Here is a 57,671-nt window from a genome sequence, read left to right on the forward strand (position 1 = left end):
GTGCGGCTGCGGATGAAGGCGCGCGGCCGCAGCTCGTCGATGACCAGATCCTTCAAGTCACGCAGCTGCTTGCGGCCCGGCGCGAAGCCCTGCTGCTGTTCGAGCGCGGCGGCCTTTTCCTTGAGCACCTGATTGACCACCGAGCCTGGCAGCATGCGCTGCTCGATGCCAAGGGCGATCAGCAACTGCTTGCCCTGCGAGTAGACCAGGCCAGCGCCCGGCGCCGGCGGCACCCAGCCCTGGCTCTGCATGCTGGCGCTGTTGACCGGGATCAGCGGGTGCTTGGCCAGCGCTTCTTCCACCTGCGCCGCCGTCATTCGCCAGCCCGGCGCCAGCGAGTACACCGTCAAATTCTTGAACCAGATCGACATCGGATGGAGGCAGGTCAGCGTGGGGCGCAAGAGGGTAGCGGAGGCGGGCGCCGGTCGCTAGCAGTGGGTCTGTTCACGATCGCTTTGATCGCTGCGTTGCAGGTCAAAAGCGCGCCGGGCGAGGCGCGAACCGCAGGCCATAGCCACCTATGGTCAAGGTTCGCAACGAAGTCCCGGCGCGCTTTTGGCCGCAACCCTTCGGGGCGGGGCCATTTCTGCGCATTGCTGCCTCTCTCGTCGCGCCAATGGTCGGCCATTGGCCGCTCCTCGTTCGTTGCACTGCGCAGAAATGACCTCCGCCGCAGCGAGCAAAGTGATCGTGAACAGACCCAGCGCTCAGCGCAGCTTCTTCAGCTTGTAGAGCAGCTCCAGCGCCTCACGCGGGCTCAATGCGTCGGGATCGGTCTTGTCGAGCAGGCTCAGCGCTTTCGATTCGGCCGGCGCGAACAGCGCGAGCTGAGGCGGTTCCGGTTTGCGCGCGGCGGGCAGGGCTTTCGCGGGTGCGGCTTCGGCCTGCTTTTCCAGCGCGTTGAGGATGGTCCTTGCGCGTGCGATCACCGGTCCCGGCACGCCGGCCAGTGCCGCCACCTGCAGGCCGTAGGAACGGTTCGCCGGCCCCGGCTGCACCTTGTGCAGGAACACCAGTTGTTCGCCGGCCGCCGATGAATATTCGGCGGCGTCGAGGTGGACGTTGACCACCGCCGGCAGCTCGTCGGCGAGCGCGGTCAGTTCGAAATAATGGGTTGCGAACAGGGTCCAGGCTTTCGAGGTCGTCGCCAGGTATTCGGCGCAGGCGCGGGCGAGGGCGAGGCCGTCATAGGTCGACGTGCCGCGGCCGACTTCGTCCATCAGCACCAGGCTTTGCGCGGTGGCGTTGTGCAGGATATTCGCGGTTTCCGACATCTCGACCATGAACGTCGACTGCGCGCGCGCCAGATCGTCGGCAGCGCCGATGCGGGTGAAGATGCGATCGACCGGGCCGATCACCGCGCTCTCCGCCGGCACGAAACTGCCGGCGTGGGCAAGCAGCACGATCAGCGCCGTCTGGCGCATGTAGGTGCTCTTGCCGCCCATGTTCGGGCCGGTGATCAGCAGCAGGCGGCGGCTGTCGTCGAGCAGGCTGTCGTTCGGCACGAATGGCGTGTCCAGCGTGGTTTCAACCACCGGATGCCGGCCGCCGCTGATCCGGATGCCGGCGCTTTCGACGAGTGCGGGCCGTGTCCAGCGCATCGCTTCGGCGCGCTCGGCGTAACTACCCAGCACGTCGAGTTCGGCGATCGCGGCGGCCGTGGCCTGCAGCGGCACGAGATCGGCGGCAACCCGATCGAGGAGCGCCTCGTAAAGCTGCTTCTCGCGGGCCAGCGATTTGTCGCGGGCGCCGAGCACCTGATCCTCGAAGCGCTTCAGCTCCTCGGTGATGTAGCGCTCGGCATTGGTCAGGGTCTGGCGGCGCAGGTAGTCGGCTGGCACCTTCGCCGAGTGCAGCTTCGATACCTCGATGAAATAGCCCTGCACCCGGTTGTAGCCGACCTTCAGGCCATCGATGCCGGAACGCGCCCGCTCGCGGCTTTCGAGATCGAGCAGGAAGCCGTCGGCATTGGTCGACAGATTGCGCAGCTCGTCGAGCGAGGCGTCGAAGCCCGGGCGGAACACGCCGCCGTCACGGGCCAGCAGCGGCGGCTCGTCGACGATCGCGCGCGCCAGTTCGGCGGCGAGGGAAGGGTGATCGCCGAGCCGTTCGGCCAGCGATCTCGGCAGCGGCGCATCGACGGTCGCGAAGGTTTGCGCCAAGGCCGGCAGCCCGGCCAGCGACGCGCCCAGCCCGGCCAGATCGCGCGGCCTTGCCGAGCGCAAGGACACGCGCGCCAGGATGCGTTCGATATCGGCAATCGGTCGCAGCGCTTCGCGCAAGGTTCGATAGCTGCCATCGTCGATCAGCATCGCCACTGCGTCATGGCGGGCACCCACCGTTTCGCGATCGCGCAGCGGCCGCGACAGCCAGCGCCGCATCTGCCGGCTGCCCATGCTGGTCACGCAGGCGTCGAGCACCGCGACCAGGGTGTGCGGCGCGGAGCCGGACAGTGAGTGCTCGATCTCCAGATTGCGCCGCGTCGACGGATCGAGGATCAGCGCTTCGTCGATCGTTTCGACCCGCAAGCCAGTCAGATGCGCGACCTTGGCCTTCTGGGTTTCCTGCACGTACTGCAGCAGCGCGCCGGCAGCACCCAAGGCCGGGCCGAGTTCATCGGCGCCAAAGCCACGCAGATCGCGAGTGCCGAACTGCTCGGTCAGCAGACGGCGGGCAGACGAGGTATCGAAATGCCAGACCGGCCGAGCCCGGCCGTGCAAGCCGCCAAGTTCGTAGGCCGAGTCTTCCGGCGTCAGCAGTTCGGAAGCACGCAGGCGATGCAGCTCGGCGCGCCAGTCGCCGGCGCTTTCGGTTTCCAGCACCGAGAAGCGTCCGGACGACAGCTCCAGCCAGGCCAGTCCGAACTTGCCGCCGCTGATGCAGGCCGCCGCGAGCAGATTCTGGGCACGCGAATCGAGCAGCGAATCCTCAGTCGCGGTGCCCGGCGTGACCACGCGGACCACTTCGCGGCGCACCGGCCCTTTCTCGAGTCCGACTTCGCCTACCTGCTCGACAATCGCTGCCGATTCGCCCTGACGGATCAGCCGGCCGAGATAGTTCTCGAGCTGGTGATAAGGCACGCCCGCCATCGCGATCGGCGCGCCATTCGATTCGCCACGCTTGGTCAGCGTGATGTTCAGCAGCTTCGAGGCCTTGCGCGCATCCTCGTAGAACAGCTCGTAGAAATCGCCCATCCGATACAGCACCAGCGTGTCCGGATACTGCGACTTGATCGCCAGGTACTGCTGCATCATCGGCGTGTGTTCGCCGGGTTTCGCGCTACTCATGAGCCGGGCAGGGTCTTGTGGGCGATCTTGAGACTGCGGGCTGCTTTCAGCAGCGTTTTGTCGAGTGTCACCAGGGTCGCTTCACGATTGCGAGCGATGGCCAGATGCAGGGCATCGCTGCTGCGCAGGCCGCTTTTCCAGTCGCGAAGCAAGCCACTAGCCAGCTCGAAATCGGCGGCAGTGGGTAGCACGACGAGAAAGGTTTCGGCACGGGCGGTGGCAAAGCGTTCAAGGATGGCGTCCTGCATGGCAGCAGCCAGTTGACCGGAACGGATCTTGAAGCTGATCGCGCTGTGAAACTCGGTAGCGGTCCATTGACTGATCGTGAAGCTTTCGAAATCGTGACGGGAGAAAAACGCCTCCACAGCTGTCGAGGAGGCTTCGGTCGTGAAGTAGGAAAGCAGGAAACTGGTATCGAAATACAGCATCGGCCCGCTCAGTAACGCTCTTCGTCACGCATCTGGCGGATCACTTCACCGGCCGGGGTCCGGGCCATCGGCATCTGGGCGCGAAACTCGGCCAGCGACGGCAGGGGCTTGCGTTTCTTCGTACCTTCGGCAGTCAGGCGGGCCACCGCCTTGCCGCGCCGGGTGATCACCACTTCCTCGCCGGCCTCGACGCGATCGAGTATTTCGCTCAAGTGGCTCTTGGCTTCTGCGACGCTGATGTTGATGCTGTTGTCCACGAGCGATTTACCAGTTGGTCATCTCGATGGTCATCCTATCACGCCGCCTATAATTCGCCCCTCCAAAGAACACCCCCCGAAACAGATGATCTGGACCCCCTCAAGCTGGCAGTCCATGCCCGCCGTGCAGCAGCCGAACTACCCCGATGCGGGGGCACTGGAAGCCGCACTCGGCGAGCTGCGCCGCCTGCCGCCGCTGGTCACGTCCTGGGAAGTCGATGCGCTGAAATCGCGGCTGGCCGAGGCGCAAGCCGGCAAGCGTTTCGTGCTGCAGGGTGGCGACTGCGCAGAAAGCTTTGCCGACTGCGAATCCGGCCTGATCGCCAACCGGCTGAAGGTGCTGCTGCAGATGAGTCTGGTCATGGTCCACGGGCTGAAGATGCCGGTGGTGCGGGTCGGGCGCATCGCGGGCCAGTACGCCAAGCCGCGTTCGGCCGATGTCGAAACCAAGGATGGTCTGACCCTGCCGTGCTATCGCGGCGACACGGTCAATCGGCCGGAATTCACCTCCGACTCGCGCATCCCGAACCCGGCCTTGCTGCTCGAAGGCCACAAGCGTTCGGCGATGACCATCAACTTCGTCCGTGGCCTGATCGACGGCGGCTTTGCCGACCTGCATCACCCTGAATACTGGGATCTCGATTGGGTGCATCACGCCCCGCTTGCCGAGCAATACTCCAGGCGGGTCGAAGCGATCACCGAATCGGTGAAGTTCATGGAAACGCTGGCCGGCCAGCCGATCCACGATTTCAATCGCGTCGAGTTCTACACCTCGCATGAAGCGCTGCTGCTGGCTGCGGAAGCCGCACAGACCCGTCAGGTGCCACGCAAACCGGGCTGGTACAACCTGTCGACCCATCTGCCGTGGATCGGCCTGCGCACGGCGGCGGTCGATGGCGCGCACGTCGAGTACATGCGTGGCATCCGCAACCCGATTGCCGTGAAGCTCGGCGTGTCGATGAGCGCGGAGTGGGTGCAGGAGCTTTGCCGCCTGCTGAATCCGGACAAGGAACCGGGCCGCCTGAGCTTCATTCATCGTCTGGGCGCGGGCAAGGTGGAATCCGGGCTGCCGAAGATGATCGACGCGGTGCGCGCCGCGGGTCATGAAGTGCTGTGGCTCTGCGATCCGATGCACGGCAATACCCAGACCGCTGGCAACGGCCTCAAGACGCGCCGCTTCGACGACATCCTCAGCGAAGTCGAACAGTCGTTCGCGGTGCATGCGGCTTGCGGATCGCGGCTCGGCGGTGTGCATCTGGAGCTGACCGGCGAGGACGTCACCGAATGTCTCGGCGGTGCCCGCGATCTCACCGAAACCGACCTCGAACGCGCCTACCGATCGGCTGTCGATCCGCGCCTGAACTACGAACAGGCGCTGGAGTTGTCGCTGAAGATCGCGGCCCACGGTGGTCACAAGCCATAGCTTGGAAAAGCCGGGGCGCATCCCGCCGCGTTGCATGACCGAAGCCAGGAGCAGGGAAAGGATGCGCAAGAACTACGGCAAGCTCGCGGCACTCGCAGTCCTGATCATCCTGGCTGCGGCTGCCTTCTGGCTGACCCGCGAACGCCACGGCGATGAGGACTACGACTACGCTGCTGCGTTCGAATCGCTGGACCCGGCCAGCGGCGCGCCGTTGTTCCGCATTGCCGATGTCGCCGGCCACACGGAAGCCGAACTCGCCGTCGTCCTCGGCCCGCCCTGGGATTGCGAAAGCTCGCTGTACTCGCGCCGCTGCCGCTATGCGCCGGGCAGCACCGAAGTGGTGTTCATCGATGGCAAGGCCGACTGGCTGACGGTTCGCTCGCCGGGCGAAGTCGAATTCAATGCCAGCGCGCTGACCCGGATTGGTCTCACCGAGAAGAAGCCCGATCAGACCACCGCCGAGGAATTGATCTGGACGGGCCTCTCCGGCCTGCGTGAAGTGCGTGCCGTCAGCAATGGCGACGGCGTGCAGATGCTGCGCATCAAGGTGAAGTCATGAGCTTGCGGCGCGGTACGAGTGCGCTGATCGGCGCGCTGCTGTTGATCGCAAACGCTGCCACGGCCGATGAGCTGAAGCTGCTGCGGATCACGCCGGCTGGTGAGGATGTCGAAGCGGGCCAGCAGCAGATCGTGCTGGCCTTCGATCGCGCCGTGGTGCCGCTCGGTCGCATGGAGCGCAAGCCGGAAGAAGTGCCGGTGACGATCACGCCGGCGCTGCCCTGCGACTGGCGCTGGCTCGATACCACGACCCTGGCTTGCCAGTTGCCGGAAGAAGCGGCGCTGACGCCGGCCACGGCCTACACCGTCGAAGTGCGTCCGGAGCTGGTCGCCGACAGCGGCGCCAAGCTGCTGAAAGGCATGAGCCATCGCTTCATCACGGCGCGCCCAGCATTGCGTTACGGCAGCGTGGCCTCATGGCGCTCGCCGAGCTTGCCGGTGATCCGCGCGGTGTTCGATCAGCCGGTTACGGCGGCGTCGCTGCAAGCAGCGGCGAGTCTCGGTGGCGCGCCGGTGATCGTCGAAGCCGATCCGCAGGACGATGAAACGCCGTACTACGTGCCGGCGCTGCACGGCCTGCCGGCAGGCGAGGCGCGCCGGCAATGGCGTTTGCTGCCAGCGAAGCCACTACCGGCCGATCGCGATGGTGACCTGCAGGTCGGCCCGGGGCTGATATCGGCGTTCGGTACCGAGCGCGGCGTGGCCAGCGACAACGCCGCACCGTTCCATACCTTTGCCGACCTGCGCCTGCTCGGCCTGCAATGCGTGACGGCCGGCGGCCAGACCTTGCTGACCCGGCCCGGCGACAAGGCGCCGCTGTGCGATCCGCTGTCGAACGCAGCACTGGTGTTCACCGCACCGGTCGAAGCCGAAGGCAATGGCCGCAAACTGACGATCACGCCGGACCCGTCCGGCGGCCGCAAGGACTACGACCCTTGGGCAAACGCTTCGACCAGCTGGTACGCCGGCTCGAGCAACCGTGACAACAGCCGCTATCTGCTGCGCTTCCCGTTCACCTTGAAAGCCGATGCCGAGTACCGGATCAGCGGCGGCGAAGACATTCGCGATCTGTTCGATCGCAAGCTTCCGGGGCCGATCAGCCTCACGTTCCGCACGGCGCATCGCAGCCCGAATCTCAGCTTCTCGCATCCGCAGGCCGTGCTCGAAGCCGGCATCGATGCCGAAGTGCCGGCCGTGGTCACCAATCTCGACAGTGTCGAGATCGCCTACACGCGGACTACGGCGAGCGGTGTCGAACGCAATCTCAAGGCCAGCCGTCCGGTGGCTCAGGCGCGCGACATCGCCTTCGCGATGCCGCTCGATATCCGCAAGTTGCTCGATGGCCATTCCGGCGTCGTCGAAGGCTGGCTGACGACGAAACCTGCAACCGGCAAATACCCGCCCCAGCGTCCGGGCGAGCCGCTGTTCGCGCAGGTCACGCCCTGGCAGGTGCACGCCAAGTTCGGCCACTACAACACCCTGGTCTGGGTCACCGAATTCGCGACCGGCAAGCCGGTGGCCGGTGCCGCCGTCGATCTGTTCGTTGCCAAGCCGCCGGTGTGGCAACCGGAAGCAGCCAGTGATTCGACGACGGTGAAGACCGACACGGATGGCCTCGCAGAATTGCCCGGCGCCGCCAGTGTCGACCCGATGCTCAAGTACAGCGGCTGGAATGCGAAAGCGCCGCTGGCCGTGAGAGTGGTGCGCGATGGCGAAGTCGCCGTGCTGCCGCTCAACGATGGCTTCAGCGTCGATACCTATCGCGCCTCCGGCTACGAGGTCTATGCCTCGCGCCAGCAGCGCCATGGCCATCTGAAGAGCTGGGGCACGACAGCGCAGGGCGTCTATCGCGCCGGCGATACCGTGCAGTTCAAGCTGTACGTTCGCAACGAAGCCAACAAGGCGCTGGCGGCCGCCGAGCGCGGGCCGTACAAGCTGCGTGTGCTCGATCCGGCGGATCAGGTGGTGCACGAGCGCGATGGCCTGACCTTGTCCGATTTCGGAGCCGTCGACGGCGAGTTCGCGGTGCCCAAGCAGGGCAAGGTCGGCTGGTATCGCTTCGAACTCGAAGCGAGCTATACCGCTGCCGATCGCGAGCCGGACAGCGACGGCAAGCGGCATCCGGACACGCTGTATCCGATGCAGGTGCTGGTCTCCGATTTCACCCCGGCGCCGTTCAAGCTCGCTGCCGAGATCCACGCCAAGCGCGTGGCACCGGGCCAGCCATTCACCGCGTTGTTGCGCGCCAGCCTGCACAGCGGCGGCGGCTTCGGCGGCGCGCCGGCGACGATCAGCGCCAGAGTCGAAGCGGCGCCGTTCACCAGCAACGATCCAGCCGCCGAAGACTTCAGCTATTCGGCCGATGCCGGCGACGATCCCCGCGGCAGCCGCGGCATCTCGACCAAGCGGGCGACGACCAATGGCCAGGGCGAATTCAGCACCGAGCTGACTGCGCCCGAGAGTGACATCGCCTGGGGCACGGTGATGGTCGAAGCCAGCGTGCAGGATGATCGTGGCCGCACGATTGCCGCGGCCGCGTCGGCGCCTTATGCCGGCCGCGATCGCTTCATCGGCCTGCGCAGCAAGGACTGGCTGCTGAGCCAAGGCAAGGCGACCAGCATCGAAACCCTGGTCAGCGATGCCGATGGCAAGCCGGTGGCCGGCACGCCTCGCTATGTGCGCATCGAGCGTCGCGATTTATCGGTCGCCCGGGTCAAGGACATCGGCAACGCCTATGTCTCGCGCTACAGCGAGAAGTGGGTCGATGTCGCGATCTGCAAGGGCCGCTCGACTGCTGGTCCGCAGGCCTGCGCGTTCACGCCGGATGCCGGCGGCCAGTACCGCATTACCGCGATGGTCCGCGATACCCAGAACCGCCTGCATCGTTCCTCGCGCTGGATGTGGGCCATCGGCAGCAATCGCTTCGTCTGGCAGGAGAAGGACGACTACGGCCTGGAGCTGGCTGCCGATCGCAAGAGCTACAAGGTCGGCGACGTCGCGAAGATTCTGGTCAAGAACCCGTATCCGGGCGCGACCGCACTGATCACCACCGAGCGCTACGGCGTCATCGATCGCCGCACCCAGGTGCTCGAAGGTTCGACGCCGGTGATCGAGGTCAAGATCACGCCGGAGCATCTGCCGGGGTTCTATCTGTCGGTGGTCGTGCAGTCCCCGCGTGTGGCGAGCCCGCCACCGGATGGCGATGTCGACCTCGGCAAGCCGACCTTCCGGATGGGCTATCAGACGATCACCGTCGATGATCCCTACCGGCAGATCGATGTCGAGGTGACCGCCGACAAGGCCAGGTACCGGCCGCGCGAGACCGCGAAGCTCAAGCTCAGCGCGATCCCGAAAGCAGCGCTGGCCGATCCGAAGATGGAGCTGGCCGTCGCCGTCGTCGACGAAGCGGTGTACGACCTGATTCGCGATGGCGAAAGCTATTTCGACCCTTACCGCGGCTTCAACGGCCTGCAGAGTCTGGACCTCGCCAACTACAGCCTGCTGACCCGTCTCGTCGGTCGCCAGAAGTTCGAGAAGAAGGGCGCGACGCCGGGCGGCGATGGCGGCGCCGATCTGTCCCTGCGTTCGGTCGACCGATTCGTCGCCTACTGGAATCCGTCGCTGGTCACCGATGCTGCTGGCCACGCCAACTTCGACTTCGTGCTGCCGGACAATCTCACCGCCTGGAAAGTGATCGTGCTTGCGGTATCGCCGGGCGATCGTTTCGGCCTCGGTTCGGCCAAGCTGATCTCGACCAAGGACACCGAACTGCGGCCGGTGATGCCGAACCAGATCAGCAGCGGCGACACGTTCCGCGCCGGCTTCTCGGTGCTCAATCGTGCCGATGCGCCACGTACCTTGACGGTGACCATCGAAGCCTCGGGTGCGGCGACGGCGAACACCGAACAGACCGTGAAGCTCGCGGCCTTCGAGCGCCAGACAGTGTTTGTCGACATCGCCGCCGAAGTGGCCGGCAATGAACCGGGCGCCATCGCGTTCAAGGCGACAGCCGGCGACGCCAAGGACAAGGACGGCCTGAGCTTCAGCCTGCCGGTGAAGCCGCGCCGGCCGACGGTGACCGCCTCCGAGTTCGGCTTCCTCGATGACGGCAACGCCACGACACCGATCGAAGTGCCGGCCGGCAGTCTGCCCGGCGGCGAAGTCGCCGTGCGCTTCTCGCCGACCGTGCTCGGCAATCTCGACGGTGCCTTCCGCTATCTGCGCGACTACCCGTACCTGTGCTGGGAACAGCGCCTGACCAAGGGCGTGATGGCCGCGCAGTACGGCCGCCTGCAGCCCTGGCTTGACCCGGCATTCGTCTGGCCGGAAGCGTCGGGCATCACCACGCAGCTGTTCGCCGATGCTGCCGGCTTCCAGGCGAGCAACGGCGGAATGACCTACTGGGACGGCGACGAGTCGCACGTCAGCCCCTATCTGTCTGCCTACACCGCGCTGGCCTTCGAGTGGCTGCGCGCCGCCGGCTTGAAGCCGCCGCAAGCAGTGCAGACCAAGCTCGATGGCTATCTGCAGACGCTACTGCGCAAGAACGTCGCCGGCCAGTCCGCCGAAGCCTCGAGCACGGTGCGCGCCGTGGTGCTGGCGGCGCTGGCGCGACGCGGCAAGCTCGATGCGGCCGAGCTGGAACGTCATGCCCCGGCACTGCCGCGCATGGGTCTGTTCGGCCAGGCGATGCTGCTCGATGCGGCGCGGCGGGTCGATGGCGGGTCTGCCGTTGCGCGGACGGCGCTCGATCAGATTCTGGCCCGCGGTCAGCAAAGCGCCGGCACCTTCGTGCTGCGTGAAACCGAGGACAGCGCCTGGATTCCGCTGCTCGGCTCGCCGTTGCGCGCGAACTGCATGGCGCTGATGGCACTGGTCGGTGCCGACGACAAGCTGGTCGACGACGATCCTTCGTTGCGCGAACTGCCGGCCAAGCTGGTGCGCTCGATCAGCCAGTCCAGAGGTGGCCGCGATCACTGGGAGAACACGCAGGAGAACGTGTTCTGCGCCAGTGCGATGGAAGCCTATGCGCGGCGCTACGAATCGGCTGCGCCAGCGTTCACCCTGGAAGCGCTGCTTGATGGCCAGGCCTTCGCGAACGCGAAGTTCTCGACACCACGCGATGCCGCCGTTGCCGCCGCCAGGCCGATCAAGGCCGAAGACATCGGCAAGCGTCGCGAACTGGAAATTCGCCATGCGGGCGAGGGCCGTGGCTACTGGGCGGCGAACGTCCGCTATGTGCAGGCCGACGATCAGGCCAGTGCGGCAAATGCCGGCATCAGCCTGAAGCGCCATTACGCGGTGAAGCGCGATGGTCAATGGCAGGCACTGACGTCGCCGATGACCATTCACCGCGGCGAGCTGGTACGCATCGAACTGCTGCTGAACACGCCGGTGGCGCGCAGCTTCGTCGTCGTCGACGATCCGGTGCCGGGCGGCCTGGAGCCAGTCAATCCCGATCTCGCGGTCAGCAGCGGCCTCGACGCTGCCGAAGCCGAGCCGCCGGGCTCAGCGAGTCCGTATCCGTTCTATCACCGCGAACTGCGCTTCGAAGCAGCGCGCTGGTTCGCGGATGAAGTCGGGGCCGGCAGCCATCGTTTGTATTGGGTGGGCCAGGCTGTCGCAACCGGCGAGTTCGCCGTGCAGGCGCCACATGCCGAAGCGATGTACGACCCGGATATCTTCGGCAACGATGTGCCGGCGCGCTTGATCGTCGAGGAAGCGGCGGCGAAATAGGATCTGGTCTTTGGGTAGGGCGGGCCGCGCCCGCTGCATCCGCCCGATCAGATCAGATCAGATCAGATCAGCAGCAGGGCGGGCATGGCCCGCCCTGCTCGTTGCGGGCGCTTTTCAGGGCGATGGCGCCGGCCGACGCACGTCGATCCAGTCAAAACCATCGCGATTCGGCATCCGGACCTTGGGCAGGCTCTGCTCATCGAGCACGCCATCGGCCGCGATCAGGCCGGACAGATGCAGCAGATAGGCGGTGACCGCATAGGTCTCATCGCTGCTCAGCGAACCCGGCGCGGTCATCGGCATCGAGCGACGTGTGAAGTCCCACAAGGTGGTGGCGTAGGGCCAGTAGGTGTTGACGGCGGGATCAGGGTCCGGGCCGGTGAGCTTGCCGTCGCTGATCAGATGGCCGCCGCTGCCGCCACGGCCGGCGATGCCGTGGCAGGACGTGCACTGAGCGTCGTAGATCACCTTGCCGTCGCTGACGGTACCGCGGCCGATCGGCAAGCCGCGGCCATCGGGAAACACGCTGCGGGGCAGGGCGGCGACTTCGGCGGCGCTCAGCGGTTTGCCGAGGCCGGGCCCTGCAGCCTGTGCAGCCGTCGCGATCAACAGCAAGCTCGCCAGCAACAGCCGCTCAGGCGTAGACATGGCTCAGCTCCCCGTCCTCGCTGACCTGCCAGCTCACGATCGCGTTGTAGTGGAAGTAGCCGGCCCGACCACGCTGGGCGACGAGCGCTGTGCGTGTCGGTTGCACGGCGCCAGTTTCGTCGACGGCGCGGCTCTGCAAGGTTGCGGCAGCGCCGTCCCAGCGCCAGGGAATGCGGAAGCGGGTGAAGCTCATCGGCAGCACCGGGCCTTGCAGCGCGGCAGGCTTCCAGGTCTTGCCGGCATCGGCGGAAACTTCGACCTTCTTGACCTTGCCGCGCCCGCTCCAGGCCAGCCCGCGAATCTCGTACAAGCCCTTCTCGCTCAGCAGATGTCCGGGTGACGGCGAAGTGATCAGGGACTTCACGTCCATCACGAAGGTGAACTGCCGCGCCCGGCCATCGGGCTGCAGCTCGGTGTACCGGCTGGTCTCGTTGCGGCTCATCACCGGTTCGGTGGTCAGCTCGATGCGGCTCAGCCATTTGACGTTCAGCACGCCTTCCCAACCCGGCACGATCAGCCTCAGCGGATAGCCCTGCTCGGGCCGCAGACGCTCGCCGTTCTGGTACAGCGCCAGCAGGCAATCCTTGCGCGCCTTGGCCAGCGGCAGCGAGATGTTCATGCCGATCGCATCGCTGGCTTCGAGCACCAGCCAGCGCGCTGCGGGATCGACGCCGGCTTCATCGAGCACGATCGCCAGCGGTACACCGGTCCATTCGCTGTTCGAGGCCAGGCCGTGCAGATAGCCGGCGCGGGTTTGCAGCGGTTCCAGGTTCCAGCTCGAATTGCTGTTGCCGCCGCATTCGACGAAACCGATGCGCGAGCACTGCGGATAGCGTTTCAACGCGTCGATCGTGAAGCTCAGTGGCTGCTTGACCAAGCCGTGAACGCTGAGCCGATGCGCTTCACCATCGATCTGCGGCACGCCGTTGTGATGGCGCTCGAAGTGCAGGCCGCTCGGCGTGATGATGCCTTCGAGATCGTGCAGCGGCGTCCACGACACGCCATTGCCGGCCACGGCGCGATTGGCGCTGATCCAGCGGATCGTCGCTTTCTCCTGGGGCGACGGCTGGCCGTAGTTGCTGAATGGCTGGCCGGGTGTGCGGGTTGGATCGCTTGGTAGATCGGCTGCGAACGCGATCGACGGCGCCGCAGCAATGGCCGCGCTCCAGCGCAGGCCGCGACGCAGGAACAGGCGACGGTCGAGCAGGCCGCTCGCGGAAGTTTCGTCGCCTGCGCTCATCGTCTACTCCAACTGAAGTCGCCGTCTTCGCGGCGATGCGACACCTTAACCCGGCTACGATCAGTCACCCACCGGAACCCCGCGTTTGCTCAGACCCCGCCGCCGACTGCTGCTCCGCCTGTCCGCCGCCGTGCTGCTGTTGCTGATCGTGGCGACGGTCGCTTCGCAGCGCGCGCTGCCCGAGCATCTGCAGCCGGAGCTCGCCACTGCCGATCTGCGCCCCGTGCTCGATCGCAGCGGCGAGCCGCTGAGCGCGCACTACCAGCAACGCTGGAACACGGCGGATCGTCTGCCGCTCGAACAGGTGCCGGCGTTCCTGCGCACGGCGATGGTCGCCGCCGAGGATCGGCGCTTCTGGCAGCACGGCGGTATCGACTGGCGGGCTCGTGCTTCGGCTATTCGCCAGGGCATCGCTGCCGGTCATGCAGTACGCGGCGCCAGCACGATCAGCGAACAGGTGGTGCGCCTGCTGCACCCGCGGCCGCGCACCGTGTGGTCGCGCTGGGTCGAAGGCTTCGAGGCGATGCGGCTGGAAGCGCGCTTCAGCAAGAGCGACATCCTGGAGTTCTATCTCGATCAGATTCCCTACGGCGCGCAGCGGCGCGGCATCCGCCAGGCGGCGCGCCACTATTTCGGCCGCGAGCCGGCGACGCTCAGCAATGGAGAGATGCTGGCGCTGGCGGTGATGCCGCGCGCACCGAGCCGGCTCGATCCGCTGCGTGATACCTCGCGCCTCAAGGGGCCGATGAGCCGTGTCGCCGCGCGGATGCTCGATGACAGCCTGATCGACGCCGAACAGGCCGCGCAGCTGGCGATCCCGCCAGCGGCGCTCAGCGCCGAGGACGACAGCGTGCCGGCCGCGCACTTCATCGCCGAGCTGCGCCGCCGCCAACCACCGACCGGCGACGGCCCGCTGCGGTCCAGCCTCGATCGCGCGCTGCAGCGCCAGGGTCAGCAATTGCTCGATCAGCGGCTGCGTGATCTGGCCAAGGTCGGTGTTCGCCAGGGTGGTTTGTTGGTCGTCGATCTCGATGGCAACAAGGTGCGCGCCTGGAACGTCGGCAACCTCGATGCGGGGGATTCCGAAACCGGCATCGACACCGTGCAGACGCCGCGTCAGCCGGGCTCCGCGTTGAAGCCTTTCGTCTATGCGCTGGCGCTGGAATCGGGCTGGACCGCGGCCACGCCGATCGCCGATGACGGCCTGGCGGCGCATGTCGGCGATGGCCTGCATCCCTACCGCAACTATTCGCGGATCAGCTACGGCACGGTCACCGTCCGCGAAGCACTCGGCAATTCGCTGAACGTGCCGGCGGTGCGGGCGCTGCAGTTCGTCGGCGGCGAGCGCCTGCTGGCACTGCTGCGCACGCTCGGCATGCGCGGCCTGAGCCAGCATCCGGATGTCTATGGCGATGGCATCGCGCTCGGCAACGGCGAAGTGACGTTGGCGGAGCTGGTCGGCGCTTATGCGGCACTGGCGAATCAGGGCCGGGCACGGCCGCTGACCTTGTTCGAGGACGGCCTCGAAGCGCAGGCGTCGGTAGCGGCGCTGAGCCGCGACAGCGCTTCGATCATCACCGACATCCTGTCCGACCCGCGCGCGCGCCTGCTCGAATTCGGCGACGGCGGCCTGCTGCGCTTCCCGGTGCAGACTGCGGTCAAGACCGGCACCTCGAGCGATTACCGCGACGCCTGGTGCGTGGCCTATGACGGCCATCACGTGGTCGGTGCCTGGATGGGCGCGCTGGCCGGGCAGGCGATGGATGGCGTCACTGGTTCGATCGGCCCGGCGCTGCTGGTGCGCTCGATGTTCGGCTTGCTGAATCGCAACCAGCAATCGCGGCCCCAGACGCGGCTACTAGCGCGCAGCCCGAATCTGGAAGCCCACACGGTGCGCGGCCCGGATGGCGGCGAGCGGCTGGAATGGTTCGCGCCGGGCACTGCACCGGATTCGCCGGACGCTGTTGTCGCCTCGATCAGCGCCAGCGAAGCCGGCCCGCCACGCCTGCTGCAGCCCTTCGAAGGCTTAGCGATGGCGATCGATCCCAGAGTGCCGCCGGAACTTCAGGCCCTCGAATTCGAGCTGGCCGGCGTGCCGGACAAGCCCGAGGCAAACGCGGTGATCTGGATCGTCGATGAGGCCGAAGCCGCGAGAACGCCGGGTGGCCGCTGGCAATGGCCGTTGTCGCGTGGCGAGCACACGGCGAGCGCCAAGGCCGCCGATGGCCGCTGGCAGACGCCGACGGTGAGCTTTCGGGTGAAGTGACCTGAGAGTTTTTCCGTCATTCCCGCCCTCGCGGGCATGACAGAAACTGGAATGCGCTATAGAAACCGCATCGCGACGATCGCCACCAAGGTCGGCGGCAGCGCCGCCAGCAGCAGGCCGAGCGCGCCGATCGTCTCGTCCTTGAAGCGGACTTTCAGGATCGAGAAGCCGGCCGGGTTCGGCGCATTGGCGATCACCGTCAGGCCACCGCCCGTCACCGCGCCGGCCACCAGCATGTACTTGAACTCGTCGCTCAGGCCTTCTACCAGCGAGCCGAGATAAGTCAGCGCAGCGTTGTCGGTCAGCGCCGTCAGCGCGGTGGCGCCGAAGTAGACCGCGTCCGGGCTCATCGACAGCAGCACAGGCTGCAGCCACCACTGCTGCATGCCGCCGAGCACGACGAGCCCGGCGAGGAAGAACGCCACCAGCAGCGCTTCCGGCACGATCAGCCGGCCCTGATGGCGTTCATACGCCGTCGCGAAGCCGATGAAGAACAGCAGCAGGCCAAGGAACAGCGCCGGGTGATGCGCGAACATCACCACGCCGAGCAGGATCAGCGAGTTGACCAGCATGATCGGCAGCGGCACGGCGGCATTCTTGCCTTCGCTGTTGCTGGTGATCCCCGCCAGCTGCTTGCGGAACAGCGCGGTCACCGCGACGGCATTGATGGCCACCGCGATCGCCGCCTTCCAGCCGAAGTTGCTCATCATGAAAGCGATGTCCCAGTTCCACTTGCTGGCGACCATCAGCACCGGCGGCGCGGCAAACGGCGTCAACACACCGCCGATCGAGATGTTGACGAACAGCACACCGACCGTCGCGTACTTGAACCGGCTCGACAGACCATCGGCGTTCAGAAAGCGGTCGCGCAGCATCAGTGCCCCGAGGGTCATCGCGGCCGGCTCGGTGACGAATGAACCGAGCAGCGGCACCAGCGCCATGATCGTGAAATAGGTTGCGGTGCTCGTCGGCAGCGGCAGCAGTTTCGAGAAGCCTTTGACGAGCAGGCTGGCCAGATCGAGGATCGGCCGGCTGCCGGAAACGATCATCACCGCGAACACGAACAGCGGCTCGGTGAAGTTGCGCGAATCGACATAGGCCAGCGCGGCATCGCGGCCTTCAAGCGCGAACAGCAGGATCACCAGCACCATCGCCCAGAAGCCGAACACCACTTCGACCTCGCCGAGCAGATGAAAGATGCCCTCATGCCGCGGATAGCGATGGGCCAGACCTTCGAAGAACTTGGTCGAGAAGGTGTGGATTAGGGCAATGATGAAGATTGCGGCGGCCAGCGACTGGATCAGGGTCGGCGTCATGATCGAAGAGAGTCATCGGGGAAGGGATGGACCGTACCACGCGGGTTGTCGGCAATTGTCAGCCTGCGGTGAAGCCCAAACGAAAAAGCCCACGGCGAGGTGGGCTGGAGCGTTTTCAAGTTAAACGCACCTAGATGCACCTATATAACCCCGTCATGCCCGCGCAGGCGGGCATCCAGTTTTGACCGTAGCGCACCGCATCAGAACTGGATTCCCGCCTGCGCGGGAATGACGACTGAATGTAGGGATTTGAAGGAAAAAAGTCCTGACTCAAGAAGCGCTTCGAGATCAGAAGATCTTCGAAAACACCCAGTACAGCGAGCCTGCCAGCGTGATCGAAACCGGCAGGGTCAGCACCCAGGCCATCAGCAGATTGCGCACCGTCGACATCTGCAGGCCGGACTTGTTCGCCGTCATCGTGCCGGCAACGCCGGAGGACAGCACGTGCGTCGTCGAGACCGGCATGCCGAAGGCATCTGCGGCGCCGATGGTGGCCATCGCCACCAGTTCTGCCGAGGCGCCCTGCGCATAGGTGAGATGGCTCTTGCCGATCTTCTCGCCAACGGTCACCACGATGCGCTTCCAGCCGATCATCGTGCCCAGGCCCAGCGCGAAGGCCACCGCCACCTTCACCCAGGTGGGAATGAAGCGCGTCGCCTTGTCCAGCGAGGACTTGTAGCGGTCCAGCGTCTTCGCTTCATCGTCCGCGAAATTCAGGCTTGATTCCTTGCCGATGCGCTTCACCGCTTCGGCGGCGATGTACATGTCGTTGCGCATGTTGCGGGTCTTGTCGGCCGGCACTCGCGCCAGCGAACCGTATTCGCCGACTTGGCTATCGATGTCGGCGGCCAGTGCCGTCAGCGCCGGCACCGTCTGCGGCTCAAGGGTCTTGTTGGCGATGTAACGGGTCAGCGCGGTACGCGGATCGCCTTCGAACGCGGCCGCACTGCCATGCGCGCTCATCGTCTGGTTCATCGCCAGCGTGTTGCTGTGGAACTCGGCGACGTACTGCGCCGGCACCGCGCGGTTCAGTGCGTAGGCCGTCGGCACGACGCCGATCAGGATCAGCATGATCAGGCCCATGCCTTTCTGGCCATCGTTGGAGCCGTGCGCAAAGCTGACGCCGGTGCAGGTGAAGATCAGCAGGCCGCGAATCCACAGCGGCGGCGCCACGCCCGGCTTCGGTGCTTCATAGAGGGCCTTGTTGCGAACCAGCACCTTCAAGGCCAGGAACAGCAGCGCCGCCGCGGTGAAGCCGAGCAGCGGCGACAGCAGCAGGGCTTTGCCGATGTCGGTCGCCTTGCTCCAATCGACGCCGGCGGTGCCGCTGCGGCCGTGCATCAGCGCGTTGGCAATGCCGACGCCGATGATCGAACCGATCAAGGTGTGCGAACTGGAAGAAGGAATGCCGAGCGCCCAGGTGGCCAGGTTCCAGGCGATCGCCGCGAACAGCAGCGCGAACACCATCGCGAAACCGGCACCGGATCCGACCTGCAGGATCAGCTCGACCGGCAGCAGCGAAATGATCCCGAAGGCGACCGCACCGCTTGACAGCAGCACGCCGAGAAAATTGAAGAAGCCCGACCAGACCACCGCGACATTGGCCGGCATCGAGTTGGTGTAGATGACGGTGGCCACCGCGTTGGCCGTGTCATGAAAACCGTTGACGAACTCGAAGCCGAGCGCGATCAGCAGGGCGATGAACAGCAGGATGAACGGCAGATAGGTTGTCGCCTGGATGCCCGCTGCGCTGGCATCGACATAGACGCTGTACGCCACGTAGAGAATGGCCACGATGACCGACGCGGCAAAGCCGATCGTCCCCGCCACCCCGAGCCCCTGGTCCATGCGCGGTGCGCCGCTGCCAACCGGCCCGATCGTCGTTGTGCTCATCTTGTCCCCCAGTAGTTTCTCGCCCGAAGCTAGCAGCGGCTAATGACACATATGTGTCACGAGCCGCTTTCAGGAAATCGTTGTTGGGAGTTGTCTGGCCGTTTCCAGTTTTGGCCCACGGCTTTCTAGATCTTAGAGTTGCTGTCGAAAGCGAGCGCAGCAACATCGCGGATGCCAAGCTGGAGACCTTGAAGATGACGGCTCGCGACTTGTTGGCACTAAACGACGGAAAGCTCGACCAAGCCGTTTTGAGCGGGCACTTGATGGAGATTTGCAATGACAGACAAGACCAAGCCGAAAGCACGTAGCCGAATCCTGGAGACCGTCCATGCCACGGCTTCAGATCTTCACGCGGCGGGTTTGATCTATGCGCGGCGGATGCGCGAGTTCGACGCCCTTTCCCTGCCACCAGTGCCGACCTATACGCCGGCCAACATCAAGTCCATCCGATCGAAGCACAACCTCAGTCAGGCAGTAATGGCAGCGGCGCTGAACGCTAGCTTGTCAACGGTTCGGCAGTGGGAGATCGGGCACAAGAAGCCGAGCGGTCCGGCTGCTAAGCTCCTGAGTGTGTTGGACCGAAAGGGGCTGGACGCGTTGATCTGATCACGCGCTGCCGTTAAACCTAAAAAAGCGAATAGCAAGGGCGGCGAACTGCGCTGATCCGTCCTCGCCAGGGAATGAGGCGATGCCGACTGAGAAGCTGACGCTGGAACTTGCGGTTGCCGGATATGGCCGTGTCGCTGCTCAGAAGCTGAACAACCCGGTCGCCAACGGCCAGCCCGAAGACCAGCTTCGTGCGCCGTTCGAACAACTGCTGCGCGACCTGGGCAGGCTTTGCGCCATTCCGCCGGACAAGCTGGCGGCGGTCGGCGAATCCTCGATTTCCGATCTGAAGACCCGGCCGGACTACGCGGTGACGGTCCACGGCGCGCTGGTCGGTTTCGTTGAACTGAAGGCACCGGGCAAGGGTGCCGACCCACGTCGGTTCAAGGATCCGCATGACAAGGCTCAATGGCAAAAGCTGTCCAGCCTGCCGAACCTGATGTATAGCGATGGCAATGCTTTCAGCCTCTGGCGGAACGGCGAGCTGCAAGGGGCGATCGTCAAGCTGGATGGCGATGTTGAGATCTCCGGCGATCAGCTCATGCCCGGTTCCGGCCTGCTTGCCCTGTTCGAGGACTTCCTGCACTGGTCGCCACAGCCGCCGCGCAGCGCGAAGGAACTGGCCGGCGTTGCCGCGCGCCTGTGTCGCCTGCTGCGGGACGAGGTGGTCGAGCAGCTCGAACGCAAGTCCGAGGCGCTGACCGGCTTGGCCGCCGACTGGCGCAAGCTGCTATTCCCGGATGCCAGCGACGAACGCTTTGCCGACGGCTACGCCCAGGCGGTGACGTTCGGCCTGCTGATGGCGCGAGCTCAGGGCATTTCCCTGAAGGAAGGCTTCGGCCCCGTCGCCGATGCGCTCGGCACCAAGCACTCGCTGATTGGTGCGGCGCTGCACCTGCTGACCGACAACACCTCGAATCAAGCTGTGCTCAAGACCGCGCTCGCGACCTTGCGGCGTGTGCTCGATGTGGTCGACTGGCAGAAGCTGTCGAAAGGCAACGCCGACAAGTGGCTGTATTTCTACGAAGACTTCCTCGATGTCTATGACCGGGAGCTTCGCAAGGAAACGGGCAGCTACTACACGCCGCCGGAAGTCGTGAATGCCCAGGTGCGCTGGGTTGACGAACTGCTGCGCAGCCCTGCGTATGCGCTGTCGGCGGGGCTGTCGGCGCCGACGGTGACCCTGGTCGATCCGGCGACCGGCACCGGCACCTATCTGCTGGGTGTCCTGCGCAGGATTGCCGGACAAGTGGCCGCCGAGCAGGGCGAGGGCGCCGTGCCGGCCGCGATCCAGGCCGCTGTGCCACGACTGGTCGGTTTCGAGATGCAGTTGGGGCCGTACGCCGTGGCCCAACTCCGGCTGCTGGCCGAAGTGGTCGAGCTGACCGGTGCGGTGCCGAAGCAGCCGTTGTCGGTGTTCGTCACCGACACGCTGGCCAGCCCGCACGACACCGCCGAGCACATCTTCCAGTCGCTCAAGCCGCTGGCTGATCAGCGGCGGGCGGCCAACAAGGTCAAGCGCGAGACGCCGGTGACCGTGGTACTCGGCAATCCGCCCTACAAGGAAAAGGCCAAGGGTCTCGGTGGCTGGGTCGAAGACGGCGACGCCAGCCTCAATGAGGCCGCGCCGCTCGACGACTGGCAAGCTCCGAAGGAATGGAAGGCCGGTGCGCACGCCAAGCACCTGCGCAACCTGTACGTCTATTTCTGGCGCTGGGCGAGCTGGAAAGTCTGGGATCAGGGGCCGGGCGACAAGACCGGCATCGTCTGTTTCATCACCGTGGCCGGCTTCTTGAACGGCCCCGGTTTCCAGCAGATGCGCGCCTGGCTGCGGCAGCGCTGCAATGCGCTCTGGGTGGTCGACTGCTCGCCGGAAGGGCATCAGCCGGACGTGTCGTCGCGCATCTTCCAGGGAGTGCAGCAGCCGGTCTGCATCGTGCTGGCCTCGCGATCCAGCAAGGCGAAGACCCCGGCTGATCCCTTGGCCCGCGTCCAGTATCGCGCGCTGCCGGCCGCGCACCGCAAGCAGAAGTTTGAAGCGCTGGATGCGATTCGGCTGGATGACGACGGCTGGCGCGACTGCCCGGACGAATTACGTGCGCCCTTCCTGCCGACGTCTGGTGGTGCATGGGCAGAGTTTCCGAGATTGGAAGACCTCTTCAGCTGGAATGGGTCTGGATCGCAGCCCGGTAGGACCTGGGTTATCGCCTCAGACAGCTCCAGTTTGGTTGCCCGATGGGCGGCGTTGAAGGCAGCACAGCCTGACGCGATGAAAATCTTTTTTCGACAGACCTCAATAAACGGGCTGCCGGTCGATCGCCATATCGACTGGAAAACTACCAAATCCCTGGGGAAGCAGCCCATTCGTCCATTGTCCATTGCGTCAGACACCGAGGGCTGTCTGCAACCAATTCGATATGCATTCAGGTCTTTTGATCGGCAGTGGATCATCCCGGACGTCCGGCTCATAAACAGACCAAATCCGGCGCTTTGGGATTTGCACTCCGACAAACAAATCTTTGTTACCGCACTTAGTCGCTCCAATCCGAGCTCTGGTCCTGCCATTACGATTACGGCGCTAATCCCGGACTACGATCATTACAAGGGTTCATTCGGCGGCCGAGTTTTTCCGCTCTGGACCGACGTCGCAGCCACCCAACCCAACGTCCTGCCGTCCTTGCTCGCCGCGTTGTCGACGCGCTACGGCCTGCCGGTTTCCGCCGAGGATGTCGTCGCCTGGATCGCCGCCATTGCTGCGCATCCCGGTTACATCGAGCGCTTCCGTGAAGACCTCTCGACGCCGGGCCTGCGCATCCCGTTCACCGCCGATGCCGCGCGCTTCCGCGAAGGCGTGGCGCTCGGCCGTCGCGTGATCTGGTTGCACACCTTTGGCGAGCGGATGGCGGACCCGGCGGCCGATCGGCCGGCCGGCGCCCCGCGCCTGCCGGCCAGCGAGCGGCCGCTGATTCCGAAGGGCGGGGCGATTCCCGACAACGACCTTCCGGAGACAATCGATTACGACCCGGCGTTGCGTCGGCTGAAGATCGGCGGTGGCTATATCGAGCCGGTAGCGCCAGAGGTCTGGGCTTACGAGGTGTCCGGCAAGTCCGTACTGACCCAGTGGTTCAGCTACCGAAAGCGCGACCGCAGTCGGCCCCAGATCGGCGACAAGCGTCCGCCGTCGCCGCTGGGCCTGATCCAGCCGGATGGCTGGCTGGCCGAGTACACGAGCGAGCTGCTCGACGTGATCAACGTGCTAGGCCTGCTCGTGCAGATCGAACCGATGCAGGCGACGCTCCTCCATGCCGTGTGCGGCGGCCCGCTGATCGCGGAGTCGGAACTGCTGGCGGCTGGAGCACTGAGGCTGGACACCTCGGCACCGCCACGTCCAACGCCGAAGGTCGCCGCAAAGGCCGCGATGCCCATCGACGATCTGTTTGGCGGCTGATCGCACCGCCTGCGTCCGCTACAAAAAAAGCCCCGTGCAGTCATGCTGCACGGGGCTCGTCGTTCGATGGTGGCTAGAGGCGGGATCGAACCGCCGACCTCAGCATTATGAGTGCCGCGCTCTAACCATCTGAGCTACCTAGCCACGCGAGGCGCGGATTGTAGGGGGTTCGAGGGGCCGCGACAATGATTTTTCGGCATTTTTCAGCCGCGGGGCGCTCAGCTTGTCGTCGGCATCAGGTCTTTCAGGGTTCGCCAGCCGCCGTCGATCGACCAGACCTGGGTGTAGCCCATCTTCTGCAGGTTGTCGGCGGCGAGTGCAGAGCGGAAGCCGCCGCCGCAGTACAGATAGAGCGGCTCGGCCTTGTCCGGGTGGCGGGCTTCGATGTCGCGTTCGATCACGCCCTTGCCGAGCCATTCGGCGTTGCTGACGTGGCCGGCGGCGTATTCGCTTTCTTCGCGGACGTCGATGAGCTTCGCGGCCGGATTCGCGGCTAGCGTGGCGGCGAGGTCACGGGCATGGATTTCCTTGATGCGGGTTTTTGCGTCGTCGACCAGCGCCAGGAAGGCGGGCGGGTGCGTGTCAGCCATGATCTTCTCCAGACAATGAACCCAGACAATGAAGCAGCAGCGGGTTAGATTACCGGGCCGAGGCCTGCGGGCCCAATAAGAACCATCAAATACAGGCACGTGCGATGAGTCGACCAGCAATCTTCATTACCGGTGCCGCTGCGGGAATCGGTCGTGCCACGGCCGAGTTGTATGCGGCCAAGGGCTGGTTCGTCGGTCTGTACGACCTTGCCGGTGATGCCGTCGCCGCCTTGCATACGCAACTGGGTGCCGACCACGCAATTGCCGAAGCGTTGGACGTGACCGATGCCGCCGCCGTGGCCGCCGCGCTGGAACGTTTCTTCGCCCGCAGTGGCCGGCTCGATGTGATGTTCAGCTGCGCCGGCATCCTGACCACCGGTGACTTCGCGGACATTCCGATCGCCCGCCATCACCTGATCGTCGATGTGAATCTGAAGGGCGTCATCAACGGCGCACATGCGGCCTTGCCGTATCTGCGGCAGACGCGGGGCGCCTGCCTGATCAACATGGCTTCGGCCTCGGCGATCCACGGCGCGCCGGGCTTCGCGAGCTACGGTGCAACCAAGTTCGCGGTGAAGGGTCTGACCGAAGCTTTGAGCATCGAGTGGGCGCAGTACGGGATCCGCGTGATGGACCTGCTGCCGCTGTTCGTCGCGACGCCGATGGTCCATGACGTGGCTGCGCCGCCGAAGTCGATCACCCGGATGGGCGTGAACCTTACGGCCGAAGACATTGCCGCCAAGGTCTGGCAGGTGTCGCAGTCGAAGCGTCTGGCGCATACCCATTGGTATCCCGGCCTGCAGACGAAAGGGCTGGCGCTGGCCAACAAGTTGTTGCCGGCTTTCCTCAATCGCTACACGACCAAACTGGTCAGCGGCTACTGACGGGATGACGATGTCCAGACTTCGATTCGCCGCAGTTCTTCTCGGCCTCATCAGCAGCCCGATCAGTGGTCCGGTTGGGGCTCAGGGCGGCTCGCCGGCCGTCGACGCCACCGTGCAGGCAAATCAGGCGGCGAAAGCGGCGCAGGCGCGCATCGATGCGCTCGATGACCAGACTCGCACCATGCTCGAACGCTATCGCGCGGCGATCTGGCAGGCGCAGCAGCTGAAGGTCTACGTCGAGCAGATCGAACCACTGCTGGCGACTCAGGAAGCGGAGCGCGCAGCGCTGGCCGCACAAGCTCGCGATCTCGCCACCAATACCCGCGATCTGACGCCGCTGCTGCTGAAGATGATCGACAGCCTGGACAAGTTCATCGCCCTTGATCTGCCGTTCCTGCAGGCCGAGCGCCGCGACCGCATCGCCTCCTTGAAGCAGCTGATGACCGATCCGGCGGTGACTCAGGCCGAGAAATATCGCCGGGTCGTCGAGGCCTATCGCATCGAAGGCGACTACGGCCGCGTGTTCGGTGCGGAGCGCATGGAGCTCAGCGAAGGCAGCGACAAGAAGCTGATCGACGTGCTCCGTGTGGGTCGCACCGCGCTGTACGGCCTGACCTTGGATGGCCGTGAAGCGCTGCACTGGGACCCGGCGAAGAAGCAATGGATCGGCCTGCCGGAGCAGCATCGCGGCGAAATCCGCGAAGCGCTGCGCATCGCCCGTGAAACGGCGGCACCGCTGGTTGTGAAGCTGCCCGTCCCGGCGCCGCGAGTGGCTGCTGCCGGAGCGCAGCCATGAGCCGCATGAGCGCGCTTTTCGTTGCGCTGCTGTTCGGCAGCTTGGGTATCGCCCACGCCCAGCAACCCGCCGGCATCGACGATCTGCTGAAGTCGATCCGCGAATCGAGTGCCCAGAACGCCAAGATCAATCAGGAGCGCGAAGCGCGTTTCCTGCGCAACAAGGCCGATCAGCAGGCGCAGCTCGCTCAGGCCGAAGCCGAACTGCGCATCGCCGAAGGCAAGGCTGCGGCGGTGCGCAGCCGCTATGAAGGCGCGCAGAAAGCAATCACTGATTACAAGGCGCAGCTGACGGCCAGCAGTGGCGATCTCGGTCAGGTCTACGCGGCAGTGCGCGAAGCGGCGGCGCAGTTCCGGGCAGCGGCGGCGGATTCGTATGTCACCGCGCAGTTCCCGGAGCGGCTGAAAGTGCTCGATCAGCTGGCTGATCCGAACCGCTTGCCGAGCAATCAGCAGCTCGAGGATTTCTGGTTTCTGCTGATGCAGGAGATCAGCGAGAACGGCAAGGTCGTGCGCTTTCCGGCGGAGGTCACGGCGATCGATGGCCTGACGACCCGGCAGACGGTGACTCGGATCGGTGCCTTCGGCGCGATTCACGACGGCAAGTATCTGGTCGCCCAGCCCGGCGGCGCCCTGGTGACGCCGCAGCGTTCCGAGCAGTCCAGCAGCCTTGCGCATGCCTTGGAGGAAGCCAAGGCCGAGGACGGCTGGCTGCCGGTGGCGATCGATCCGACGCGCGGCAATCTGCTGCGGCTCGCGGCTCTCCGGCCGGACGTGATCGAGCGCATCCATCAAGGCGGCCCGGTGGGCTACGTGATCATCGTGCTGGGTCTGGTTGGCGTCGGCCTGGCGTTGTATCAGCTCTGGTATCTGGCGATCGTCGGTGGCCGCATGAGCCGTCAGCTTGGCAACCTCGAAGCACCGCAGCCGGACAACCCGCTTGGCCGAGTCCTCGCCTGCCTGAAGGACGATGACCGCGCCCATGATCCGGAAGTGCTGGAAACCCGCGTCTCCGAAGCGGTGCTCAGAGAACTGCCGCGCATCGAGCGCTTCCAGAGCTTTCTGAGCATGGTCGTTGCGGCGGGGCCGCTGCTCGGCCTGGTCGGCACCGTCACCGGCATGATCATCACGTTCCAGGTGATCACCGAAGTCGGCGCCGGCGATCCCAAGGTGATGGCTGGCGGCATCTCGCAGGCGATGATCGCGACCGTGCTGGGTCTGTTGATCGCGATCCCGATCCTGTTCATCAACAGCGTGCTTGGCGCACGTTCGCGAGTGCTGGTGCAGGTGCTCGACGAACAGGCCGCTGGCTTGCTGGCGCGCCGTCTCGAAGCGCGTGCCCCTGGCGCTTCAGGTGCCGTGCCATGAACGAGATGCTGCATCTGGTCTACGAACTGCCGCGCGATTCCTGGGAGGATTTCCTGCGCCTCGGCGGCTGGGTGGTGCAAGTGATCCTGGTCGCCTCGCTGGCGATGTGGCTGCTGATCCTCGAGCGCTACTGGTATCTGAAGCGCATCCATCCGTCGCGGCTTGCCGAGAAGAAAGCCGAGTGGACCGGCCGCCGCGAACGTCGCTCATGGACTGCGCAGCGGATTCGCGAGCAGTTGCTGTCCGAGCTGAAGATCGGCATGAGCGCGACCCTGCCGCTGATCAAGGTCATGGTGCCGCTGGCGCCGCTGCTGGGCCTGCTCGGCACCGTCGCCGGAATGCTCGAAGTGTTCGATGCGATGACCGCGGCCGGTCAGGCCGATGTCCGCGCGATGGCCTACGGCGTGTCGCACGCAATGGTCGCGACCTTGGCCGGCTTGATCGTCAGCCTGCTCGGCCTGTTCTTCTCGGTGCGGCTCGCCGCACGGGTGCGTTGGGAAACCGATCGCCTGCCTGACCGGTTCATTACGGAATGAACAACTAGGCTCATGAAAGTCCGCCGCCATTCCCAAGCCCGTGAAGACACCCACATCGACCTTGCGCCGATGCTCGATTTCTTCCTGAACCTGCTGATCTTTTTCATCATCAGCGCGGCCTTCGTCAGCGAATCCGGCCTGAAGATCAACCGGCCGAGTGCGCAGACGGCGGTCAAGCTCGACAACTCGGCGATCTTCATCGGCATCTCGGCCAGCGGCGAAATCTTCGTCGATCGCGGCCGCGTCGATATTCGCCTGCTGCGGGCGACGATCGAACGCCTGCGTGCGCAGAAGCCGAAATCGCCAGTCGTGATCCAGGCCGATCGCGATGCGCGGGCCGGGCTGGTCGTCGAAGCGATGGATCAGGCGAGATTGGCCGGTGCCATTGACGTCGCGATTTCCGCGGCACCGGTCAGCACGCCCTGAGATGGCGGCCGTCGCCGACAGCAGTGGCTTGATGCCGGCGCGTCGCAATGTGCTGCGCTGGTTGCTGCTCGCACCGCTGGCTGCGCTGCTGGTGCTGTTGATGGTGGTGATGATGCGCTGGATGATCCTTTCGCCTCATATCGATGGGCCGCCCGGGGACGAATCGCTGCCGGTATCGCAGATCGTCAAGGCTGAGGAACAGAAGCCGCCGGAGCCGGATGATGCGGCCGCCAAGCTGCCGGAACTGGCGCCACCGCCACCGCCCGATGCGCCGCCGTCGCTGGCGCGACCCAACCTGCCGGTGATTGCCGGGCCGTCGATTCCGATCGTTGCGCCGAATGTCGCGATCGCCAACATCGGCGTCGGCGACGTCAATCTCGGAATCGGCATGGGCCTCGGCAATTCCGGCACTTTCGGCGGCTTCGCCGGCGGTGGCGGCAACGGCAATGGCGGCGGGGGTGGCGGAGTCGGTGATGGTGGCTTCAAGGGCCGCGAGCTGGTGCCGCTGTCCACCGCGCGTCCGCAGATGCCGCCCTGGGCCTGCAAGCAGAAGCTGCAAGGCTGGGTCGAGGTGGTGTTCGTGGTCACGCCACGCGGCCAGGTCGAGAACGTGCGCATCGTCGATGCGAGTCCCAGAGGTGTCTTTGAAGCGGCGGCGATCGAAAGCGTCAGCCACTGGATCTATCCGAAAGGTGGCAAGGCGGCGGCTGAAGTGAAACAAAGAGTCGAGATGGACCCGGCTGACTGCGCCTACAACTACAACAACCCATGAAACCGAGTCTCTACCTGCCACTGTTGTCATCCGCACTGCTGCTGCCGCTGGCCGCGTTCGCCGCCGGCGATGCCCACGACGAAGCGCTGATCGAAACCCTGGCGATCGGCCTCGGCTTTGCCTTCGTCGGCGGCTTCATCGCGTTTCGTCTCGGCCTGCCGCCGCTGATTGGCTATCTGGTCGCCGGTGTTTCGGTGGGGCCGTTCACGCCGGGCCTGATCGTCGATGCGACGATCGCGCCGCAGCTCGCCGAGATCGGCGTGATCCTGCTGATGTTCGGCGTCGGCATGCATTTCTCGATTCGCGATCTGATGCGGGTGCGGCGCATCGCGGTGCCGGGTGCCATCGCGCAGATCGCGCTGGCCACCGCGATGGGTATTGGTCTGGCCGAGTTCTGGGGCTGGACCCTGGGCGGCGGCATCGTGCTCGGGCTGGCCCTGTCGGTGGCCAGTACCGTGGTGCTGCTGAAGGCGCTGGAAGCGCGCGGCATGCTGCAGTCGGAAGATGGCCAGATCGCGATCGGCTGGTTGATCGTCGAGGATCTGGTCATGGTCCTGGCGCTGGTGCTGCTGCCGGCGCTGGCCGGGCCGCTCAGAGGCGAAGCACTGGATCTGAACGCGTTGCTGCGCTCGCTGGGCCTGACCCTGGCGATGATCGCGCTGTTCGTGGTGCTGATGCTGGTGGTCGGCAAGCGGGTGTTTCCGTGGCTGCTGGCGAGAGTCGAGAAAAGCGGTTCGGCCGAGTTGTTCACCTTGGCGGCGATCACCCTGTCGCTCGGCGTGGCGTTCATCTCGGCCGAACTGTTCGGCGTCAGCTTCGCGCTCGGTGCGTTCTTCGCCGGCATCGTCGTCAACGAATCGGATCACAGCCATCGCGCCGCGGATGAACTGCGGCCGTTCCAGGATGCCTTCGCGGCGCTGTTCTTTGTCTCCGTCGGCATGCTGTTCGATCCGATGATCGTGGTCACTGCGCCTTTGTCGCTGCTGGCCGTGGTGGCGGTGATCGTCATCGGCAAGTCGGTGGTGGCTTACGCGATCGTCCGCGTGCTCGGCTGGTCGAACGGCACGGCCTTGAACGTATCGGCGGCACTGGCGCAGATCGGCGAGTTCAGTTTTATCCTGATCGGGCTCGGGCTCACTCTGGAACTGGTGCCGAAGCAGGCGCAGGGTCTGGTGGTGGCCGGTGCGCTGATCTCGATCGCCGTCAATCCGCTGGTGCTGCGCCTGACCACGCGTTTTCGCTGACCGGGGCTGATCCGGAATGAGGCGACTTCGCTCGACCCTGATTGCCGGCCTGCTGCTCGCCGGTACCGTGGCCGATGCCGATCAGTACCGTAGCCAGGCGCGGGTGCCGGAAGGCGAGGGCGCGTCGAAAGATCTCAACGCCCAGCTCAACTCGACCAACGATCCCTACGCGAAAGCGCTGCTGCTGCGCGAGCTGGCCGGGCAGGCCGCCGGCCGCAAGGATTACGAGCAGGCCGCGAAGTATCTCGATGAAGCGATCGCCACCGGCGCGCTGTCCGGCCCGGCGGCGGACCAGATGCGCGCCACGCTCGGCAAGCTCAGAGTCGGCAGCGGCGACCCGGCTAGCGTGATGAAGAACATCGAGCCGCTGTACAAGGCCGGCAAGGCACTGCCGCCGGAGCAGCTGGTGGCGCTGGGCGCGGCCTATCTGCAGCAGAAACGCTACAAGGATGCGGCCGGCGCGCTGGCCAAGGGCGTTGCGGCCAGACCGAATGCCGATATCTCCTGGCGGCGCGCGCTGTATGCGGCTTATGTTGGTGCCGGCGAAGAAGGCGAAGCGGCCAAGGTGCTGGAAACCGTGCTGCGCGATCAGCCAAGTGCCAAGGACGACTGGTTCCGGCTCAGCGCGCTGTATCTGAAGGCCGGCAACAGCGCGCGGGCGCAGGCGTCGATGGAAGTGGCGAGCCGCCTCGGCTATATCGTCAACGAGGAGCAGCGGCTGCAGCTGATCGGCCTCACTGCGCAGATCGGCGCGCCGTATGCCGCCGGCTCGCTGATGAAGGGCTGGCTCGATGGTCAGCAGCTGCCGCGCTCGGCGACCAATCTGCGCACGCTGGCCGGGCTGTGGATCGCGTCGCGCGAATCGGCCTTGTCGATCGCCGCACTGAACGATGCGCTGAAGGCCGCACCATCGTCGGAGTTGTATCTGCAGCTTGGCCAGCTGCATCTCGATCGCGAGGAATATCCGAAGGCGATTGCAGCGCTTCAGCAGGCGATCGCGACCGGCGCCAAGTCCGGCCCGGCCTACATGACGCTGGGCATCGCGCTGTACCAGCAGGCCGAGGTCGATGCGGCCGCGAAGGCGTTCCGCGATGCTGCGCAGTATCCAGCCAGCCGCAAGCTCGCCGAGCAATGGGTCAAGTACCTGGACTCCGGCCGCGCTCGCGAACAGGCGATCACCGCACTGGCAACGCGCAAGTCGCGTCGCGATGACGGCACGCCGGAGCTGGCGACCGGCTTGCTGAATGGACCGGTCAATGTCGCCGATGCGGAAGCGCCTGTTGGTGTACCGGCGACACCGGACGCCGCTTCGCCAGTTGCCGCATCAGGCAGTGCCGGCTTGACGCCGGTCGGCGCCGAGCAGGGCAGCAATGCTGCCGGCACCATTCCGCCGTGGACCGGTGGGCTGACGCGTTCGCAATGGCCGGCCGCGTTCAAGCCGGGCGGCAAGCTCGTCGATCCGTTCCCGAACGACAAGCCGAAGTACACGATCACCGCGTCGAACTTCGTCCAGTACGTCGGCCAGTTGTCGGACGGCCATCGCGCGCTGTTCGCGAAGTACCCGGACTACACGATGCCGGTCTACGAGACGCGCCGCACGGTGGCGTTCCCGCAGGCGATCTACGACGCGACCAAGGCCAACAACGGCCGGGCCAGCGCACCGGCGGCGGATTCGCTCGAAGGGGCCAAGCTCGGCTTCCCGTTCCCGCAGCCGAAGACCGGCGTCGAAGTGCTGTGGAATCACCGCGTGCGCTATCGCGGTGATGCCGTGCAGCTCAGCTACAAGCAGGCCGTGGTCGCGGCCGATGGCGCCATCCGCAATCTCGGCAACGTGGTGTTCCGGGTGCTGTTCCGCTACGGCAACATCAGCCAGCCGGGTGATGTGACGCGCGACAACATGCTCGCCTACGGCACCTTGAGTGTCGCCAAGCCGGGCGGCTCGCCGGAGTTCGTGGCGCTGTTCCATGAAACGGCGAATTCGCTGAAGACGGCGCGCGGCATTTGGGTGCTGCTGGTCAATGTCGGCAAGATGTTCCGGGTGCCGCCGATCGGTTACGACCAGCCTTTTCCGGAGACCGACGCGATCCAGTTCATCGACATGGTCGACATGTACAACGGCCTGTTCGACCGCTATGTCTGGAAGCTCACCGGCAAGCGCGAGCTGCTGATTCCTTACAACGCCTATCGCTTGAGCGATGGCCGCTACAAGAACGCACAGCTGCTGACCAAGGGCCATTTCAACCAGGCCGGCGCCCGCTATGAGTTGCACCGGGTCTGGGTGGTCGAGGCGACGTTGCGGCCGGGCAATAATCACAGCTTCGGCCGCCGCCTGTTCTATGTCGACGAGGACAGCTGGAACGTGGTGCTGGTCGAGAACTACGATCCCGCCGGCCGCCTGTGGCGCTTCCAGGAAGGCCATCTGCTGCCGCTGTACGACGTGCAAGCCTCGTTTGCGGTGCCGAGCCTTACTTACGACCTGAAGGCCGGCAGCTACTTCGCCGAGCGTCTGTTCTCGGAATCGCCGGCGATCCAGTACGGCGTCAAGATGGACGATCAAGACTTCCTGCCGGCTTCGGTCAAGAACAAGTACAGCCGTTGAGGCGCCGCCGCCGGGGCCGTCATGCCCGAAGGCTAGAATGAACACTCGTCCGCACTGAACTCCCTGTCTGATCCATGGATGCTGATCCGCCGAGCAAGCCAAAAGCCAGCCTGTCTTCGCTGAAGACCAGTCCGTTCGCGCGCAACATCGCGCTGACCAAGCTCGGCTTCGGCGCGGGTTCGAAGATCGTCGCCCATTCGCTGATGAACATCTTCCGCGGCGAGGTCGAGAAGAGCGACGCCAATCGCGAGTTCTATCGCAAGCAGGCGCAGGTGCTTGCCGACGAACTCGGCAAGCTCAAGGGCAGCGTCATGAAGGCCGGCCAGATGATGTCGCTGTTCGGCCAGTACTTCCTGCCCGAGGAAGCCACCAACGTGCTGGCCAGCTTGCAGGACGACACGCCGCCGGTGGACTGGAAGGTGGTGGGCCCGGCCCTGGAGCAGCGCCTGGGCCGCAAGCGCCTGGCGGAACTCGACATCAACGAGGAGCCGATCGCCGCTGCCAGCCTCGGCCAGGCGCATCGCGCGCGGCGCAAGTCCGATGGCCTGGAACTGGTGGTGAAGATCCAGTATCCGGGCGTTGCCGATTCGATCGACAGCGACATCCGCACCTTGTCTCGCATTCTGGCGATGAGCCGGCTGGCGCCGAAGGAGATCGATCTGGAGCCGACCTTCTCCGAAGTGCGCGAGATGCTCAAGCGCGAAGTCGACTATCGCGCCGAAGCCGCATTCACCGAGGAATTCGGCCGCCGTCTGGCCGACGATCCGCGCTTCGTGGTGCCGCAGGTGCTGCGCGATTACTCGTCTGATTTGGTGCTGACCACGACCTTCGAGGCCGGCGTTTCGGTGCGCGACGAAACCGTCAAGAAGCTGTCCCAGGCGCGGCGCAATCGTCTGGGCGGCGCGTTCTTCGACGTCTTCCTGAAGGAATTCTTCGGCTGGGGACTGGTGCAGAGCGATCCGAACTTCGGCAACTACCGCTTCCGGCTCGGCAGCGACAAGAGCGGTGCCGACGATCAGATCGTGCTGCTCGATTTCGGCGCTACCCGCGAGTTCGAGCGCAGCTTCATCGACGCCTATGCCGATGTCGTGGCCGGTGCTTCGCTGCACGACCGCGTGCGCACGCTGAAGGGCGCCGTCGACATCGGCATGATGCAGGCGAATTTTCCCGACCAGGTGCAGAACGCCTTCGCCGAGATGTGCGAACTGATCACCGAGCCATTCAATACGCCGGACGATCCGACCACGCCGCCGGAACTCCTGACCGCCAACGGCGACTATCGCTGGGGCCAGAGCCGGTTGCCGATGCGGGTGGCCAACATCGCGGCGCGCAATGCGCTGTCGCGCTACTTCCGGGTGCCGCCTCGCGAGATCGCCTTCCTGCATCGTCGTCTGGCCGGCGTGTTCATCATGCTGGCGACGCTCGATGCCGAGCTGAAAACCCGGGCGCCGCTGTTCAAGGCGCTGGGCATTGACGACGAAGCGATCTGAGTACCGCAGCTGCCGTTCATAAAAACCATTTTTCACGAGTCGAGACGCCCATGAAATTCGAAGACAGCCATCGCCTGAACAAGCCGGCCGCATCGGTGCTGAAGATGTATTCGGACCGCAAGTACTTCGACAAGAAGTACGCGACGCTCTCCGGCGTCAAGGATTTCGAGATCCTCGAATGCGAGACCACCGGCAACAAGTTCCGGATCAAGCACCGTTCGCAGCAGAAGTCCGATACCAGCGCGCTGCCGGACTTCGCGCGCAAGTTTCTCGCCGAATACAACACGGTGATCCAGCAGGACACCTGGGATCTGGCCAGCGGCGTCGGCCGTCTGGAAATCGAGATCAAGGGCGTGCCGATCAAGATCAGCGCCGACATGAAAGTGTCGGGCACGCCGAAGGCGACCAATGCCTTCAACTGGAACGTCAGCTGCGGCATTCCTCTGCTCGGTGGCAAGTTGGAAAAGTTCATCGCCGAGGACATCAAGACCAAGTCCGCCGAGGACGCCGTGCTGTCGAACAAGCTGCTGGCGGACTACTGATCGCGATGCCCGAGCCCGAGAACAAGCCGTCCCAGGTGAAGCCGCCGAGTCTGCTCGACACGGTCTTCAGCGTGCTGGCTTCGTTCTTCGGCGTGCAGAGCGAGAAGAACCGGGTACGTGATTTCTCGGCCGGCAAGCCGATGGTGTTCATCGCCGTGGCCATCGTGCTGACCCTGGTCCTGGTGCTGAGCCTGTGGGGTATCGTCCAGCTGCTGCTGAAGAACGCTGGCGCCTGAGCTCGGAGCAGCAAATGCGCCGCCATTCCCTGCAGGGCAAGCTCGCGGCGGTGCTCGTGCTTGCCGTGGCGGCCGGTGTGGCGCTCGGCGTGCTGCTCGGCCGCGGCTTCGATGATGTCTGGACCGCGGGCGCCGTTGCGCTGCTGATCGCGCTGCCGTTCGTGCTCGGCCTGGCGCGCTGGCTGATCGAACCGGTGGCGCTGCTGCTGCGCGGCTTGACCGGCCTGGTCGACAGCTATCGCGATGGCGATTTCAGCATTTCGCTGGCCACTGATCGCCGCGATGAACTCGGCGATCTGACCGCGGCCCACAACCAGCTCGGCAGCACCTTGCGCGAGCAGCGTCAGGGACTGGTGCAGCGCGAGTTGCTGCTCGATACCGTGGTGCAGAACACGCCGGTGGCGCTGGTGTTGACCGATGAGGGCAATCGCGTTGCCTACGCGAATCTCGCCGCGCGTCATCTGTTCAACGAAGGCCGTGCCATGAACGGCCATGACTTCACGGTGATCCTGGACAGCTGTCCGGAAGCGCTGCGCACGGCGGTCGCCAGTGGCGAGGACGCGTTGTTCGGCGTCGAGATCGACGGTGCCGAGGAGATGTATCACGTCTCCGGCCGGGCGTTCCGGCTGACCAGCCAGCCGCATCGACTGCTGCTGTTCCGGCGCATGACCCGCGAACTGTCACGCCAGGAAGTGGCGACCTGGAAGAAGCTGATCCGGGTGATCAGCCATGAGCTGAACAATTCGCTGGCGCCGATCTCTTCGCTCGCCCATTCCGGTGCCGAGCTGGCGCGGCGCGGTGATCTGGCGCGGGTCGGCAGCGTGTTCGGCTCGATCGGCGAACGCGCCAGGCATCTGCATGGCTTCATCGACGGCTACGCGACTTTCGCCAAGCTGCCGACGCCGCGCCTGGAGAAGGTCGGCTGGCGTGACTTCGTCGACAGCCTGCAGGAGCATGGCCCGTTCGTGATCGACGGCCCGGTGCCGGATGGCCAGGGTCGCTTCGATCGCGCCCAGCTCGAGCAGGTGCTGATCAATCTGCTGCGCAACGCCCACGAGTCCGGCAGCCCGACCGAGGCGGTCAGCGTGTCGGTGCAGAAGGTGAGTGCCGATTGGCGCATCGAGGTTCGCGACGCCGGCCCGGGCATGAGCGAACAGGTGCTGGCCAACGCGCTGCTGCCGTTCTATTCGACCAAGCGCAGCGGCACCGGTCTGGGCCTGGCGCTGGCGCGCGAGATCATCGAAGCGCACGGCGGGCGGATCACCCTCGGCAATCGCGAAGGCGGCGGCTTGCGGGTGATGCTGAGCCTGCCGGATTAGCGCCGGGTTTCCTTAACAGCCCGGCGCAAAACCGGTATCGTCCGGACGATCCCTTCTTCTCCAAATCCCGGCTTCGGCACGGGATGTGCCTTCCTCCCGCAATGCCGAATTCGACTTCCCGCTGGTTGTGGCACGGACTGGCCGTTGCGCTGCTCGCCGTGTTCGGCGCGTCGCTGTATATCGCCAGCAAGCGCATCGACTACACCTGGCGCTGGGAGCGCATTCCGCAGTATCTGATCTCGACCGAAGGCGAAGACCAGAAGGCGCCGTTCGATGGCTTCGTTGCGGTGTCCGAAGATGGCAAGCAGCTGTCGATGACGGCGCTGCGCGGCTCCGAAACGACGAGCTTCACAGACTTCAGCCGGGTGCTGGTCAGCAATGGCGATCTGGTTTTCGAGGGCGATGTGCTGGCCAAGAAGGACCAGCTGGGGCCCGGCCCGCTGCTGATCGGCCTGTGGCTGACCTTGAAGATTTCGGCCCTGTCGCTGGTCTTCGCGCTGGTGCTGGGACTGATCGTCGGCCTTGGTCGGGTATCGAAGAATCCGGCGGCGCGCGATCTCGCCGCGTTCTATGTCGAAGTGATTCGCGGCACGCCGCTGCTGGTGCAGATCTTCATCGTCTATTTCTTCATCGGTACCGTGCTGCAGTTGTCGGCCTTCGCGGCCGGCGTGGTGGCGCTGTCGGTGTTCACCGGCGCTTATGTTGCCGAGATCGTCCGCGCCGGCATCGAAGCGGTGCCGAAGGGTCAGGTAGAAGCGGCGCAGAGCCTGGGCCTGTCCGGCTTCCAGACCATGCGCCACGTGATCCTGCCGCAGGCGACCCGGCGCGTGCTGCCGCCGCTGGCCGGACAGTCAATCAACCTGATCAAGGATTCCTCGCTGGTCTCGGTGATGGCGTTGACCGATCTGACCAAGGCCGGCCGCGAGGTGGTCTCTTCCACTTTCAGCCCGTTCGAGGTCTGGTTCGTCGTCGCCCTGATGTATCTGCTGCTGACCGGCGTGCTGTCGATCGCCGTGCGCCGGCTCGAAAAGCGTTTCGCTGCCCAAGGATGAAGAGCCCTATGGCTGGGATGAACGCGACGACCGATACCGTACTGATCGAAGCCCGCAGCATCGAGAAGCGTTATCCGAATGGCGTGCTCGGCCTGAAGCGCGCGTCGCTGTCGGTGAAAGCCGGCGAGGTGGTGGTGATCGTCGGACCCAGCGGTTCCGGCAAGTCGACTTTGCTTCGAACCTTCAACGGCCTGGAATCGATCACCGGCGGCGAGATCGTCGTCGATGGCCATGTGCTGCATCAGCGCAGTGCCGATCTGCGCAGCCTGCGGCAGCGGGTCGGCATGGTGTTCCAGCAGTTCAACCTGTTCCCGCATCTGACCGTGCTGGAAAACCTCAGTCTGGCGCCGATCAAGGTGCTGAAGCTGTCGGCAGCGGCGGCGGAAGAGCGGGCGAGGGCGCTGCTGGTGAAGGTGGGTCTGTCCGACAAGCGCGACTGCTATCCGTCCCAGCTGTCTGGCGGTCAGCAGCAGCGGGTGGCGATCGCCCGTGCGCTGGCGATGCAGCCAGCGGTGATGTTGTTCGATGAACCGACCAGCGCGCTCGATCCGGAAATGGTCGGCGAAGTGCTGGAAGTGATGAAGCAGCTGGCGACCGAAGGCATGACCATGTGCGTGGTCACCCACGAGATGGGCTTTGCTCGCGCGGTGGCCGACCGGGTGATCTTCATGGATGCCGGCGAGATCCTTTGCGAGGAGCCACCAAGCGCGTTCTTCGACGCGCCGAAACATGATCGCCTGAAGACGTTCCTGCGCCAGATCCTGTGAAGCTGGATGGCACTGCAGGCGAATCGGCGAACCGATCCGCCTGCAGTGCTCATTGCAGCGTCGTTACCGGATACGCAGACCGTCCAGACCCGGCAGCGAATTGCCGCTGCGGGTGATCGGCACCGCAACGTTGGAAGAACTGGTCGGCAGGCCGGTCAAGGCGAAGTAGGTGCCGTCGACGAGGCCGATGACTTCGAGCAGCAGCGGCTGAATCTTCGGATTCAGCGGCTCCAGCAGGGGAACGGTCAGGTTGTCGATCTTCTGATACAGCGGTTCCAGCGCGTCATAACCCTTGACGAACAGGGTTTCGGTGCCGGTACCGATCTTCTCCAGCCTGGAGTTTTCGGTCAGGGTCACGGCGAAGCCGCTGACGCCGTTGCGGAAAGCCAGAAATCCATTGGTGGTGTTGCCGGCAAGCAAGGCCGGCAAGCCACCGAGCAGGCCGCCCTGGAAGCGGTTGCTGCCGGTCAGCAGCGTGTCGAGGGCCTGCGGGACGCGCAGGTTGCTGAGGTTGCCAACCGCCTGCGCCGAGGCGGAACCAGCCGCTGCAAGCAGTGCCAGGGCCAAGAGGGTACGTTTCATTATTAGTGTCTCCTTGTTGAATGCAGCTTCCGTTTGATGCGATCACGGTAGCGCGCGGGGGTGCGCTACCGAACAGACGCGTGATTATTGCCCAGTAAAAACGGATGAAGGGGATTCACGAACGCTTTGAAGGGTGAACCCCGGACGAAAGTGCGGGGGCACGGAGCTTGGGATAACCTCGGCTACCGTCGCCAGCGTGAAAATTTCATTCATCCTGGTTCCGGATCACCGGCGGCCGCGGCCGCAACAACGAAAAACAAGTTTCAGATACGGAGAAAGCCATGAAACGTTACATGTTCGCGCTGGCGTTGTTCGCGGTTGCGGGAAGCTATTCGACGCAGACTTTGGCGGCGCCCAACTTCCCTGGTGCCGTGGCTACCTTGCTGTCCGGCAGTGCCCAGTATCCGGGTGGCCTGGCCGGTTCCACGCCGTTCTTCTTTGCCGGCAACACCACGGAAGGCTTCGTCGCCGGCCGGAATGGCTTCAGCGGTTTCGCCGTGCTCGCCACCTCGGGTACCCCGCTGGAGATGCTGGGTCTGACCGCCGAAAAGTCGTTCAACAAAAGCTATGACGCCCTGCTGCCGACCTACATCGCGATCGACAAGTTTGCCAAGCCGCTGGCGGCGCCCGGCGCTGCGCTGACCCAGCCGATTGCGGCGATCATCGTCAAGGGTGCCGGTACGGTGTCCGTCGCGCTGATTGGCAACGGCAGTGCTGCTGCGACGCCGGGTCTGCCGGGCCTCGCGGGCCTGAAGTTCCGTTAATCCAGCGGCATGAAAAAAGCGGCGAACATCTGAAGAGATGTTCGCCGCTTTTTTTGTACTGACTGCCGTCGCCGGCAATCAGAGCATCAGTGCAGTCCGGCCGCCTGGATCGCGGCAATGAACGGCTGCGGATAGAGGCCGAGTACCAGCATCAACACGGCCAGCGCGACGACCATCGCGCCACCGGTACCCTGGGCCCAGGCCAGCGGCGCCGAGTAACGACGGACCCACGGTGCGCGCAGATACAGCTGCACCATTGCGCGCAGGTAGTAGTACAGGCCGACAGCGCTGCCGAAGACGACGGCACCGAGCAGCAGCCATTGACGCTTCTCGACACCGGCGGTGATCGCGTAGAACTTGCCGATGAAGCCGGCCGTCATCGGGATGCCCGCAAGCGATAGCAGCGCCGTGGTCAAGATCGCAGTCAGATACGGCCGACGCCAGAACAGGCCGCGGTAATCCCAGAGCGTGTCGGCGTCGTGGTTCTTGTACGGGCTGGACATCAGCGTCACCACGCCGAACGCTGCGAGGGTGGTGACGACATAGGTCAGCAGATAGACGCCGACCGCTTCGGTGGCGAACTGGCCGGCGGCGATGAACGCGACCAGCAGATAGCCGAAGTGGGCGATCGACGAATAGGCGAGCAGCCGCTTGATGTTGTCCTGCAGCAGCGCCAGCAGATTGCCGAGCACGATCGAGATGATCGCCAGCGCACTCAGCACGTCGAGCAGCAGTTCGTAGTTGTAGGCCTTGGCTTCGATGAAGAAGCGCAGCAGCACCGCGAACACGGCGACCTTCGAAGCGGTGGCCAGGTAGGCGGCGACCGGCGCCGGCGCGCCTTCGTAGACATCTGGCGTCCACAGATGAAACGGCGCCAGCGACAGCTTGAAGCCGATGCCGACCAGGATCATCGCGCCACCGACCACCATCACCGTGTAGCCGCTGCCGCTGATCGCGGCGACCTTGGCACCGATGTCGCTGAACGCCAAGGCACCGGTCTGCGAGTAGATCAAGGCCATGCCGAACAGGATGAAGGCCGAAGCGGCGGCCGACAGCACCAGATATTTCATGCTCGCTTCGAGCGAACGGCGTTCCTTGACCAGATAGCCGATCAGGCCGTACAGCGGCACGCTGAGCAGTTCCAGGCCGATGAAGAACGAGGCGAAGTGCCGCGCGCAGACCAGCACCAGGCCGCCCAGCACCGACAGGTTCAGCAGCAGGTAAACCTCTTCCTTGTTGCCGTCATAGCCTTCCATATAGGCATGCGACAGGGTCGCGGTGGCCAGACCGGTCGCCAGCACCATCGCCATGTACAGGCAGGAGTAGCTGTCGACGATCAGCAGCGGCGTGACGATCTGCGGCGACACGAAGTAGGCGACCACGCAGCCGATCAGCGCCAGATTCAGGCCGATCACCGAGAACGTCGCGTTCCACCAGTGGTGGCGCTTGATCGCGATCGCCGTCATCACCCAGACCACGGTGGCACTGGAGAACAGGATCGGCAGCAAGGCCAGCAGTTGTTGGCGGTTCATGGCTGCACCCCGATCATGGCGGTAGCCGACACCGGCAGGCCGGTGGCGTAGATCGCCTGGACGCCGGCCATCGTGGCCTTGGTCACATCGAGGATCGGTTGCGGATAAAGACCCATGAACAGGATCAGCGCCATCAGGCTCAGCATGGTGATCATTTCCCGCGCGTTGAGATCGCGCAATTTTTCCTCGCTCTTCGGCGGGCCGAAGAAGGCCCGCTGCATCATCATCAGCGAGTACACCGCCGCCAGGATCAGGCCGGAGGCCGAAATGATGGTGATCACCGGGGCGACCGGGAAACTGCCGACCAGGATCAGGAACTCGCCGATGAAGTTGCCCATGCCGGGCAGGCCGAGGGCAGCAGCCGAGAAGAACATCGCGATCGGCGGCAGGAACGGCAGCCGTGACCAAAGACCGCCCATCTCGCGCAGGTCGCGGGTGTGCAGGCGCTCGTAGACTTCACCGCACAAGATGAACAGGGCGCCGGCGGAAATGCCGTGCGCCAGCATCTGCATGACCACACCCTGCAGCGACTGCTCGGTGCCGGAATAGATACCGATCAGCACGAAGCCCATGTGCGAAACCGAGGTGTAGGCGACGAAGCGCTTCACATCGTGCTGCGACAGCGACAACACCGCGCCGTAGATGACACCGGCAACGCCTAGCCACATCGCGAACGGCGCGATCTCGTGCGAAGCGTTCGGAAAGAACGGCACACCGAAACGCAGGATGCCGTAGGCGGCGGTCTTCAGCAGGATGCCGGCGAGATCGACCGAACCGGCGGTCGGTGCCTGGGAGTGGGCATCGGGCAGCCAGGAGTGCAGCGGCACCACCGGCATCTTCACTGCGAAGGCGACGAAGAAACCGAGCATCAGCCACCACTCCAGCTGCGCCGACATCGCGCCGCTGCGGGTCCAGGTCAGCAACTCCGGATAGCTGAAGGTCAGCACGTCGGTGGCGGCGTAATGCGCGAACACCAGCGCCAGGATCGCCAGCAGCATCAGCAGGCCGGAAGCCTGGGTGAAGATGAAGAACTTGGTCGCCGCGAACACGCGTCCCTTGCCGCCGGGGGCGTTATGGCCCCAGAGCGCGATCAGGAAATACATCGGCACCAGCATCATTTCCCAGAAGAAGAAGAACAGGAAAAGATCCATCGCCAGGAACACGCCGATGACGCCGGCCAGGTTCCACAGCAGGTTCAGATGGAAGAAGCCGACATTGCGCTGCACTTCATTCCACGAGCAGGCGATGGCGATGACGCCGATCAGGCCGGTGAGCACGATCAGCACCAGCGACAGGCCATCGAGCGCCAGGTGGAAGCTGATGCCGAGGCGCGGAATCCAGTTGGCCCGGAACTCCTCGACCCAATGCGGATTGCTGGTGCTGAGCAGGGTCTGCGAATAGTCGCCCGTGACCCACAGATACATCGAGATGCCGAGCACCGTCGACATCGTGATCAGGCCGACCCAGCGTGGGAAGCCGCGGCCGAAGCGCTCGCCCTGCCAGCACAGGAAGCCGCCGATGAACGGAATCGCCATCAACCAGACGAGGATCATGACAGCGCCACCAGGGCAATGATCAGCACCGCACCGCCAGCCATGCTGGCGGCGTACCAGCGGATCTGGCCGGTCTGGGTGCGCGAGAACAGGCCGTTGAGGGCCGTCAGCGGAATGGTGACGCTCATGACGGCAATGTCGAAGATATCGTTGCGAGTGATGTGGACGAGGAACTTGAAGGGCTTCACGAACAGCTGGTCGTACAGCCAGTCGAAGCCGAAGGCGCTGAACCAGAACTTGGCGATCAGCGTGGCCGTCGGGTTCTTGCCGAGCTTGGTCACGAAGCGGCGCTCACCGAAGAACAGTGCGTAGCCGATCGCGACGCCCAGCAGCGCTACCGCACCGGAGACCAGCGCGATGTTGGTATGCACGCTGTGCTCGGCGTGATGCGTGGCCGGCAGCACCGCCTCGACCGGCGGATGGATGAAGCCACCGACCAGCGTCGACAGCACGATGAGCACCATCAGCGGAATGTTGTAGGCCAGGCCGTGTCCGGCATGGACATCGGCATGGCCGTGATACTTGCCGAAGAAGGTGATGAAGATCAGCCGCGAGGTGTAGATCGAGGTCAGGAAGGCGCCGAACAGCGCGGCGAAGAACAGGCCCTGATGACCACCGGCCCAGGCGCCGATCAGGATCTCGTCCTTCGAGTAGAAGCCGGCGGTCAGATAGGGCAGGGCAGCGAGTGCCGAGCCGCCGATCACGAAGCTCCAGAACGCCAGCGGCAGCTTCTTGCGCAGGCCACCCATGTGGAAGATGTTCTGCTCGTGGTGGCAGCCGAGTATCACCGCGCCGGAGGCGAGGAACAGCAGCGCCTTGAAGAAGGCGTGGGTCATCAGATGGAAGATCGCTGCCGACCAGGCCCCGGCGCCGAGCGCCAGGAACATGTAGCCGATCTGGCTCATCGTCGAGTACGCGAGCACGCGCTTGATGTCGGTCTGCACCATCGCCGTGAAGCCGGCGATCAGCAGGGTCACGGCACCGGTCAGGCCGACCATCTGCAGCGCGAACGGCGACAGCTCGAACAGCGTATGCGTGCGGGCGATCAGGTAGACGCCGGCGGTGACCATGGTCGCCGCGTGGATCAGTGCCGATACGGGCGTCGGGCCGGCCATCGCGTCCGGCAGCCAGGTCTGCAGCGGCAGCTGCGCGGACTTGCCGACCGCACCACCGAGCATCAGCAGCGCAATCGCGGTGATCAGGCTCGGCTTGTCGGCGTAGTAGGCCGGTGCCGCGACGAGAATCTGCTGGATATCCAGCGTGCCCAGATCGCGGAACAGCAGGAACAGGCCGATCGCCATGAAGGTGTCGCCAACGCGCGTCACGACGAAAGCCTTGCGGGCCGCGGCGCCGTTGGCAGGATCGGTGTACCAGAAGCCGATCAGCAGGTAGGAGGCGAGACCGACGCCTTCCCAGCCCAGGTACAGGAACAGCAGATTGTCGCCGAGCACCAGGAACACCATGCTCATCACGAACAGGTTCATGTACGAGAAGAAGCGGCCGTAGCCCTTGTCCTCGCGCATGTACCAGGAAGCGAACAGGTGGATCAGGAAGCCGACGCCGCAGATCACCGAGATCATCGTCAGGCTCAGGCCATCGAGCCGCAGCTGCAACTCAGGCTTGAACGTGCCGACCGTCATCCAGGTCCACAGATGCTGGGTATACACGCCGCCTTCCGGCGGATGGGTCATGAACTGGAACACGCACAGTGCGGTGACCAGCGCCGAGATGCCGACCGAGCCGACGCCGATCACGGCGGCGGCGTTCTCGCTCCACTTGTCGCGTCCGAAGGACAGCAACAGGAAGCCGATCATCGGCGCGAGGAAAACCAGGAACAGGAGATCGAACATGTCTTCTTATCCCTTCATTTCGCTGGCGGCATCGGTGTCCAGCGTCTGGAACCGGCGGTACAGCTGAAGAACGAGGGCGAGGCCCACGCTGGCTTCGGCGGCGGCCAAGGTCAGGATCAGGATGAACATCACCTGCCCATCGGCCTGGCCCCAGCGGCTGCCCGAGGCCACGAAGGCGACGGCGGCGGCATTCATCATCACTTCGATCGACATCAGCACGAACAGGATGTTGCGGCGGACAAGAATGCCGAGCAGCCCGAGTGAAAACAGGATGCCGGACAGGATCAGCGCGTGTTCCAGAGGAACCGTCGCTGCGGTGGTCGCGATTTCGGTAGTGGTCATGGTTCTAGTTTTTCTCGCTGATGCGCACGTGGCGGATCAGTCGTGTCTCCCCATGTGGAAAGCGGCGACCAGCGCTGCGAGCAGCAGCATCGACGCCAGTTCCACGACCAGCAGATAAGGCCCGAACAGCGCGATGCCGACCATCTTGGCGTCGATCACCGAGCCGCCGATGCCGCCGTTCAAGGTGGGCGACAGCACGCGGATCATCTCGATCATCAGCACGCCGCAGAGGATGCCGGGACCGAGCCAGGCTTTCGGCGTCAGCCAGCGACGCTCCTGGTCGACCGCCGCCTGACCGAGGTTGAGCATCATCACCACGAACACGAACAGCACCATGATCGCGCCGGCGTAGACGATCACTTCCAGTGCACCGGCAAACGGCGCGCCGATCGAGAAGAACACCATCGCCACTGCCAGCAGCGAGGCGATCAGGTACAGCAGCGCATGCACCGGGTTGGTGTTGCTGATGGCGAACACCGTGGCGATGACGGCGACGGCTGCAGAGAGATAGAACGCGATTTCCACGATGATCGTCCGGGCTCAGGGCAGCAGCGATTTCACGTCGACCGGCGGCGTCTCGTTCGCGGCGGCGCCCTTCGGCTTGCCTGCGATCGCCATGCCGGCCACGCGATAGAAGTTGTAGTCGTGATACTTGCCAGGACCGGCGATCTGCAGGTGCTCCTTCTCGTAGACGAGATCCTGACGGCGGTACTCGCCAAGCTCGTAGTCGGGGGTCAGCTGGATCGCGTTGGTCGGGCAGGCTTCCTCGCAGTAGCCGCAGAAGATACAGCGCGAGAAATTGATGCGGAAGAATTCCGGGTACCAGCGGCCGTCTTCGCGCTCGGCCTTCTGCAGGCTGATGCAGCCGACCGGGCAGGCGGCCGCGCACAGGTTGCAGGCCACGCAGCGCTCTTCGCCATCCGGATCGCGGGTCAGCACGATGCGGCCGCGGTAGCGCGGCGGCACGTAGATCGGTACTTCCGGGTACATCAAGGTGTCGCGCTTGCGCCAGCTGTGGGTGAACACCATCCACATGCTGCGCAGGTTGCTCCAGATACCGCCGAGGATTGCTTTCATGAGTCTTTACGGATTCGAGAGCACGAAGGCGCCGGTGACCAGCATGTTGATCACCGACAGCGGCAGACAGAACTTCCAGCCGCCGGCCATCACCTGGTCATAACGCGGGCGGGGCAGAGCCGCGCGCAGCAGGACGAAGATGATCACGAAGATGAAGGTCTTGACGAAAAAGTAAGGGAAAGCCAGCCAAGGCATCGCTTCGACGCCGGGGCCGTGCCAGCCGCCGAAGAACAGGGTCACCAGCAACGCCGAAACCAGCACCACGCCCACGTACTCGGCAACCATGAACATGCCGAACTTCATGCCCGAGTATTCGGTGTGATAGCCGGCCGCCAGTTCCTGTTCGGCTTCCGGCAGATCGAAGGGATGGCGATGGACCACCGCGATCGAGGCCAGCGAGAAGGTACAGAAGCCGAAGAACTGCGACACGATGAACCAGCCGTGCTGGGCCTGGTAGGCGACGATGTCGCTGAGCTTGAACGAGCCGGTCCACATCACCACGCCCATCAGCGCGATGCCCATGAACACTTCGTAGCTGACCATCTGAGCCGCCGAGCGCAGCCCGCCAAGCAGCGAGTACTTCGAGTTCGACGACCAGCCGCCGAGCATCACCGCATAGACCTCGAGGCCAGCGATCGCGAAGAAGAACAGCACGCCGATCGACAGGTCCGGCGCCACGCCCCAGGTCGGCGTGAGCGGGATCAGCATGAACGCCAGCATCAGCGTTCCCATGGCGATCATCGGCGCCATGATGAAGGTTGGCCTGTCGACGAATGGCGGAATCCAGTCTTCCTTGAAGAAGATCTTGAGCATGTCCGCAACCACTTGGCCGAGCCCCCAGGGCCCCACGCGGTTCGGGCCGTAGCGGTCCTGCCACAGCCCGAGCAGACGGCGTTCGACCCAGATCAGCAGTGCGGCGAAGATGACCATGCCGAACAGAATCACCAGGCCCTTGAGGACCTCGACGATGATCGCAACGATCGCCGGAGCAGTCAGGAACTCGATGATCGCAGTCATGCGCGCACGGCTCCGCTGATCTTGGCGTTGCCACCGGTGACGGTGAACGGCACGCCCGGCAGGATCGGCATCGCGACGGTACCGACGGTGAGTTCAGCGCGGCGCTGCAGCGGCAGACGGATCGTCAGGCCATCGATCTGCACGTCGACCATCGAGCCATCGGCCAGGCCGAGCGTTTCGGCATCGGCCGAGTTCAACGCCACGTGCGCGGCCGGAATGCGGCTTTGCATCGGCGCCGCCTTGGCAGACAGTTCTTCGCTGCCGAACAGGTGTTGAGAAGCGACGACCAGGAATTCGCCCGCCTGCGCCTTGAACGCTTCCGGCACGTGGTTGGCGTAGGCCGGCACCTTCGGCGCGTTGGCGGCGGGTTCGATCAGACGCACACCGGCATCACCGCCGAGCGAATGACCACCGACTTCGTCCTGATACTTGTTCCAGGACTGCGGCGAGTTCCAGCCGGGTGCCCAGGCGAACGGCGTCAGCGCAGCAGGACGCTCGCCGGCCTGCACGCCGTTATGGCCTTCCATCGAGAAGGCGAGTGCGGTGTCGGCGTCCTGCGGCTGACGCGGCTCATGCACCGACAGGTTGGCGCGCATCGCGGTGCGGCCCGAATAACGATGCGGTTCGCGAGCGATCTTCAGACCCGTGATGCGGAACTTGGCACCGGGCGCTGCGTGAACGATGCCAGCCAGCACCGGCAGCACGGCGGCGATTTCGGCCGTCGCGTGGTCGAGCTGTTCCCAGACCGGCGACGCGCCGAGCTGCTGGGCGCGCACGCCATGCAGCCAGTTCCAGCTTTCGCGGATCTTGGTTTCCGGCTTGTAATAGGCCGGGTCGTAAACCTGGAAGTAGCGCTGGGCGCGGCCTTCGTTCGACACCAGGGTGCCATCGGCTTCGGCGAAGCTGCCGGCCGACAGCAGCAGCTCGGCACGTTCGGCGGTTTCGGTCATCTGATGATCGACGACGATCAGCCTGGCCTTGGCCAGCACGGCATCGACACGGGCTTTCGGCGCGCGGCGATAGAGATCGTTCTCGAGCACGACCAGGGTGTCGGCCTTGCCTGATTCGATTGCCTTGAAGGCTTCGTCGATGCTCGGAGCCGCCATCAGCGCGGTGCCGAGGCTGTTCGCTTCCGGGACGATCAGCATCAGCTCGGCGATCTTGCCGCGGGCATGCAGCGCCCAGGCAACGTTGGCGGCGGCATTGATCACCGATTCCGAACCGGCACCGGTACCCGAGACGATCACCGCCTTGGTCGAAGCGAGCAGGGTGTCGGCAATCCGCTGGGCGCGCTCGGTGGTCTCGGCATCGAGGCCGGCAACGGCGGGCGAGGCCGGATCGATGATGTTGGCGACGGCATAGCCGAGGCGGGCGAGATCGGACGGTGCGGCGCGGATGGTTTCCTTCGCCAGCTCGTCGATGCGCGTGGCATCCGGCGTGGCGATGAAGATCGGGTGCTTGTGGTGCTGACCGATGTCGGCGATCGCGATCGCCTGCCATTCCGGAATGTGCTTCTCGGCGGCCATCTGCGTCGCCTTGCCGCGGGCGACCTGGCGCAGCGCCATCGCCACGCGAGCGGCGGTATTCATCACGTCCTCACCGAGCACGAACGCGGCGTCGGCCGATTCGATGCCGCGCAGGCTTCCGGTCGGTACCGGGCCGGTGCGCAGCACTTCGGCAATGCGCTTGACCAGCACGCCCTGGGCAGCGGCGTGGCCATCGAAGTAGTTGCCGGCGCCGACCAGCTGGCGCAGCGCGAAATTCGATTCGAGGCTGGCGCGCGGCGAACCGATACCGACCACGCCCTTCGCCGTCTTCAGCAGGTTCGCGGCATTGAGCAGCGCGTCATCGACGCTGATCGTCGCGAACTGGCCATCGCGCTTCAGCATCGGCTGGCGCGGACGATCCTTGTTGTTGACGTAGCCGTAGCCGAAGCGGCCGCGGTCGCACAGGAAGTAATGGTTGACGGTGCCGTTGTAGCGGTTCTCGATGCGACGCAGTTCGCCGTAGCGTTCGCCGGGCGAGATGTTGCAGCCCACCGAGCAGCCCTGGCAGATGCTGGGCGCGAACTGCATGTCCCACTTGCGGTTGTAGCGTTCGCTGTGGGTCTTGTCGGTGAACACGCCGGTCGGGCAGACCTCGGTGAGATTTCCCGAGAATTCCGATTCCAGCACGCCGTCTTCGGCGCGGCCGAAGTAGACGCGGCTCGCCGAGCCGTAGACGCCGAGATCCTTGCCGCCAGCGTAATCCTTGTAATAACGGACGCAGCGATAGCAGGCGATGCAGCGGTTCATCTCGTGACCGATGAACGGGCCGAGGTCCTGGTTGTTATGGGTGCGCTTGGTGAAGCGATAGGTGCGGGCGGCATGGCCGGTCATCACGGTCATGTCCTGCAGATGGCAATGGCCACCTTCCTCGCAGACCGGGCAGTCGTGCGGATGGTTCGACATCAGCCATTCGACGACGCTCTCGCGGAACGACTTCGACTCGGCGTCGTCGATGGTGATGTAGGTGCCGTCGCTGGCCGGCGACATGCAGGACATGACGATGCGGCCGGTGGTGTCGTTGACGTCGCGATACTGCTTGACCGCGCACTGGCGACAGGAGCCGACGCTGCCGAGCGCCGGATGCCAGCAGAAATACGGAATGTCGAGCCCGAGGCTCAGGCAGGCCTGAAGCAGGTTGTCTGCTCCGTCTACCGTGAATTCCTTGCCGTCTACGTGAATGATGGCCACGTGGTGTCGTATTCCTTAGGTCAGGCCGCTGCGTGAGTCGCAGTGGTCTTGTCGATCTTCTTGATCGTGGCTTCGAACTCGCCGCGGAAGAACTTCAGTGCCGATTGCAGCGGCTCCATCGCACCCGGCGCATGGGCGCAGAACGGGCGGCCGGGCGCCAGGAAGCGGGTCATCTTTTCGAGCATCTCGATGTCGCCCGGGCGGCCTTCGCCGCGTTCCATCGCAACCAGCGTCTTGTAGGTCCACGGCAGGCCGTCACGGCAGGGCGTGCACCAGCCGCAGGATTCGCGAGCGAAGAAATCTTCCAGATTGCGGACCACGCTGACCATGTTCTGACGGTCATCGACGACCGTGAGCAGGCCCGTGCCCATGCGCGATCCGGCCTTGGCGATGGTGTCGAAGTCCATCGCCAGATCGAGATGATCCGGGGTCAGGAAATCGGTCGACGCGCCGCCCGGCAGCCAGGCCTTGAGCTTCAGGCCGTCCTTCATGCCGCCGGCGTGCACTTCGAGGATTTCCCGCGCCGTGGTGCCGATCGGCAGTTCCCACAGGCCGGTCTTCTTGGCGCGGCCGGAGATGCCGTAAAGCTTGGTTCCGCCGTCCTTGCTCTTGCCCTGGTTCAGGCCCAGGAACCAGGCCGAACCGTTGTTGACGATGTGCTGGACGTTGCACAGCGACTCGACGTTGTTGACCACCGTCGGCTTGCCCCACAGACCCGCGATCGCCGGGAACGGCGGCTTGGCGCGCGGGTTGGCGCGGCGGCCTTCCAGCGAATTGATCAGCGCGGTTTCTTCGCCGCAGATGTAGCGGCCGGCACCGGTGTGGACGTGCAGGTCCATGCTCCAGCCGGAGCCGAGAATGTCCTTGCCGAGAAAGCCGGCGGCGTTCGCTTCGGCAATCGCGGCATTCAGGTTCTTCGCCGCTTCGATGTATTCGCCACGCAGGAAGATGTAAGCGCGAGTGGCCTGGATCGCATAGCCGGCGACGATCATCGCTTCGACCAGCGAATGCGGATCGGACTCCATCAGCAGGCGATCCTTGAAGGTGCCCGGCTCCATCTCGTCGGCATTGCAGACCAGGTAGCGGCTGCCCGGTGATTTTTCCAGGCTAGGCACCAGGCCCCATTTGACGCCGGTCGGGAAGCCAGCGCCGCCACGGCCGCGCAGGTTGGCTTCCTTGACGGTCTTGGTGACATCGCCCGGCGCCATTTCCTTCAGCGCCTTGCGTACCGCGCGGTAACCACCGGCGGCCGAGTATTCCTTCAGGTTCAGCGGCGCACGACCGGCAACGATGTTGGCGGTCAGTGGCTTGGTTTCGGCGAGGTTTGCAGTCACTTGTACTGCTCCAGCAAGGCGGGAATCGTCTCGGGCGACAGGTTCACGACGGTGTCGTCGTTGATCATCGCGACCGGGCCCTTGTCGCAGGCGCCGAGACAGCAGATCGGCAGCAAGGTGAACCGGTTGTCCGCGGTGGTCTGGCCGAGGTTGATGCGCAGATGAGCGCTGATCGCTTCGCGAACTTCGTCGTACCCGGTCAGGTAGCAGGAGATGCTGTCGCAGATCTTGATCACGTTGCGGCCGACCGGCCGACGGAAGATCAGGTTGTAGAAGGTCGCAACACCTTCGACATCGGCAGCCGGAATGCCGATCAGTTCACCGATCTTGGCGATCGCGGCGTCCGGCACCCAGCCGTGCTTCTTCTGGACGATCTTCAGCGCGTCGATCGACGCGGCGCGGTTGTCGTCGTAGTGATGCAGGCAGTGTTCGATCTCGTGCCGTTCCTCATCGGACATCACGTAGGGCGGCGTCGCCGGCAGGCTCTGGCCGGCCACGAGGTCGGCCAGCTTCATAACAGTGGGGGTCACGTTAGCGGTCGACATCGGCCATCACGAAGTCAATGGTGGCGAGCAGCATGATCAGATCGGGGATCATGGCTCCCTTGATGATGTAGGGGATCGCCTGCAGGTGCGGGAAGCTCGGCGTGCGGATGCGCGTGCGGTAGCTCATCGTCGAGCCATCGGACGTCAGGTAATAGCTGTTGATGCCCTTGGTCGCTTCGATCAGCTGGCAGGACTCGTTCGCCGGCATCACCGGTCCCCAGCTGACGCCGAGGAAGTGGGTGATCAGGGTTTCGATGTCCTTCAGAGTCCGCTCTTTCGGCGGCGGGCAGGTCAGCGGGTGATCGGCCTTGTACGGGCCGGCCGGCATGTGGCTAAGACACTGGCGGATGATCTTGCAGCTTTCGCGCATCTCGTTGATGCGGACGATCGCGCGATCGAAAGCATCGCCCTTGCTGCCGAGCGGCACTTCGAACTCGAAGTTCTCGTAGCCCGAATACGGCCGCTTCTTGCGCAGGTCGTAATCGACGCCGGTGGCACGCAGGCCGGGGCCGGTGATGCCCCATTCGATGGCTTCTTCGGCGTTGTACTGGGCGACATTGATCGTGCGATTGCGCAGGATCGAGTTGTCGAGCGCGGCGCGCTGGTATTCATCGAGCCGCTTCGGGAACCAGTCGAGGAATTCCTTGACCTTGCGATCCCAGCCCTGTGGCAGATCGTGAGCGACGCCGCCGATCCGGAACCAGGCCGGATGCATGCGGAAGCCGCAGATCGACTCGATCACGTCGTAGGCTTTCTGCCGGTCGGTGAACATGAAGAAGATCGGCGTCATCGCGCCGACGTCCTGGATGAACGTGCCGAGGAACAGCAGGTGCGAGGTGATGCGGAAGAACTCGACCATCATCACGCGGATCGCTTCGACTCGCGCCGGCACCTTGATCCCCGCCAGGCGCTCGACCGCGAGCACGTACGGCAGGTTGTTCATCACGCCGCCGAGGTAGTCGATGCGGTCGGTGTACGGAATGAACGTGTGCCAGGACTGGCGCTCGGCCATCTTCTCGGCACCACGATGGTGGTAGCCGATGTCCGGCACGCAGTCGACGATCTCTTCGCCATCGAGCTGCAGCACGATGCGGAAGGCACCGTGCGCGGACGGATGGTTCGGGCCGAGATTCAGGAACATGTAGTCATGGTCCTTCTCGGACCGCTTCATGCCCCATTCCTCGGGGTTGAACATCAGCGCGTTCTGTTCCTCGTCCTGACGACCGGCGGTCAGCAGGTAGGGATCGAACTCGGTCGCGCGCGCCGGATATTCCTTGCGCAGCGGGTGACCCTTCCAGTAACGCGGCAGCAGGATGCGCTGCAGGTTCGGATGGCCTTCGAACTTGATGCCGAACAGATCCCAGGTTTCGCGCTCGTACCAGTTGGCGTTGGCCCAGATGTTGGTGATCGACTTGACCACCGGGTACTCGCCGATCAGCGCCACCTTGATGCGAACGTCGGAATTCCGGTCGATCGACAGCAGGTGATAGAACAGCGTGAAGTCCGACGGCGGCAGACCCTGGCGGTTGCGGCGCATGCGCTCGTCAACGGCGTGGAAGTCCAGCAGCATCTTGTAAGGGTTGGCGACGTGGTGCTTGAGGAACACCAGCACCGGGTCACGCAGTTCCAGCGGCACCCAGACAGTCGGGCAATCGTCTTTCGAAGCCTGGTAGACGAGGTTGGTTTCGCCGAAGCGATCGAACAGCTCGCGCACCACTGGCGGCAGCACCACCGGCGGACGGATATTGGGGTTCTTCAGAGGGGCGTCGTCGGCCATCTGTATGCGATCTCAGACCGAATCGGGGCTGCGCAGAATCGTCTCCGCATTGCGGGCCGCCTGCTTGCGATCACGCTCGGCCGGCATCGGCTTGCGATAGACGCCCTGATCACCCACCACCCAAGACAGCGGACGCTGCTCTTCGGCGATCGAGTCCTGCAGCAGCAGCAGCGCCTGCAGGAAGGCTTCCGGGCGCGGCGGGCAACCGGGGATGTAGACATCCACCGGCAGGAACTTGTCGACGCCCTGGACCACGGAATAGATGTCGTACATGCCGCCGGAATTGGCGCAGGAACCCATCGAGATCACCCAGCGCGGTTCGAGCATCTGCTCGTACAGGCGCTGCACGACCGGGGCCATCTTCTGGAAGCAGGTGCCGGCGATGACGATCAGATCGGCCTGACGCGGCGAGGCGCGAATGACTTCGGAACCGAAGCGGGCCAGATCGTGGACAGCGGTGAACGCCGTCGCCATTTCCACATAGCAGCAGGAAATGCCGAAGTTGTAAGGCCAGATCGAGTTCTTGCGGCTCCAGTTGACCAGATCGGACAGCTTGGTCAACACGATGTTCTTGCTGACCTCATCCTCGATGTAGCCCTCGCCGGAATTGACGCCGGGCGGGGTCGGGGAGTGAGTCTGGCCGTTCTTGTCGATGCGCTTTAAGGCGTATTCCATGATCAATGGCGAGGGCGCTGGCTGGTCAATTCTTGACTGGCGGAGGAGGTACAACCACATCGGCAGGCGGATTTAGCTGCGGCAGGCTGCGGCGGCCGGCGAGCGTTTTCGGCGCCCAGTCCAGACCACCCAGACGCCAGACATAGACGAGGCCGATCAGCAGCACGGCAATGAAGACGCAGGCCTCGATGTAACCGGCCCAGCCGCTCTCGCGGATCGACACGGCCCAGGCATACAGGAACACGGCTTCGAGATCGAAGATCACGAAGAACATCGCCACCAGGTAGAACTTGGCCGAAAAGCGCAGATGGCCGCCACCGACGCCGACCACACCGGACTCGAACGCCTCGTTCTTCGCCCGGCCGTTGTTGCGGCTGCCGAGCACGGACGAAAGGCCGACCATCAAGGCGACGACGAACAGCACGGCGCCGACATAGAGGCCGAAGGCCCAGGTTTGGGGGGTGTATGAGCTTATGAATTCCACGCCCGCTCGCTCTCTTGCAAGATCGTTGGCACTAGCCCTAATCGCGATGTCGACTAGCGACAAAACTCCGCGGGAGGGGTCTTTTTTCAGATGATCGGTATGATACGCAGAACACCTACCCGATGACACCCTGTCACGGGCTTTACCCGACCTCCTCCCTTGTCAAATCTGATCATCCGCCTGAAAACCCAGGAGGACCGCCGCCTGCGCGCCGGCCACCTGTGGATCTACTCCAATGAAATCGACACGGCCCGCACGCCGATCAAGTCGGTCGCCGCTGGCAGCCTGTGCCGCTTCGAGGATGGTCGCGGCAAGCCGATCGGCGCCGGCTACATCAATCCTCAAGCCCTGCTCTGCGGCCGCCTGCTGACCGGCCAGTACGATGCCGTGTTCGATGCCGAATGGCTGTCGCGCCGGCTGCAGGCCGCCGCCTCGCTGCGCGAGAAGCTCTACAGCCAGCCGTTCTACCGCCTGGTGTTCGGCGAGGCCGATGGTCTGCCGGGCCTGGTCGTCGATCGCTACGGTGACGTGCTGGTCGTGCAGATCGGCACCGCCGGCATGGAGCACCTGAAACCGCGCCTGATCGAAGCGCTGCAGTCGACGTTCTCGCCGCGCGGCATCGTGCTGCGCAACGACAGCGCCGCCCGCGAAGCCGAAAACCTGCCGCTGTACGTCGAAGAAGTCGGCGACGTGCCGGAAACCGTGGTCATCGACGAATCCGGCGTCAAGTTCGAGATCGCCATGCGCGGCGGCCAGAAAACCGGCTGGTTCTTCGATCAGCGCGACAACCGCGATCGCATGGCCCGCTACATCAAGCCGGATTCCGCCGTGCTCGACGTCTTTTCCTACGTCGGAGGCTGGGCGCTGCGCGGCCTCGGCCATGGTGCCGCGTCGGCCACCTGCGTCGATTCCTCGGCCCCGGCGCTGGCGGCCGCCGAACGCAATGCCGCGCTGAACGGCAAGAAGATCGAGACCATCAAGGGCGATGCGCTCGACGTCATGAAGCAGCTGGCTGTCGACGGCCGCCGCTACGATGTCGTGGTCGTCGATCCGCCGGCGCTGATCAAGCGCAAGCGCGATCACGAGGAAGGCCTCGGCCTGTACGGCCGCCTGAACCGCGCCGCGCTGAACCTGCTGACGCCGGGCGGCGTGCTGGTGTCCTGCTCCTGCTCGCACCATCTGGCCGCGGACGAACTGCAGCGCGTGCTGCTGCGCGAATCGCGAGCTGCGGCGAAGCGCCTGCAGATCCTGGAAACCCTGGAGCAGGGGCCGGATCATCCGGTGCACCCGGCGATTCCGGAAACCCGCTATCTGAAGGGCTACGTGGCCAGCTCGATCAACGAGCAGTTCTCCTAGCTAGAATTCGCGCGGCCCCTTCGAGACCTTGACAGGCATGCTGACGCACCCTGATTTCAACCCCATCGCGCTGGCGCTCGGGCCGGTCAAGATCCATTGGTACGGGATCATGTATCTGCTCGGCTTTGCCGGTTTCTACTGGCTGAGCTGCCGGCGCGGTCGTTACGACTGGCTGAAATTCTGGACGCCGGAACGGGTGTCGGACGTGCTGTTCTACGGCGTGCTCGGGGTGATCCTCGGCGGTCGCATCGGCTACACGTTCTTCTACAACGTCGACAAGGCCGGCGAGCTGATCTTCCTCAAGGATCCGCTGGTGATCTTCCGGATCTGGGAGGGCGGCATGTCCTTCCACGGTGGCCTGATCGGCGTGCTGGTGGCGATGCAGGTCTACGCGTTCCAGCACAAGTTGAGCTTCTGGACGGTCACCGACTTCATTGCCGTGACCGTGCCTTTCGGCCTGCTGACCGGCCGTATCGGCAATTTCATCAATGGCGAGCTGTACGGTGCGCCGACTACGCTGCCCTGGGGCATGGTGTTCCCGAAGCTTGGTGACGGCCTGCCGCGCCATCCGAGCATGCTCTACGAAGCGGGCCTCGAAGGCCTGGCGATGCTGCTGATCCTGTGGTGGTTCGGCTCGAAGCCGCGCCCGCGGATGGCGATCAGCGGCCTGTTCCTGATCCTCTACGGCAGCTTCCGTTTCGCCGTCGAATTCGTCCGCGTGCCGGACAGCCAGCTTGGCTATCTGTACGGCAGCAGCTGGTTCACGATGGGCATGCAGCTCTGCGTGCCGATGCTGCTGGCCGGCATCACGTTCATGATCGTGGCCTACCAACGAAACAAGGTTTGAGACGATGCGCCAATACCTCGACCTGATGCAGCTGGTGCTCGACACCGGCACCGAGAAGACCGACCGCACCGGCACCGGCACCCGCTCCGTCTTTGGCCACCAGATGCGCTTCGATCTGGCCAAGGGCTTCCCGATGCTGACGACCAAGAAGCTGCATCTGAAGTCGATCGCCGTGGAACTGCTCTGGTTTCTTCGTGGCGACACCAATACCGCGTTCCTGAAAGAGCATGGCGTATCGATCTGGGACGAATGGGCGGACGAGCAGGGCGAACTCGGCCCGGTCTACGGCCGCCAGTGGCGCAGCTGGCCGACGGCCGACGGCCGTCACGTCGATCAGATCAAGCAGCTGCTCGAGCAGCTGCGCAAGACGCCTGACTCGCGGCGCCTGCTGGTGTCGGCCTGGAACGTCGGCGAGCTGGACAAGATGGCACTGATGCCCTGCCACGCGCTGTTCCAGTTCTATGTCGCCGACGGCAAGTTGAGCTGCCAGCTTTACCAGCGCAGCGCCGATATCTTCCTTGGCGTGCCCTTCAACATCGCCAGCTACGCGCTGCTGACCTTGATGATCGCCCAGGTCGCCGGGCTGAAGCCCGGCGATTTCGTCTGGACCGGCGGCGACTGCCACCTGTATTCGAATCATCTCGAACAGGCCCGCTTGCAGCTCAGTCGCGAGCCGAAGGCGCTGCCGACGATGACGATCAATCCGGCAGTCACCGATCTGTTCGGCTTCAAGCTGGAGGACTTCGTCCTGTCCGGCTACGAGCCGCATCCGCATATCAAGGCTCCCGTCGCGGTCTGAGAGGTCATCCATGCGCTTCGGACGATGGATCGTTGCCTGCGGTCTGCTGCTGATCAGCGCTGCGGTTGCCGCGAAGAATCCGCCGTATCCGATGGGCTCGGTCGACGAGCTGTTCCCGCAGCCACCGAAGCCGGTCGAGCACAGCTACGCGATCGACGACCGGACGATCCACTACTGGCAGATCGGCGACGGCCCGGCGCGCATCCTGTTCCTGCATGGCACGCCGGGCGGCTGGAAAGCCTGGGCGCATTTCATGGCCGATCCGGAACTGCAGAAGCGGGCGACGATGATCTCCGTCGACCGTCCCGGCTTCGGTGCTTCCGATCCCGGCCGGGTCGCGCCGCTGATGGCCGATCAGGCGCGCCTACTGGCGCCGCTGCTCGACGGTCCCGGCGCGCCGACCCTGCTGGTCGGCCATTCGCTGGGCGGGCCGATCGCCGCCGAACTGGCGATGCGCTATCCCCAACAGGTGCGCGGTGCGGTTCTGGTGGCGCCGTCGATCGATCCGAATACCGAGCAGCCGCGCTGGTACAACGTCGCCATGACCCTGTGGCTGGTCAAGCTGATCGCCCCGAAGGACTTCGTCTGGTCGAACCAGGAAATCATGCCGCTGGTGGGCGAGCTGGAAAAGCAGACACCGCGCTGGGCGAGCCTGAAAATGCCGATCACCGTCCTG

49 protein-coding genes and 1 tRNA gene (2 of these 50 cut by a window edge) are annotated in these 57,671 nt (G+C 64.7%); 25 read left to right on the forward strand and 25 right to left on the reverse strand.

Annotated elements, in window-relative coordinates:
• From G513_RS0104365 to G513_RS0104380, 4 genes are all read right to left on the reverse strand, one after another.
• On the reverse strand, nt 1–371 hold the beginning of the coding sequence (locus G513_RS0104365) for a recombination-associated protein RdgC (protein ID WP_022975603.1). 535 nt of this gene lie to the left of the window's left edge; 371 of the gene's 906 nt are visible here — the first part of the coding sequence; its start codon is at nt 369–371; its stop codon lies beyond the left edge, outside the window.
• A gap of 336 nt (nt 372–707) precedes the next feature.
• The gene (mutS, locus tag G513_RS0104370; RefSeq protein ID WP_022975604.1) at nt 708–3,287 is read right to left on the reverse strand and encodes a DNA mismatch repair protein MutS; all 2,580 of its coding nucleotides are present in this window, start codon (nt 3,285–3,287) and stop codon (nt 708–710) included.
• The gene (locus G513_RS0104375) at nt 3,284–3,715 is read right to left on the reverse strand and encodes a type II toxin-antitoxin system VapC family toxin (RefSeq protein ID WP_022975605.1); all 432 of its coding nucleotides are present in this window, start codon (nt 3,713–3,715) and stop codon (nt 3,284–3,286) included. The genes mutS and G513_RS0104375 overlap by 4 nt, the downstream gene beginning before the upstream one ends.
• 8 nt (nt 3,716–3,723) lie before the next feature.
• Nucleotides 3,724–3,972 (reverse strand): type II toxin-antitoxin system Phd/YefM family antitoxin, encoded by a 249-nt coding sequence (locus G513_RS0104380; RefSeq protein ID WP_022975606.1) that lies wholly within the window; start codon nt 3,970–3,972, stop codon nt 3,724–3,726.
• Nucleotides 3,973–4,057: 85 nt separating this feature from the next.
• Between G513_RS0104380 and G513_RS0104385 the strand changes: the two genes are divergently transcribed.
• The 3 genes from G513_RS0104385 to G513_RS0104395 all read left to right on the forward strand — a co-directional run bounded on the left by G513_RS0104385 (nt 4,058) and on the right by G513_RS0104395 (nt 11,689).
• Entirely contained in the window at nt 4,058–5,395 is a 1,338-nt protein-coding gene (locus G513_RS0104385) for a class II 3-deoxy-7-phosphoheptulonate synthase (protein WP_022975607.1), read from the forward strand.
• A gap of 61 nt (nt 5,396–5,456) precedes the next feature.
• The gene (locus G513_RS0104390; protein ID WP_022975608.1) at nt 5,457–5,954 is read left to right on the forward strand and encodes a hypothetical protein; all 498 of its coding nucleotides are present in this window, start codon (nt 5,457–5,459) and stop codon (nt 5,952–5,954) included.
• On the forward strand, nt 5,951–11,689 hold the full coding sequence (locus tag G513_RS0104395; RefSeq protein WP_022975609.1) for an alpha-2-macroglobulin family protein: 5,739 nt from the start codon (nt 5,951–5,953) through the stop codon (nt 11,687–11,689). The genes G513_RS0104390 and G513_RS0104395 overlap by 4 nt, the downstream gene beginning before the upstream one ends.
• A 114-nt stretch (nt 11,690–11,803) precedes the next feature.
• On the opposite strand, the gene G513_RS0104400 is transcribed toward G513_RS0104395, so the two are convergent.
• Both G513_RS0104400 and soxC read right to left on the reverse strand, forming a co-directional pair.
• Nucleotides 11,804–12,337 (reverse strand): c-type cytochrome, encoded by a 534-nt coding sequence (locus G513_RS0104400; RefSeq protein ID WP_022975610.1) that lies wholly within the window; start codon nt 12,335–12,337, stop codon nt 11,804–11,806.
• Nucleotides 12,324–13,577 carry a sulfite dehydrogenase gene (soxC, locus tag G513_RS0104405; RefSeq protein ID WP_022975611.1) on the reverse strand — a complete coding sequence of 418 codons (1,254 nt, stop codon included), beginning with the start codon at nt 13,575–13,577 and terminating at the stop codon, nt 12,324–12,326. The genes G513_RS0104400 and soxC overlap by 14 nt, the downstream gene beginning before the upstream one ends.
• An 85-nt stretch (nt 13,578–13,662) precedes the next feature.
• On the opposite strand from soxC, the gene G513_RS21330 reads away from it, so the two are divergent.
• Nucleotides 13,663–15,843, forward strand: a complete 2,181-nt coding sequence (locus tag G513_RS21330; RefSeq protein ID WP_022975612.1) for a transglycosylase domain-containing protein — start codon at nt 13,663–13,665, stop codon at nt 15,841–15,843.
• Nucleotides 15,844–15,899: 56 nt separating this feature from the next.
• Here the strand turns inward: G513_RS21330 and G513_RS0104415 are convergent, their stop codons facing one another.
• Nucleotides 15,900–17,159: a putative Na+/H+ antiporter gene (locus G513_RS0104415; protein WP_022975613.1), complete on the reverse strand. Its 1,260-nt coding sequence runs from the start codon at nt 17,157–17,159 to the stop codon at nt 15,900–15,902.
• A 288-nt stretch (nt 17,160–17,447) separates the two neighbouring features.
• Nucleotides 17,448–19,052, reverse strand: a complete 1,605-nt coding sequence (locus tag G513_RS0104420; RefSeq protein ID WP_022975614.1) for an inorganic phosphate transporter — start codon at nt 19,050–19,052, stop codon at nt 17,448–17,450.
• Nucleotides 19,053–19,328: 276 nt separating this feature from the next.
• On the opposite strand from G513_RS0104420, the gene G513_RS0104430 reads away from it, so the two are divergent.
• The gene (locus G513_RS0104430) at nt 19,329–19,658 is read left to right on the forward strand and encodes a helix-turn-helix domain-containing protein (RefSeq protein ID WP_022975616.1); all 330 of its coding nucleotides are present in this window, start codon (nt 19,329–19,331) and stop codon (nt 19,656–19,658) included.
• A gap of 19 nt (nt 19,659–19,677) precedes the next feature.
• On the opposite strand, the gene G513_RS26055 is transcribed toward G513_RS0104430, so the two are convergent.
• Nucleotides 19,678–20,244 carry a hypothetical protein gene (locus G513_RS26055; RefSeq protein WP_211219599.1) on the reverse strand — a complete coding sequence of 189 codons (567 nt, stop codon included), beginning with the start codon at nt 20,242–20,244 and terminating at the stop codon, nt 19,678–19,680.
• A gap of 78 nt (nt 20,245–20,322) precedes the next feature.
• Between G513_RS26055 and G513_RS21340 the strand changes: the two genes are divergently transcribed.
• Nucleotides 20,323–23,106: a type ISP restriction/modification enzyme gene (locus G513_RS21340; protein WP_211219600.1), complete on the forward strand. Its 2,784-nt coding sequence runs from the start codon at nt 20,323–20,325 to the stop codon at nt 23,104–23,106.
• Between the two features lie 67 nt (nt 23,107–23,173).
• Here G513_RS21340 and G513_RS0104440 read toward each other — a convergent pair.
• Nucleotides 23,174–23,250 (reverse strand) — tRNA-Met (locus tag G513_RS0104440).
• Nucleotides 23,251–23,324: 74 nt separating this feature from the next.
• Nucleotides 23,325–23,696, reverse strand: coding sequence for a rhodanese-like domain-containing protein (locus G513_RS0104445; RefSeq protein WP_022975618.1), 372 nt, complete (start codon nt 23,694–23,696; stop codon nt 23,325–23,327).
• Between the two features lie 104 nt (nt 23,697–23,800).
• Between G513_RS0104445 and G513_RS0104450 the strand changes: the two genes are divergently transcribed.
• From G513_RS0104450 to G513_RS0104515, 14 genes are all read left to right on the forward strand, one after another.
• Nucleotides 23,801–24,580, forward strand: a complete 780-nt coding sequence (locus G513_RS0104450) for an SDR family oxidoreductase (protein ID WP_022975619.1) — start codon at nt 23,801–23,803, stop codon at nt 24,578–24,580.
• A 10-nt stretch (nt 24,581–24,590) separates the two neighbouring features.
• Nucleotides 24,591–25,376: a DUF3450 domain-containing protein gene (locus tag G513_RS0104455; protein WP_033417300.1), complete on the forward strand. Its 786-nt coding sequence runs from the start codon at nt 24,591–24,593 to the stop codon at nt 25,374–25,376.
• Nucleotides 25,373–26,743 carry a MotA/TolQ/ExbB proton channel family protein gene (locus tag G513_RS0104460; protein ID WP_022975621.1) on the forward strand — a complete coding sequence of 457 codons (1,371 nt, stop codon included), beginning with the start codon at nt 25,373–25,375 and terminating at the stop codon, nt 26,741–26,743. The genes G513_RS0104455 and G513_RS0104460 overlap by 4 nt, the downstream gene beginning before the upstream one ends.
• Nucleotides 26,740–27,279: a MotA/TolQ/ExbB proton channel family protein gene (locus G513_RS0104465; RefSeq protein ID WP_022975622.1), complete on the forward strand. Its 540-nt coding sequence runs from the start codon at nt 26,740–26,742 to the stop codon at nt 27,277–27,279. Before G513_RS0104460 ends, G513_RS0104465 begins: the two co-directional genes overlap by 4 nt.
• A gap of 12 nt (nt 27,280–27,291) precedes the next feature.
• Nucleotides 27,292–27,705, forward strand: coding sequence for an ExbD/TolR family protein (locus tag G513_RS0104470; RefSeq protein ID WP_022975623.1), 414 nt, complete (start codon nt 27,292–27,294; stop codon nt 27,703–27,705).
• 1 nt (nt 27,706) lies between these two features.
• The gene (locus tag G513_RS24650; protein WP_022975624.1) at nt 27,707–28,477 is read left to right on the forward strand and encodes an energy transducer TonB; all 771 of its coding nucleotides are present in this window, start codon (nt 27,707–27,709) and stop codon (nt 28,475–28,477) included.
• On the forward strand, nt 28,474–29,721 hold the full coding sequence (locus G513_RS21355; protein WP_022975625.1) for a cation:proton antiporter domain-containing protein: 1,248 nt from the start codon (nt 28,474–28,476) through the stop codon (nt 29,719–29,721). Before G513_RS24650 ends, G513_RS21355 begins: the two co-directional genes overlap by 4 nt.
• A gap of 16 nt (nt 29,722–29,737) precedes the next feature.
• The gene (locus tag G513_RS24655) at nt 29,738–32,320 is read left to right on the forward strand and encodes a DUF1329 domain-containing protein (RefSeq protein ID WP_022975626.1); all 2,583 of its coding nucleotides are present in this window, start codon (nt 29,738–29,740) and stop codon (nt 32,318–32,320) included.
• Nucleotides 32,321–32,394: 74 nt separating this feature from the next.
• The gene (locus tag G513_RS21365; RefSeq protein ID WP_022975627.1) at nt 32,395–33,810 is read left to right on the forward strand and encodes an ABC1 kinase family protein; all 1,416 of its coding nucleotides are present in this window, start codon (nt 32,395–32,397) and stop codon (nt 33,808–33,810) included.
• Between the two features lie 50 nt (nt 33,811–33,860).
• Nucleotides 33,861–34,352 (forward strand): DUF2505 domain-containing protein, encoded by a 492-nt coding sequence (locus G513_RS24660; RefSeq protein ID WP_022975628.1) that lies wholly within the window; start codon nt 33,861–33,863, stop codon nt 34,350–34,352.
• A gap of 5 nt (nt 34,353–34,357) precedes the next feature.
• Nucleotides 34,358–34,588, forward strand: coding sequence for a DUF2970 domain-containing protein (locus G513_RS0104500; RefSeq protein WP_022975629.1), 231 nt, complete (start codon nt 34,358–34,360; stop codon nt 34,586–34,588).
• 14 nt (nt 34,589–34,602) lie between these two features.
• A complete protein-coding gene (locus tag G513_RS0104505; RefSeq protein ID WP_022975630.1) occupies nt 34,603–35,907 on the forward strand; it encodes a sensor histidine kinase in 1,305 nt (434 codons plus the stop codon).
• 101 nt (nt 35,908–36,008) lie between these two features.
• Nucleotides 36,009–36,959, forward strand: a complete 951-nt coding sequence (locus G513_RS0104510) for an amino acid ABC transporter permease (protein ID WP_022975631.1) — start codon at nt 36,009–36,011, stop codon at nt 36,957–36,959.
• 17 nt (nt 36,960–36,976) lie between these two features.
• Nucleotides 36,977–37,726, forward strand: a complete 750-nt coding sequence (locus G513_RS0104515) for an amino acid ABC transporter ATP-binding protein (RefSeq protein ID WP_022975632.1) — start codon at nt 36,977–36,979, stop codon at nt 37,724–37,726.
• Nucleotides 37,727–37,789: 63 nt separating this feature from the next.
• On the opposite strand, the gene G513_RS0104520 is transcribed toward G513_RS0104515, so the two are convergent.
• Nucleotides 37,790–38,308 (reverse strand): hypothetical protein, encoded by a 519-nt coding sequence (locus G513_RS0104520; RefSeq protein ID WP_022975633.1) that lies wholly within the window; start codon nt 38,306–38,308, stop codon nt 37,790–37,792.
• A 281-nt stretch (nt 38,309–38,589) separates the two neighbouring features.
• Between G513_RS0104520 and G513_RS0104525 the strand changes: the two genes are divergently transcribed.
• Nucleotides 38,590–39,072, forward strand: a complete 483-nt coding sequence (locus G513_RS0104525; RefSeq protein WP_022975634.1) for a hypothetical protein — start codon at nt 38,590–38,592, stop codon at nt 39,070–39,072.
• A gap of 86 nt (nt 39,073–39,158) precedes the next feature.
• Here G513_RS0104525 and nuoN read toward each other — a convergent pair whose 3' ends face one another.
• From nuoN to ndhC, 13 genes are read right to left on the reverse strand one after another with little or no spacing between them, the layout of a single operon-like run.
• Nucleotides 39,159–40,604 (reverse strand): NADH-quinone oxidoreductase subunit NuoN, encoded by a 1,446-nt coding sequence (nuoN, locus tag G513_RS0104530; protein WP_022975635.1) that lies wholly within the window; start codon nt 40,602–40,604, stop codon nt 39,159–39,161.
• On the reverse strand, nt 40,601–42,157 hold the full coding sequence (nuoM, locus tag G513_RS0104535) for an NADH-quinone oxidoreductase subunit M (RefSeq protein ID WP_022975636.1): 1,557 nt from the start codon (nt 42,155–42,157) through the stop codon (nt 40,601–40,603). Before nuoM ends, nuoN begins: the two co-directional genes overlap by 4 nt.
• A complete protein-coding gene (nuoL, locus tag G513_RS0104540) occupies nt 42,154–44,007 on the reverse strand; it encodes an NADH-quinone oxidoreductase subunit L (protein WP_022975637.1) in 1,854 nt (617 codons plus the stop codon). The genes nuoM and nuoL overlap by 4 nt, the downstream gene beginning before the upstream one ends.
• Nucleotides 44,008–44,013: 6 nt before the next feature.
• The gene (nuoK, locus tag G513_RS0104545) at nt 44,014–44,349 is read right to left on the reverse strand and encodes an NADH-quinone oxidoreductase subunit NuoK (RefSeq protein ID WP_022975638.1); all 336 of its coding nucleotides are present in this window, start codon (nt 44,347–44,349) and stop codon (nt 44,014–44,016) included.
• 36 nt (nt 44,350–44,385) lie between these two features.
• Nucleotides 44,386–44,874, reverse strand: coding sequence for an NADH-quinone oxidoreductase subunit J (gene nuoJ, locus G513_RS0104550; protein ID WP_022975639.1), 489 nt, complete (start codon nt 44,872–44,874; stop codon nt 44,386–44,388).
• Between the two features lie 15 nt (nt 44,875–44,889).
• On the reverse strand, nt 44,890–45,426 hold the full coding sequence (nuoI, locus tag G513_RS0104555) for an NADH-quinone oxidoreductase subunit NuoI (RefSeq protein ID WP_022975640.1): 537 nt from the start codon (nt 45,424–45,426) through the stop codon (nt 44,890–44,892).
• A gap of 6 nt (nt 45,427–45,432) precedes the next feature.
• Nucleotides 45,433–46,443, reverse strand: coding sequence for an NADH-quinone oxidoreductase subunit NuoH (nuoH, locus tag G513_RS0104560; protein ID WP_022975641.1), 1,011 nt, complete (start codon nt 46,441–46,443; stop codon nt 45,433–45,435).
• Entirely contained in the window at nt 46,440–49,178 is a 2,739-nt protein-coding gene (gene nuoG / locus G513_RS0104565; protein ID WP_022975642.1) for an NADH-quinone oxidoreductase subunit NuoG, read from the reverse strand. Before nuoG ends, nuoH begins: the two co-directional genes overlap by 4 nt.
• Before the next feature lie 20 nt (nt 49,179–49,198).
• Nucleotides 49,199–50,512 (reverse strand): NADH-quinone oxidoreductase subunit NuoF, encoded by a 1,314-nt coding sequence (nuoF, locus tag G513_RS0104570; RefSeq protein WP_022975643.1) that lies wholly within the window; start codon nt 50,510–50,512, stop codon nt 49,199–49,201.
• A complete protein-coding gene (gene nuoE, locus G513_RS0104575) occupies nt 50,509–51,027 on the reverse strand; it encodes an NADH-quinone oxidoreductase subunit NuoE (RefSeq protein ID WP_022975644.1) in 519 nt (172 codons plus the stop codon). Before nuoE ends, nuoF begins: the two co-directional genes overlap by 4 nt.
• A gap of 16 nt (nt 51,028–51,043) precedes the next feature.
• On the reverse strand, nt 51,044–52,834 hold the full coding sequence (nuoC, locus tag G513_RS0104580) for an NADH-quinone oxidoreductase subunit C/D (protein WP_022975645.1): 1,791 nt from the start codon (nt 52,832–52,834) through the stop codon (nt 51,044–51,046).
• Nucleotides 52,835–52,846: 12 nt separating this feature from the next.
• Nucleotides 52,847–53,509: a NuoB/complex I 20 kDa subunit family protein gene (locus tag G513_RS0104585; protein WP_022975646.1), complete on the reverse strand. Its 663-nt coding sequence runs from the start codon at nt 53,507–53,509 to the stop codon at nt 52,847–52,849.
• A gap of 25 nt (nt 53,510–53,534) precedes the next feature.
• A complete protein-coding gene (ndhC, locus tag G513_RS21375) occupies nt 53,535–53,984 on the reverse strand; it encodes an NADH-quinone oxidoreductase subunit A (RefSeq protein WP_366511649.1) in 450 nt (149 codons plus the stop codon).
• Nucleotides 53,985–54,152: 168 nt separating this feature from the next.
• Here ndhC and G513_RS0104595 point away from each other — a divergent pair, with 168 nt between their 5' ends.
• The 4 genes in view from G513_RS0104595 to G513_RS21380 are tightly spaced (at most 37 nt apart) and all read left to right on the forward strand, a layout consistent with a single transcriptional unit that may run on beyond the window.
• Entirely contained in the window at nt 54,153–55,349 is a 1,197-nt protein-coding gene (locus tag G513_RS0104595; RefSeq protein ID WP_022975648.1) for a class I SAM-dependent rRNA methyltransferase, read from the forward strand.
• A 37-nt stretch (nt 55,350–55,386) separates the two neighbouring features.
• Nucleotides 55,387–56,196, forward strand: coding sequence for a prolipoprotein diacylglyceryl transferase (lgt, locus tag G513_RS0104600; RefSeq protein ID WP_022975649.1), 810 nt, complete (start codon nt 55,387–55,389; stop codon nt 56,194–56,196).
• A 4-nt stretch (nt 56,197–56,200) separates the two neighbouring features.
• Complete coding sequence (locus G513_RS0104605; protein ID WP_022975650.1) at nt 56,201–56,995, forward strand: thymidylate synthase; 795 nt, start codon at nt 56,201–56,203, stop codon at nt 56,993–56,995.
• Between the two features lie 10 nt (nt 56,996–57,005).
• Nucleotides 57,006–57,671, forward strand: the 5' portion of a protein-coding gene (locus G513_RS21380; RefSeq protein WP_022975651.1) for an alpha/beta fold hydrolase. The gene runs 180 nt beyond the window's last position; 666 of the gene's 846 nt are visible here — the first part of the coding sequence; the start codon lies at nt 57,006–57,008; its stop codon lies off the right edge, out of view.

The organism is Nevskia ramosa DSM 11499 (assembly GCF_000420645.1).
GTDB lineage: Bacteria > Pseudomonadota > Gammaproteobacteria > Nevskiales > Nevskiaceae > Nevskia > Nevskia ramosa.

Coding starts and splice junctions, on each gene's coding strand:
- G513_RS24650 (WP_022975624.1), top strand. CDS start 27,707: ATGGCGGCCGTCGCCGACAGCAGTGGCTTGATGCCGGCGCGTCGCAAT.
- G513_RS0104395 (WP_022975609.1), top strand. CDS start 5,951: ATGAGCTTGCGGCGCGGTACGAGTGCGCTGATCGGCGCGCTGCTGTTG.
- G513_RS0104415 (WP_022975613.1), bottom strand. CDS start 17,159: ATGACGCCGACCCTGATCCAGTCGCTGGCCGCCGCAATCTTCATCATT.
- nuoH (WP_022975641.1), bottom strand. CDS start 46,443: ATGACTGCGATCATCGAGTTCCTGACTGCTCCGGCGATCGTTGCGATC.
- G513_RS0104510 (WP_022975631.1), top strand. CDS start 36,009: ATGCCGAATTCGACTTCCCGCTGGTTGTGGCACGGACTGGCCGTTGCG.
- G513_RS0104375 (WP_022975605.1), bottom strand. CDS start 3,715: ATGCTGTATTTCGATACCAGTTTCCTGCTTTCCTACTTCACGACCGAA.
- G513_RS0104525 (WP_022975634.1), top strand. CDS start 38,590: ATGAAACGTTACATGTTCGCGCTGGCGTTGTTCGCGGTTGCGGGAAGC.
- G513_RS0104460 (WP_022975621.1), top strand. CDS start 25,373: ATGAGCCGCATGAGCGCGCTTTTCGTTGCGCTGCTGTTCGGCAGCTTG.
- nuoC (WP_022975645.1), bottom strand. CDS start 52,834: ATGGCCGACGACGCCCCTCTGAAGAACCCCAATATCCGTCCGCCGGTG.
- G513_RS0104390 (WP_022975608.1), top strand. CDS start 5,457: ATGCGCAAGAACTACGGCAAGCTCGCGGCACTCGCAGTCCTGATCATC.
- G513_RS0104420 (WP_022975614.1), bottom strand. CDS start 19,052: ATGAGCACAACGACGATCGGGCCGGTTGGCAGCGGCGCACCGCGCATG.
- soxC (WP_022975611.1), bottom strand. CDS start 13,577: ATGAGCGCAGGCGACGAAACTTCCGCGAGCGGCCTGCTCGACCGTCGC.
- G513_RS0104445 (WP_022975618.1), bottom strand. CDS start 23,696: ATGGCTGACACGCACCCGCCCGCCTTCCTGGCGCTGGTCGACGACGCA.
- nuoE (WP_022975644.1), bottom strand. CDS start 51,027: ATGAAGCTGGCCGACCTCGTGGCCGGCCAGAGCCTGCCGGCGACGCCG.
- G513_RS0104450 (WP_022975619.1), top strand. CDS start 23,801: ATGAGTCGACCAGCAATCTTCATTACCGGTGCCGCTGCGGGAATCGGT.
- mutS (WP_022975604.1), bottom strand. CDS start 3,287: ATGAGTAGCGCGAAACCCGGCGAACACACGCCGATGATGCAGCAGTAC.
- G513_RS24660 (WP_022975628.1), top strand. CDS start 33,861: ATGAAATTCGAAGACAGCCATCGCCTGAACAAGCCGGCCGCATCGGTG.
- nuoI (WP_022975640.1), bottom strand. CDS start 45,426: ATGAAAGCAATCCTCGGCGGTATCTGGAGCAACCTGCGCAGCATGTGG.
- G513_RS21355 (WP_022975625.1), top strand. CDS start 28,474: ATGAAACCGAGTCTCTACCTGCCACTGTTGTCATCCGCACTGCTGCTG.
- nuoM (WP_022975636.1), bottom strand. CDS start 42,157: ATGATCCTCGTCTGGTTGATGGCGATTCCGTTCATCGGCGGCTTCCTG.
- G513_RS0104500 (WP_022975629.1), top strand. CDS start 34,358: ATGCCCGAGCCCGAGAACAAGCCGTCCCAGGTGAAGCCGCCGAGTCTG.
- lgt (WP_022975649.1), top strand. CDS start 55,387: ATGCTGACGCACCCTGATTTCAACCCCATCGCGCTGGCGCTCGGGCCG.
- G513_RS0104465 (WP_022975622.1), top strand. CDS start 26,740: ATGAACGAGATGCTGCATCTGGTCTACGAACTGCCGCGCGATTCCTGG.
- G513_RS0104430 (WP_022975616.1), top strand. CDS start 19,329: ATGACAGACAAGACCAAGCCGAAAGCACGTAGCCGAATCCTGGAGACC.
- G513_RS0104400 (WP_022975610.1), bottom strand. CDS start 12,337: ATGTCTACGCCTGAGCGGCTGTTGCTGGCGAGCTTGCTGTTGATCGCG.
- G513_RS0104520 (WP_022975633.1), bottom strand. CDS start 38,308: ATGAAACGTACCCTCTTGGCCCTGGCACTGCTTGCAGCGGCTGGTTCC.
- nuoL (WP_022975637.1), bottom strand. CDS start 44,007: ATGTTCGATCTCCTGTTCCTGGTTTTCCTCGCGCCGATGATCGGCTTC.
- G513_RS0104385 (WP_022975607.1), top strand. CDS start 4,058: ATGATCTGGACCCCCTCAAGCTGGCAGTCCATGCCCGCCGTGCAGCAG.
- G513_RS21365 (WP_022975627.1), top strand. CDS start 32,395: ATGGATGCTGATCCGCCGAGCAAGCCAAAAGCCAGCCTGTCTTCGCTG.
- G513_RS0104605 (WP_022975650.1), top strand. CDS start 56,201: ATGCGCCAATACCTCGACCTGATGCAGCTGGTGCTCGACACCGGCACC.
- G513_RS0104505 (WP_022975630.1), top strand. CDS start 34,603: ATGCGCCGCCATTCCCTGCAGGGCAAGCTCGCGGCGGTGCTCGTGCTT.
- G513_RS0104470 (WP_022975623.1), top strand. CDS start 27,292: ATGAAAGTCCGCCGCCATTCCCAAGCCCGTGAAGACACCCACATCGAC.
- G513_RS0104585 (WP_022975646.1), bottom strand. CDS start 53,509: ATGGAATACGCCTTAAAGCGCATCGACAAGAACGGCCAGACTCACTCC.
- nuoK (WP_022975638.1), bottom strand. CDS start 44,349: ATGACCACTACCGAAATCGCGACCACCGCAGCGACGGTTCCTCTGGAA.
- G513_RS0104515 (WP_022975632.1), top strand. CDS start 36,977: ATGAACGCGACGACCGATACCGTACTGATCGAAGCCCGCAGCATCGAG.
- nuoN (WP_022975635.1), bottom strand. CDS start 40,604: ATGAACCGCCAACAACTGCTGGCCTTGCTGCCGATCCTGTTCTCCAGT.
- G513_RS24655 (WP_022975626.1), top strand. CDS start 29,738: ATGAGGCGACTTCGCTCGACCCTGATTGCCGGCCTGCTGCTCGCCGGT.
- G513_RS0104455 (WP_033417300.1), top strand. CDS start 24,591: ATGTCCAGACTTCGATTCGCCGCAGTTCTTCTCGGCCTCATCAGCAGC.